Genomic DNA, 57,671 nt, shown 5'->3' with positions numbered 1-57,671 from the left:
TGGGAGATCCAGTTGAAGATCTGGATCGGCAGGACCGTGTAGCTGGCGAAGACGCCGTCCGGGTTGAAGCGGATGAAGGACACCGCGCCCAGCATCAGCAGCGGGGCCGCCTCGCCGATCGCCCGGGAGAGCGCCAGGATGGAGCCGGTGGCGATGCCGGGGATCGCCGCGGGCAGCACCTGGCGGGAGATCGTCTGCCACTGCGTCGCGCCCAGGGCGAGCGAGCCTTCACGGATGGACGGCGGGACCGCGCGGATCGCCTCGCGCGAGGCGATGATCACGACGGGGAGCACCAGCAGGCCCAGCGTGATCGACGCGGTGATGACGCTGAATCCCAGGGCCAGGGCGCGGGCGATGATGCCGAGCCCCAGGATGCCGTAGACGATCGACGGCACCGAGGCGAGGTTCTGGATGTTCAGCTCGATGACCCGGTTCCACCAGCGGGACTTGTCCGCGTACTCCTCCAGGTAGATCGCGGCCGCGATGCCCGTGGGAATGGTGAAGAGCGCGGTCAGCGAGATCACCCAGAGCGTGCCGGTGATGGCGGACTGCGCGCCGGCGATCTCGGGGTCGCGGATCGACGGCATGTTCTCCCACAGGCGGGAGTCGAGCCTCGGCCAGCCTTCGACGAGCACGTAGGTGAGCAGCGCGGCCAGGAAGATGAACGCGATCGCCAGGCTGGAGATCAGGGCGATCCTGAACAGGTGCTCCCGGACCGGCTGCCCCTTGCCCGCCAGTTGCACGGCCGAGCGCGGGGTGGAGAGGACGGCCATTATTCGTACACCTCACGGAACTTGCGCACCAGGCGGGCGCTGACGAGGTTCATCAGGAACGTCATCACGAACAGCAGCGAGCCCACCGCGAAGATCGTGTTGTAGTCGACGGTGCCGACCGGCACGTCACCCGATCCCGCCTGGGCGATGAACGCGGCCATGGTCTGCATCGCCTTGCCGATGTCGAGGGTGAAGTTCGGCTGACCGCCACCCGCCATGTAGACGATCATCGTTTCGCCGGCGCCCCGCGAGATCGCGAGGATGACGGCCGCCACGATGCCGGAGAAGGCCGCGGGCAGCACCACGCGGAGCGAGGTGACCATCTTGGAGGCGCCGAGCGCGTACGAGCCCTCGCGCAGCCCGGCCGGGACGGCGGCCATCGCGTCCTCGGAGAGCGAGGCGACGATCGGGATGATCATGAATCCGACCACGAGCCCCGCGCTCAGCGCGTTGAAGATCTCGATCTCGAACGGCAGAACGCCCCGCAGCAGCGGGGTGATGAAGCTCAGCGCGAAGAACCCGAAGACCACGGTCGGGATGCCGGCCAGCACCTCGAGCGCGGGCTTGCAGAACTTCCTGACGCGCGGCCTGGCGTACTCGGACAGGTAGATGGCGGCGGCCAGCCCCAGCGGCACGGCCACCACCACCGCGATCCCCGTCGTGATGAGCGTCGCGCTCACCAGGGGCAGCACGCCGTAGGTCGGAGGCTCGAACAGCGGCCCCCAGTTGGTGGAGGTGAAGAACTCGAGCGCGCTGACCTCGGTGAAGAACCGGAGAGTCGGCTCCAGCAGCGACACCACGATGCCGATCGTGGTCGCGATGGACACGAGGGCGGCCAGCATGAGGACCGCCTTGATGAGCGCCTCGCCGTAACGCGGGCGCGACCGCGCCAGGGACGAGGGTGCCCCTGACGCGGTCGCCGAGTGTCGCGCGGCCATCTAGCCCTGCTTCAGAGTGTCGAGGTCACTCTTGAGCTTGGCCTCCTGCTCGGAGTTGAGCGGGATGTACTTGGCGTCCGTCGCGATCTTGGCGATGTTGGCGACGTAGAAGTCGAGGAAGGCCGCGACCTCGGGGCGCTTGGCGGACTCGACCGACGGGTAGAGGAACAGCGGCCGGGCCAGCGGGGTGTAGGTGCCGTTCTGGGCGTTCTCGGAGCTCGGCGCGACGCAGCCGTTGCCGGAGTCGATCTCGACGGCCTTCAGCTTGTCGGCGTTCTCCTCGAAGTAGGTGAAGCCGAAGTAGCCCAGCCCGCCCTTGGTGCCGGTGACGCCCTGGACGATGATGTTGTCGTCCTCGCTGGGGCTGTAGTCCTTGCGGCTGGCGCCTTCCTCACCGTTGATCTCGTCGGTGAAGTAGTCGAAGGTGCCGGAGTCGGTGCCCGGGCCGAACAGCTTCAGCGGCTCGTCGGGGAACTTGGCGTCGACCTGCTTCCAGCTGGTGATCTTGCCCTCGGCGCCCGGCTCCCACATCTTCTTGAGCTGGTCGGTGGTGAGGCAGCTCGCCCAGGTGTTCTCCTTGTTCACCACGACGGTGAGGGCGTCGGTGGCGACCGTGAGCTCCGCGTACTTGACGCCCTTGGCGTCGCAGGCGGCCTTCTCCTCGTCCTTGATCGGGCGGGAGCCGTTGGAGATGTCGGTCTCGCCGTTGCAGAACTTCTCGAAGCCGCCGCCCGTGCCGGAGGTGCCGACGGTCACGTTGATCTTGGGCTGCTCCTCGGCGAAGAACTCGGCCGCCGCGCTGGTCAGCGGCGCCACCGTGCTGGAGCCGTCCGCCTTGACCTGGCCGGACAGTTCGCCGCCCGCTGCCTGGCTGGCGTTCGCGCTCGCGGTTCCTTCACCGGCGGGCGGAGTGGTGTTGGTGCCGCCACATGCGGCGGAAAGGGCCACGACGATGGCGGCCGTCGCCGCCGCGCTGAGGCGGCGCTGTCCACTGGTCACGGTGTGCGTCCTTCTCCGTATGAGATCCGTAGTCGATGCACTTCGATAGAACCGGTCCAAAGTGAACAGACGGAGAACAGGCCATGACCACAACCGGAAAGCGTGTATCGAAGCGCGTGAACCCTTGGCCAGAGATACACGCTCACCTGGGCGTCATCCCGGGTTCATTGCCCCTTCATGGCCCTGACCCGGCGTAAGCTTCATAGACGTGACGATGATCCCCCTGCGCCGTTACACCGCGCGCGCCCTGCCGATCGACGATCTGGGCCGCGTCCTGCTGCTCAACGGGTTCGACCCGGTCCGCCCCGACCAGCCGTTCTGGTTCACGATCGGCGGCGCGGTGGAGGGCGAGGAGAGCCTGCGGGAGGCCGCCGCGCGGGAGCTGTTCGAGGAGGTCGGCATCCGGGCGCCGGCCGACGCGTTCACCGGGCCCTACGGCACCGGCACCATCGAGTTCTCCTGGGCCCAGTACGCGATCGTCCAGGACCAGACGTTCTTCGCCGTGCGCGTCGGGCGGGCGGCGGTGTCGTTCGAGCACATGGAGCAGATCGAGAAGGACACCACGATCGGCCACCGCTGGTGGGGCGTCGAGGAGCTGGAGACGACCGACGAGGTGATCTTCCCGGCGGACATGGCGGCGATCCTGCGCGCGATCACGTCGGGCGCAGCACCCGCGTAGCACCCGCGATCAGCGCCGTCGCCAGGATCCACCCCGCCACGACCAGCCCGTACGCGAGCGCCTGCGTCCAGCCGGCCGGGTCGAACATGTCCCGCTGCCCGAACGCCGACCACGGCAGCAGCAGGTCGAAGGTGTAGGCGAACGGGTCGAAGCCGGGAGCCTCCTCCGGTTTGACGGCCCGCGGCGGGTTCAGCCCGAACACGACCGTGCCGATCACCAGCAGGATCCCGAACCACACCGCCGCCAGCCAGGGGCGGTAACCGTAGCCGACGGTGAAGTCGAGCAGCCGCCCCCACAGCCGGCCGCCCAGCCCTTCCGTGCGCCGCCGGTTGCGCAGCTTGGCCAGTTGGGCACGGCGGGCCAGCGCCTCGTTGCCGTCACGGCGGTACCACGCCACGAGCTGTTCGTACGGTTGCGGCCGGAATCCTTCCGGGTCGCGGCTCACCCAGTCGATCCGCCGGGCGACGCCGCTGCCGCGCAGCCGCTCGTACGTCAGGCCGTTCAGGCGCAGCCTCTCCGGCCAGGTGTCGGGCGAGTCCTGCAGCGTGCCGACGGTCGAGTGGGCCAGCGTCACCACGCCGTCGATCGGCTCGTCCGGTTTGAGGTAGAACTCGCGGACCTCCATGTGGCTCGCGTGCAGCGCGTACGGGGTGTCGGGGCTGCGGATGACGCCCCTGATCGCGAGCAGGCCGTTCACCCGTGACCCGCGCAGCCGCACGCAGCCCAGCGACAGGAAGTCGCCGGTGCACCGGAGCGCTTCCTCGACGACCATGCCGTCGGCGTCGAGCGCGAGCCTGCCCGGGTTGCGGAGCTTCGCCCCCGTCAGGGAGAGCCCGCCGTTCAGCCGGGCGCCGGCCAGCCGCGTCATGCCGGTGATGTCGGCGTTGCCGAGGTAGGCGACCGAGTCGACGATCATTGCGGTGCCCTGCAGCGCCGGCTCGGTCTCGTGAGGGTGCTCCACCTTGGTGCCGGCGAGCCACAGGCCGGTCGCGAACTGGGCGCGCATCACCTGCACCGGCCCGGTGACGTGCGAGCCCGACAGGCTCAGGTGCCCCTCGACCCGCATGCCGACGCCGCCGAACGACGACAGCCGGCAGTCGGTCAGCCGTACGGTGCGCGTCCGGCAGTCCGTGAGCCTGACCGGCCCTTCCAGGTGGCAGCCGCTGAGCACCAGCTCGTGCTCGACCGTACCGCCGAAGATCTGCAGGGCGCCGGTGATCCTGGCGCCGCTCACGCGCACCGCCGGGACCGCGCCGGCGCCCGCCTCACGGGCGCCGAGCAGCAGCTTCGCGATCACTTCCGCCCGGACGGTGCGCTCGGGCCCCCACGTGACGCCGTCCTTGGGCGCGTTCACCCCCGCGGTACGGGTCGCGCCCGGCTTGACGTCGGCGAACTCCACCATCTCCCCGGTCGGGAAGGCGTTCCACACTCTTCGCTCGGCCTTGGTCAAGCGTAAAGATCGCGCCATGCCGTCGATTCTCGCCCTTCCGTGTCCGGTCAGCGCCGGTAGCCGGCCATCCGCTCCAGCCTGGCCACGCGCTCGGAGGTGGGCGGGTGCGTGGAGAACAGGCGGCCCAGACCGGCGCCGCTGAACGGGTTGGCGATCATCATGTGGGAGGCGGAGGTGAGGCGGCTGTTCTCCGGCAGCGGCAGCCGCCGCGCGCCCATCTCGATCTTGCGCAGGGCCGAGGCGAGCGCCAGCGGATCACCGGTCAGCATGGCTCCGGACTCGTCCGCCTGGTATTCGCGGGTACGGGAGATCGCCATCTGGATCATCCCGGCGGCGACCGGGCCGAGCAGCATCATGAGCAGCGCCCCCAGGAAGCCGGGGCCCTCGTCGTCGTCGGATCCGCCGAAGAACACCGCCACGTAGCTGATCCAGGTGATCATGGTGGCGAGCGCCCCGGCCACCGAGGAGACGAGGATGTCGCGGTTGTACACGTGGGACAGCTCGTGCCCGATGACGCCGCGCAGCTCGCGCTCGTTCAGGAGCTGGGTCAGCCCGTACGTGACGCACACCGCGGCCTGGCGGGGGCTGCGACCGGTGGCGAACGCGTTCGGCTGCACCGTCGGCGAGATGTAGAGGCGAGGCATCGGCTGGCGGGCCTCGGTGGAGAGCTCGCGCACGATCCGGAAGAGCGTGGGCTGCTCGACCTCGCTGACCGGCCGCGCGCGCATCGCCGACAGCGCGATGCGATCGGAGAAGAAGTAGGCGAAGCCGTTCGTCGCGAGAGCGAGCAGGAACGCGATCTGCAGACCGGTGCCGCCACCCAACCACCAGCCCAAGGCGATGATCGACGCGGACAGGCCCCCGAGCAGGAGCGCGGTGCGCAGACCGTTGTGGTGCAAGGTTCCCCCCTTCGTGGTCCGGGTGCAACCAGTACAACGACGATCCCCTGCCCCAACGTTCCCCGCAGTGCACAAGCCTGGGCGTAGAGCGACGATTCGTACGGACTACTCCGACAGAAGGGTCAGATCGAGGACGAGCTGGGGCGCCACCGAGAACAGCACCGCCGCCGCCACCGCGAGACCCGTCGCCGCCCACACCGCCGGGAACACCCGGCGCGCGGCGGGCGCCGGGCCCGGCTCGGGGGCGAACAGCCGGGCCGCCCAGACGACGTAGTAGTAGAGCCCGATCACCGTGTTGACCGCCATGACCACGGCCAGCCAGGCGGCCCCGCCGTGGACGATCTCCCGGAACACCACCACCTTGGCGAACAGCCCCGCCAGCCCCGGCGGCAGCCCGGCCAGGCAGATCAGGCAGAACGCCAGCGCCAGCCCCGCCGCCGGCCGGCGGAACACCAGGCCCCGGTAGTCGGCCAGCTCGTTGCGGGCGGCGGTCCGCGAGACGAGCATGACCACCGCGAACGCGCCCAGGTTCATCGCCGCGTAGATGACCAGGTAGGCCACGGACGCCCCGACCGCGCTCGCCCCCCAGCTCCGGGCCCCGGAACCCTGGAACGCCACGGCCAGCGGCGCCAGGATGTAGCCCGACTGCGCCACCGACGACCAGGCCAGCAGCCGTACGGCGGAGCGCTGCCGCATCGCCAGCAGGTTGCCCGCCGTCATGGTGAGCGCCGCGACGATGGCGACGACCGGGGTCCAGGTGGCCGCCTGCCCGGGCATGGCGAGGACCAGGACGAGGATGAGCCCGGCGAACCCGGCCGCCTTGGAGATCACCGAGAGCAGCGCCGCCACCGGGATGGGCGCGCCCTGGTAGACGTCGGCGGCCCAGGCGTGGAACGGCACTGCCGCGATCTTGAAGGCGAAGCCCGCCACGACGAGCACGATCCCGACCGTCACCACCCCCGGCAGCCCGTGCTCCGCTGCCACGAGCGACGCCGAGCCCTCCGGCCAGCCGGGAGCCGGGGCCGTGCCGCTGAGCACCTCCGCCAGCCGGGACAGGAACACCGTGCCGCCGACCCCGTACAGCAGGGACACCCCGAACAGCATCACGGCCGTCGAGACCACCGACACGACGAAGAGCTTGACCGCGGCCTCGGAGGCGCGGCCGTCGTACCGCTTCAGCGCGGTCAGCGCGAAGACGGGGAGCGACACCAGCTCCAGCGCCACCACCAGCATGATCAGGTCGCGGGCGGCGGGCAGCGTCACCGCGCCGACCAGCGTGCAGAGCAGCAGGAAGTACCACTCCCCGACCGGGATGCCGCCGCCGGCCAGCTCGGTCATCGACATCAGCACGATCACCACGGCCGCCACCAGCACGAGCCCGGCGATCACCAGCGTGAACCGGTCCACCACGAACGAGCAGAGCCCCGGGTCGCCGTCACTGAGCCGCTCGGGCACGCAGAACGTCGGCAGGGTGCGGCCCGTGAACGCCTGCGCCGCCACGAAGCCCAGCGCCACCATGACGCCGCCGAGCGTGACGGCCCCGAGCCCGGCCGTGACCCTCGGCCCGGCGGGCAGGAAGGCGTCGAGCAGCAGCACCAGCCCGGCGACCAGCGCCAGGGTCAGCGGCGCGGCGATCGCGAAGTAGTCGATCTGCTGGATCATGGCAGGGCTCCCAGCAGGATCTGCACGGCCGGTGTGGTGAGGGAGAGCAGCAGGCCGGGCCAGAGCCCGAACAGCAGGATTAGCCCGATCAACGGCACCCAGGCGACGAGCTCGTGCCGCCGGATGTCGGCCATCCCCGGGGGTCCCGCGGCGGCGGGCAACGCATGAACCGGCCGCTCGTCCGGCGCTTCAGGAAGCGTCGCGCTCAGCCGCTCGTCCCGCGCTTCCGGAAGCGGATGAACCGGCCGCTCGTCCGGCGCTTCGGGAAGCGTCGCGCTCAGCCGGCCGACGACCCCTTCGCCCCCGGCGCCCGGCCCCGGCACGCCGCCCGGCGCCGCCCCGCCGGCGGCCGCGGGGGCGCCGTGGGTGACGCGGGAGAGCATGACCAGGAAGTACGCCGCCGTCAGCACCGCGCCCAGGCCGCCGATGACCATGAAGGTGAGGAACAGCCCGCGAGGCAGCGACTCGGCCGGTTGGAAGGCGCCGAACAGCGCCAGCATCTCCCCCCAGAACCCGGCCAGCCCCGGCAACCCCAGCGACGCGATGGCGGCGAACGTGAGGACCGCGCCCAGACGCGGCAGCGTGGCCAGCATGCCACCGCCCAACGAGGGGATGTCGGCCGTGTGGTAGCGGTCCTTGATCGCCCCGGCCAGGAAGAACAGCAGGCCGGTGATCAGACCGTGGGCGATGTTCGCGAACAGGGCGCCGTTGATGCCCGTGGGCGTGAGCGTGGCGAAGCCCAGCAGCACGAAACCCATGTGCCCCACCGACGAGTAGGCGATCATCCGCTTCAGGTCGCGCTGCGCCAGACAGGCCAGGGCGCCGTAGACGATGCCGACCACGGCGAGCGCCCCCAGCCACGGCGCGACGGCCGCCGCGCCCTCGGGCAGGACCGGGATCGCGATCCTGGCGAAGCCGTAGGTGCCCATCTTCAGCAGCACCCCGGCCAGCAGGACGGACCCGACCGTGGGCGCCTCGGTGTGGGCGTCGGGCAGCCAGGTGTGCAGCGGCCACATCGGCGTCTTGACCGCGAGCCCGAGCCCCACCGCCACGAACGCCACCACCTGCACCGCCCGGCTCATGCCCGCCCCGTGGCCCTGGGCCAGGGCGACGATGTCCAGCGTGCCCGCCTGCGCCCAGATGAGCAGCAGGCCGAGAAGCATCACGACGGACCCGAGCAGCGTGTAGAGGATGAACTTGATCGCCGCCGCCCTGCGCCTCTCGCCGCCCCAGATCGCGATCAGGAAGTACATCGGCACGAGCACGATCTCGAAGAACACGAAGAACAGCAGCAGGTCGAGGGCGAGGAACGTGCCGATCATGCCGACTTCGAGCACCAGCAGCGTGAACACCAGCGCCCTCGGCCGCGCACCGCCCGCCCTGGGACGCAGGAGCTGGCCCGGCCCGGCGCCACCGCCCCAGCCCAGATAGGCGAAACAGAGGAACGTCAGCAAGGCCGTCAGCGCGACCAACGGCAGCGAGATGCCGTCCACGCCGAGCTGGAAGCGGAGGTCGAGCCCGGGAATCCACGCCACGTCCACGGTGAACTGCGGCCGCGCCGCCTGCCCGTAGTCGAACATGGCGACCATCACCACGGCCAGGCCCAGCGTCACACCGGACACCGCCATGCCGTACACGCGCAGCACCGGACGCAACGCATCGGCCGCGACCAGAAGCAGCAGCGCCCCCAGCAGCGGCACCGCGACCATCGCGACGGAAAGCCAGCCGCTCATGCGAACACCACCGCCCTCACCACGCCAAGCGGCCAGCCGCTCATGCCAACACCACCGCCCCCACCGCGATCAGGAGGACCCCCGCCAGCAGGCCGCTCAGGTAGAGCTGGACGTTGCCGTTCTGGGCTAGTCGCAGCAGGCCGGAGAGCCCGCGCGCGGCACGGCCCGAGCCGCGCACCGCGCCGTCGACCACCACGTCGTCGGTCCGCAGAACCCCTCTGGCCAGGGCCAGCACCGGTCTGACCACGACCGCCGAGTAGAGGCCGTCGACGTAGAACGCCCGCTCACACGGCACCCGCAGCACCCCCAGCAGCCGGGCAGGGTCGGCCAGCGGATCGGCGCGCCAGGCGACGTACACCACGCCCGCGCCGAGCAACGCGAGGGCCACGCTGACGGCCGCGACCGGCAGGTCGAGGTGCGGCTCGGCGGCGAACCCGAGCAGCAGGGCCGGGACCGAGAGAAGCGCGACCGGCACCAGCATGGTGCGGGGACCCTCGCGGGTGTCGATGACGTGCGCGGTGCCGGGCTCGGGCTCCGGCAGCGCGACCGTCCGCGGCGGGCCGAAGAACGTGCGCAGCCAGGCTCTGGTGGCGTACGCGCCGGTGACCGCGACGGTCGCGAGCGCGCACCCGTACAGGAGGAGGGCGGCGGCGTCCGTGAGGCCGCCCGCCAGCGCGCCCTCCATGGCCACGAGCAGCGCGTCCTTGCTGAAGAAGCCGCTGGACGGGGGCAGGCCCATGAGGGCGGCGAAGCCGACCGTGGTCGCGGCGAACGTGACGGGCAGGTCGCGCCGGAGCCCGCCCATCTGGCTCATCAGGTTGGCGCCGACGTGGTGGATCACCAGGCCGGCGCAGAGGAACAGCAGCGCCTTGAACGCGCCGTGCGTGACCAGATGGAAGATCGCGGCCGTGTCGGACCCCGCGGCGAGGCCGCCAGCCATGTAGGCGAGCTGGCTGACCGTGGAGTACGCCAGGACGCGTTTCAGGTCGTCCTGGGCGAGCGCGGCCAGAGCGGCCCCGAGCATGCCGAGCGCGGCCATGACCGCGAGCACGTCCATCGTGGGCCCCGCGGCGGTGAAGGCCGGGAACAGCCGGGCGACGATGAAGATGCCGGCGGCGACCATGGTCGCGGCGTGGATCAGCGCGCTGATCGGCGTCGGGCCCGCCATCGCGTCGGGCAGCCAGGTGTGCAGCGGCACCTGCGCGCTCTTGCCCGCGACGCCGGCGAGCAGCAGCAGCGTGGCGGCCACCAGCGTGCCGGAGGACATCTGGGGCACGGCGGAGAGCACGTCGGCGATGCGGAAGCTGCCCGCGCCGATGCCCAGCACGAAGATGCCGAACAGGAAGCCGACGTCGCCCAGCCGGGTCACCAGGAACGCCTTGACGGCGGCGCGGGAGTTGCCCAGGTCTTCCCACCAGTGGCCGATGAGCAGGTAGGAGCAGAGACCCATGATCTCCCAGCCCACGTAGAGGACCAGGAGGTCGCCCGCGTACACCACGAGCAGCATGGCCGCGGTGAACAGGCTGACGAAGGCGCTGTAGGACGGGTAGCGGGGGTCGTCTCTGAGATACCCGATCGAGTAGACCTGGACGGCCAGCGCCACGAGCGTGACCAGCACGCCGAGCAGGGCGGACAGGTCGTCGGCCTGCAGGGTGAGCGAGATCGGGACGCTGCCGGTGACGACGGTGCCGTAGGTGGCGCCCACGGGCGCCGGCCGCGGCCCGCCCTCCAGGAACGCGAACCCCTGACCCCATGCCAGCCAGACGGCGAGCACGGCGGCGCCGGCTGTCGGGATCACCGCGATCCAGGCGGCCCTGGTGTTCGCGCCCTCCGCACGTCCGCGCCGGGAGAGCAGCAGACCCGCGGCGGCGGCCGCGAACGGCAGGAGCACGGTCAGCAGCGGAAAGTTCGTCACGACCCGCCCCCTCGCCTGACATGTCGCCCATCCTCAGCGGACGGCCCCTCTGAGGTGGACGGGGCGTCCTCATCGGACTGCCCTTCCGGGGTGGACGAGTCGTCCTCAGCGGGCTGCCCCTCGCCTCGGCCCACCGGCGTGCTCGCGTCGGGGGCGCTGCTGGTGCCGGCACTCCGTGATGGGCTTCGGAGCGGTGCGACGCCGGCGAGGGCGGGCACGGCGTCGGCGGGTACGTGGGCGTGCGGGTCGGTGTTTCTCGTCTCGTCTTCGGGTGTGGGGTCGTCGGCGGGCTCGGCCAGGTCGCGGAGGTGGTCGATGTCGACCGTCTTGCGGTTGCGGAACAGGGCCAGGATGATCGCCAGGCCGACCCCCACCTCGGCGGCGGCGATGACGATGACGAACAGGGTCAGGACTTGGCCGCTGTGGAGCCTGTCCCCCAGCCACACGTCGAACGCGACGAGGTTGAGGTTGACGGCGTTGAGCATCAGCTCGACCGACATCAGCACGAGGATCGTGTTGCGCCGGGCGAGCACGCCGTAGACGCCGATGGAGAACAGGAGCGCGGCGACAACCGCCGGGTAGACGATGTGCACTAATGACCCCCGGTCTGATCGGGCGGTGAACCGCCGGACGTCCCCGTACGGGATGGATCGTCCACAGGGTCGGCGACGGTCGGAGGCTCCTCGGGTGCGGACACGCTGGAAGAGGACGTGTCGGATGCGCCGCCGCGGGCGGTCGCACGACCTAGGTCATCCTGGGCAGGCCCGGGCAAGCTAGGCGCGCCTCCTCGGGCGTCTGGACGAGTCGGATCCCCTGGGTCGGTGGGTTCGGGAGTGCCGCCGCGGATGTCGGTGCGGGACAGGACGATGGCGCCGATCAGAGCGGCGAGCAGCAGGACGGACAGGGCCTCGAAAGGGAGCACCCACGTGCTGAAGATGCTCGCCCCCAGCGCACTCGCCGCGCCCGCGCCTGGGGTCAGCGGCGCGTAGGCGGTGCGGAAGCCGTCGATCACCACCGTCACCAGGACGCCTGCCGTCGCCAGCGCCACCACGGCCGCTGCAACCCGGTTGCCGCTGTCGAGATCGGTGGAGCGGCCGACCGGGGCCCGGGTCAGCATGATGCCGAACAGCAGCAGCACGATCACGGCGCCCACGTAGATGAGCACCTGCACCCACGCCACGAACTCGGCGGTGAGCACCAGGTAACAGCCCGCCAGCGCGCCGAACGCGACCACCAGCCACAGGGCCGCGTGGACGAGCTGTTTCGTCGTGACGACGAGCAGCGCCGAACCTACCGCCACTGCCCCCAGCAGCAAGAAGACGATCTCTTGTCCTGTGGGTGACAGATAGGAGGGCACCGCCTCGGTCACTATTCCTCCTCGCGCTCCTTGGGCTCTTCCGGGCCGAGCCGACCGGGCGGGCGGATGGAACGAGGATCGGCCATCCTCCGCCTTCGCGGTCTCGCGCCTGAAGTTTGCTCCCCCGAGCCAGGCTCCGGCTGCGATCGCGCCGAGCCTGTGGACAGCTTCTCCCCCGACTCCCCGCCTGTGGACAACTCCGGTCCAGGCGTCCCGTCCGTGGACGGCTCGCGTCCAGGCGTCCCCTCTGTGGACGACGCCTGGCCAGGCTCTCCGGCTGTGGACGACGCCTGGTCGGACTCTCCCGCCTGGGACGACGCTTGACCAGACTCCTCGACCGTGGACGACGGCTGCCCGGAATCTCCCGCTAGGGACGACGGCTGCCCGGACGCCTCGGCTGTGGACGACGTCTGGTCGGACTCTCCGGCTGTGGATGGCGTCGGGCCTCCACCCGCCGACGGTGTCTCGGTGGGCGCACCGGATGTGGCGGAAGGCCTGTTGCCATGGTCCGTCGTGGAAGTCGCCGGAGGCGCGGAACCTGCGCCGGGCGAGGCGTCCGCGCCTTCGGTCTGCGTCGGGCCTTCTGTTCGCGGCGCGCCTTCCGCGCGGCGCCCCTCTCCGTGGGGCCCTTCCGCGTGGGGCCCTTCCCCGTGGGACCTCCCCGTGGGCGGTGCTTCCGACGCCGGAAGGGCTTCCGTCGGTGTCGTGCGGGCCTCCGGCTTGCGCGGGGTTTCCGCCGGACCTGTGGACGTACGAGGGGGGCGGGAGGGCGTGGACGGTTCGGCGCCTCTGGCGCGGGCGGGGCGGCGGGGCGCGGCCGAGAGCTCCTTGGGCAGGTCGGCGCCGGAGTCGTGCGGCGGTGGCGGCGGGACCGTCGGAACCCAGGTGGCCAGCTTGTCCTTCTCATGGAGAAGGTTGCGGATGTCGCCCTCGGCGTACTCGAACTCCGGCGACCAGAACAACGCGTCGAACGGACACACCTCGATGCAGATGCCGCAGTACATGCAGAGGGCGAAGTCGATCGCGAACCGGTCGAGCACGTTTCGCTGGCGAGGCCGGCCGCCTTCGGGCGCGGGGATGGTCTCTTTGTGCGAATCGATGTAGATGCACCAGTCGGGGCACTCTCGGGCACACAGCATGCACGAGGTGCAGTTCTCCTCGACCAGGGCGATGACGCCGCGACTGCGGGGCGGCAGATCGGGTTTCACCTCGGGATACTGCTGGGTCACGGATCTGCGCAGCATGTGGCGGAGGGTGATGGTCAACCCTCTCGCCAGCCCTACGCCTGGTATCCGTGCCATGGCTCAACATCATGACGCAATTGGCCGCGCGCGTGAATGCGCCAGCCTGTTGTCCCCAGGTTTTCCACAGCTATCCACAGCCCCAGGGGAAGTTATCCACAAGTAAGCCTACCGTCCGATATGTGTAGGAACACAGATGTAGTCTCTCGCCATGTCGTTGCACCATCCGAGCCGCCCGAGCGGCGGGGCCTGGGCGGCCGCGGTCGTCTGGGCGGCCCTCCCGCTGTTCTCGTGCGGCTTGGCGACGCCGTTCACGATCGGGTTCGCGGCCTTCTGGCTGAGGAGCGTCGGACAGCTCGTCGCCGCCGGCCTCTACACCGTCAACGTGGGCGTCTTCATCATCGCGATCACGATGTACGACCAGGTCGACGACATTCCCGAGCCGATGAGCACGATCGTCTCCCTCATGTTCGTCGCGGGCTGGATCGGCAGCGTGATCCACTCGGGCATCCTGGTGCCCGCCATGGCCAGGGCACGTTCCGGCCGCCCCGCGATGGCCGGGGCGCCTTCCGGCCCGCCTGGCACCTACCCTCCGCCCAACGTCCACCAGCGCACCACCACGCCCACGGCCCACCGACGCCCGGGCGAGCCCGACTGGATCGGTCACTACCGGGTGCTGCAGCCGCTCGGGCGCGGCGGGCAGGGCGCGGTCTACCTGGCGATGGCGCCCAACGGCGTGCGGGTCGCGGTCAAGGTGCTGCACGATCTGGTCGACGAGACGGCGCGGGCCAGGTTCGCCAGGGAGGTCGACGCGGCCCGGCGCGTGGCGACCTTCTCCACCGCGCGGGTGCTCGACGTGAGCATCACCGGCCAGTCCGCCTACATCGTCAGCGAGTACGTGGAAGGCCCGTCCCTTGAGCAGCTCGTGCGCCGTCACGGGCCGCGCGACGAAGACGGCCTCACCCGCCTGGCGTTGTCCACGTCGGGGGCGCTGGCCGCCATCCACAAGGCGGGGGTCGTCCACCGCGACTTCAAGCCGAGCAACGTGCTGATCGGCCACGACGGGCCCCGAGTGATCGACTTCGGCATCGCGCGGGCGCTCGACCAGGTGACGGTGACCTCGGGCAAGATGGTCGGCACCCCCGCCTACATGTCGCCGGAGCAGTTATCCGGCACTCCGGTGGGCCCGCCGTCCGACGTGTTCAGCTGGGCGGTGACGATGATGTTCGCGGCCACCGGACGCCCCGCGTTCGGGGAGGACACCGTGCCCGCGATCTTCAATCGGGTGCTCACGTTCCACCCCGACCTGTCACCGCTGCCGCAGTCGCTGCGCGGCGTCGTCGGCGTCTGCCTCGCCAAACGCCCGGAAGACCGCCCGTCGGCATCGGACGTGATGCTGGCCATCGTTCACTGACCAGCGCGCACGCGCCGGAGCCCGGGTCACGTATCCGTGTCTCGGCAGGCGTCGGCGATGGCGCCGGGGTCCCAGTAGAACGGGCGGCACTCGGCCATGCGTCCGTTCTTGACGGTGATCAGTTGCATGATCGAGGTGTCGACTTCCCGGCCGGTGGCACGGGCGCGAAAGCGCACCCGGTTACGCACGACCACGGTGTTCTCGTCGCCCCAATGCTCCTGCTCCAGGAACTCCATCGATTCCCAGACCTCGCTGAAGCGGGCGAGAAACCGTTCCATGCCGTCGTGGCCGCGCCACGTTCCGGTGCCGGTGAAGGGCAGCCCGGGTGCTTGGTGCAAGACCACCTCTGGATCCAGGAGGGCGGCGACATCGTCGTAGCTCGCCTTGCCGAATCCACCTGCGGCCACGTACGCAGCCTCGGCCGCATAGAACCTTTCCATCACCGTCCAGGCGTCGACCGGCGACCGCTCTTCCGCGCTCGATCCGCCGGCCCGATCCGTTGCCAAGTCCGCTGTGCTCATGGCGCCAGCATCACCGGCTGGGGCAGGTGTCCGCTGGCGGTCATCAGACTTCCAACCAACCGGCGCGGTGCGGGTGGAGGAGGTCAGGCGGTGAAAGGGGACACCAGGTCGCGGATGGCGGCGTCGAGGCGGCGGGCCGCGGCCGGGTCGGTGGTGAGGGTGGTGGGCTTGCCTCGGACGTACGCGGAGAGCGGGGCAGCCGGGGGGTTGTCGATGAGCGCTGTCATCGGGCGGACGGCCTTCGACACCGGTTGGGCGAACAGGGCGGAGGCGAGCTTGACGAGGCCGCGTACCGGCTGGCGGAAGGGTTCGGAGAGGCCGGTCGCGACGAAGAGCGGGTTGTAGAGCACGTACCGGACGGGGTCGGCGGCGTAGGCGGTGGCGAGGAGTTCGGCCGCGCGGGCGCCCTGCATCGTGGCCTTGAACGGGCGGTAGCCGCGTTCGAGTTGCAGGTCGTCCCAGTGGATCTTGCTGGCTTTGACGCCGCCGACGCCGCACAGGTCGAGGATCATCGGAGCGGGCGCGTTCTCCAGGGCGGGGCGCAGGGCGCGGGACATCAGCCAGCGGTTGACCACGTACAGGGCGAAGGTGCGTTCGAAGCCCTCGCCGGTCTCGGTCCTGGACGGGTGATAGCGGAAGGCCGCCAGCACCAGCGCGTCGATCGCCGGGTGCGCGGAGAGGAGGTGGTCGGTCAGCTCGTTCGTCTGTTTGACGGAGCTGAGGTCGGCTTGGACGAAGCGCGCTTCCGGGGCTTCCCGGCGGAGGCGGTCGCCGCCTGACGGGCTGCTGCCGATGGCGATGACCTGGTCGCCCCGTTCGCTGTGGTGGCGGGCCAGGACGAGGCCGATGCCGTTCGTGCCGCCGGTGATGACGAGAGTGCGGGCCATAAGTTGAGGGCCTCCTCAAGTTGAGAGTGTCCTCAAGATAGCTAGGGTGGGTGGTATGCGCAAGGACGCCCTGCACAACCGCGAACGCCTGTTGGAGGCGGCCCGGCAACTGTTCGCCGACCGGGGGCTTGAGGTGCCGCTGGAGGAGATCGCCCGACGGGCCGAGGTCAGCATCGGGACGCTCTACAACCGGTTCCCCAGCCGGGATGACCTGGTGGAGGCGGTGTTCGCGGACCGGGTGGCGGCGGTGCGCGAGCTGGCGGAGCGGTCGCTGGCGGCGGACGACGCGTGGGAGGGGTTCGTCGCCTTCTTGACCGGGGTGTGCGAGTTGCAGTCGGTGGATCTCGGCTACAACGATCTCGCCGTGCGGAGCGTGGGGGCGGACACCCGCGAGGGGGACGCGTTGATGCGGCGGATCGTGGCGCGGGCCCAGGAGGCCGGGATGTTGCGGCCGGATGTGACGCTGGAGGACATGGCGTTCGTGATCTGGGGGGTGGCGGGCACGGTACGGGCGACCTTCCGGACCGCGCCCGGGGCGTGGCGCCGGCACCTGGCTCTCACCCTCGACGGCCTGCGCGCGGGCGCGGCCCATCCCCTGCCCGTCCCGCCGATGACCACGGCCCAGACCGAGAAGGCACTGGGCGGCTGCGATCAGGGCGCCTCGGCTCAAGGAACTCGGGGGCGCCAACGCGGTGGTTAGGGCGAGCGGCCTGGTGGTCAGGGCTGGTACGTGTACGGGGTCGTGGTGGTGAGGGGGTGGAAGCCGAGGCGTTCGAGGATCGGGCGGCTGTCGGCTGAGGCGTCCACTTGGAGGTAGCGGTAGCCGCGGGTGGCGGCGATGCGGGCGCGGGAGGCGACCAGGGCCCGGTAGAGGCCGCGGCCGCGCCAGCCGGGGACGGTGCCGCCGCTCCACAGGCCGGCGAACCCCGTACCCGGATAAAGCTCCATTCGTGCGGCGCTGACCGGTTCGTCCCCGGCCGTGACCACGAACGCCACCAAGGTGTCCGCGGCGAGCTGGGCCCGCAGCGCGGCGGCGAGGTCGGAAGAGGTGCCGAACACCTGGTCGTGCACCGACATCATGAGGTCCACGTCGGCATCCGTGGCGACCGGGCGAAGGCTGACACCGTCGGGAAGCGCGACCTCCGTGTCCAGGTCGGAGATCTCGGCGACCATCAGCGTTTCCTCCTCGCCGGGGACGAACCCGGCCTTCAGGAGACGGGACGGCAGGTCCGAGGGCCGGTCGTAGGCATAGAGCTTCCACTCGAACCCGCGCCCCGGCGAGGTGAAGGACGAGACCTGGGCGGCGATCTCGGCGTCGGCCGTGGCGTCGTCGAGGTCCGACCAGATGACGCAGTCCCAGCCGTCGCCGAGGTAGCGGATCACCCGGCCGACATGTTCGACACGGTCGCCGGGGGTGAGGGGCCGGGCATCGCGCCTCAACCCGCGGTCGAACGCGGCCAGCGCCTCGTCACGGTTCATGCCGCCAGCTCAGCACCGCGGCGGGGGTAGACGCAACGAGGTTTCCGCGGGCCGCCGCGCCATCCGCGGTGGAGCGCCTGACGATCGAGACGCGTCCCGACCGCCAGGGAGCACGGTCGTAGAAGCCGTAGCCGCACATCCCTCCAAGACAGGGGACGTGGTCACGGGGAGCCGTGGCCGCACATCCCGCCAACACAGGGGACGTGGTCGCGGAGAGCCGTAACCACACATCCCATGGTCACGGGGAGCCGTGGCCGCAGGTCCTGACCAGGTCGACGTACTCCTCGCGGCTGAGCCGGAGCACTGACAGGTCCAGGTCGTTGCGGGCGGCGAGGCGGCGCAGGTCCTCGGGGGACCAGGGGCCGGGGATGTGGTGCAGGGGGCGGCCGGCGTGGTTCAGGATGAACAGGCCGGACCGGTCCTCGTACTGGTAGGCGAGCAGGCCGGCCGCCCGCCCGGGCGCTCTGCCGATCTCCAGCGGGGCGAGCTGCTCCCCGATGTTGTGGATCACCAGTTCCTTCGAGGCCCCGATCACCAGGTTGGGGCCGTCCAGCGGGCCGGCGCGCATGCCCTTGCTCGCTTCGTACCGGCGCCAGCGGGCCTTGATCGGACGGAGCACCAGCAGCAGCGGGCTGAACGCGACCACCAGCCATTTCACCTCGACCAGGTCGATGAGCACCCGGCCGACCACCGACAGCCCGCGCCAGGCCGCCCAGGCGCCGACCGAGACCAAATACACCATCACCGCCAGCCCCACCGCCCCGGCCGCGTAGATCAGCGGCAGCCGCCACCGCGCCGGCTTCGGCGGGGGCACGCCGAGAACCCGCCGCCACCCGGGGGCGCGGCCGGACAGCCGGGCGCGTACCCGCTTCGACGACTCGAACCGGCAGCCGTCGACCGGCACGCCGGCCACGGTGCCGAAGCCGATCACCTGTTCCTGCGGCCAGGCGCCGGGCAGGTCCAGCAGGACCAGGCCGTCTCGGTCGAGCGCGGCCAGGCCGGTCACCCGCTGCCCGTCACTCCCGGCCTGCCGCCGGTCGTAGCGGTAGCGGTAGAGCATGGCGGGCCGCACCCGTACGGCATCGTCGCAGGCGGTGGCCACCAGCGTCGGGCCGTCCCACGTCAGGACCGTTTCCGGGACCGGGCCGCCGTCGACAGCCGGACCGATCGGAGTCAAGCGGTACGTCATCGAACCCCCTCGAAAGGGCCCCGTACGGTAAGACGAACGGAGGGCACCGGGAGTTTCAGACCAGGACCTGGACGACCCCGGTGATGGCGAGCTGGAGGAGCGCCAGCGGCACCAGGACGGCCCAGGCGAGCTTCTGCAACTGGTCCTCACGGAAGCGCGGGAAGGTCACGCGCAGCCAGATGACGACGAAGGCCAGCGCGAACACCTTGACCAGGGTCCACAGCCAGCCGGGCAGCAGCGGCCCCTGCCAGCCGCCGAGGAAGAGCACGCTGGTCAGGAGCGACAGGACGACGATGCCGGCGTACTCCGACAGCATGAACAGGGCGAAGCGCATGCCGGTGTATTCAGTCATCGGGCCCATGATGATCTCGGACTCGGCGATCGGCATGTCGAACGGCGGCCGGCGCAGCTCGGCCAGCCCGGCGACGAAGAACACCACGCCGCCGATCGCCTGCCACGGCAGCCACCACCACTGCCACGCCTCGACGATGCCGGGCAGCGACAGCGTGCCCGCCGCCATCGCGACGGAGGAGGCGGCCAGCACCAGCGGCAGTTCGTACGCGACGAGCTGGGCGGCCGCCCGCATGCCGCCGAGCATCGAGTACTTGTTGGCCGACGCCCAGCCGGCCATGATCGCGCCGAGCACGCCGACGCCCATGACCGCGAGCACGAAGAACAGCCCTAAGTCGAGGTCGACCCCGACGAACCCGTCGTCGAGGGGGATGGCGATCAGCACCACCAGGTAGGGCACCAGCGCGACACCGGGGGCGATCATGAAGACGCGTCGGTCGGCGGCGGCCGGGATCACGTCCTCCTTCTGCATGAACTTGACGCCGTCGGCGATGAGCTGCGCCCACCCGTGGAAGCCGCCGGCGTACATGGGCCCGAGGCGGGACTGCATGTGAGCCATGACCTTGTGCTCGGTCTGCCCGACGACCAGCGGCAGGGCGAGGAAGACGACCAGGATCACGGCGAAGTGCAGCACCACGTCAAGCATCGGGTGACCCCCAGTCGGCCGGCACGCCCGGCGGCAGCGTCTTGCGGCGGCTCGGCGCGCCGTGGCCGGACTCGCCGGGCTCCTTGGCCCCCGGCCACTGCTTGGCGACGCGGGCGGCCAGGATGAAGTCCTTGCGCAGCGGGTGGCCCTCGAACCCGTCGGGCAGCAGCAGCGGCACCAGGTTCGGGTGGCCTTCGAAGATCACGCCGAACATCTCGTACGTCTCGCGCTCGTGCCAGTCGGCGCCCCGGTAGACGCCGACGGCGCTGGGCAGGCGCGGGTCGTCGCGCGGCACGGCGGTGCGCAGCAGCAGGCGCTCGCGGGTGTCGGGGTTGTAGACGTGCGCGACCACCTGGAACGCGTCCGGTGGCTCGTCCACGCCGGTCAGCCAGTCGAAGAAGGCGTAACCCAGCCCGTCGCGGACGTGGGTGAGCAGCTCGATCCAGTCGCCGGGGGCGACGTCGACGACGGTGTCGCCGAAGGAGTCGGTGACCTCGGCGCGGCCGTCGAGCGGCCCGGCGGCGAAGCCGGTCACGACTCCTCCCCTTGCGAACGCGACCAGAGGTAGCGGTCGCCGAGCTTCTCTCCGGCGATCTTCTCCTGCAGCTTCGTGATGCCGTAGAGCAGCGCCTCGGGGCGGGGCGGGCAGCCGGGCACGTAGACGTCGACGGGCACGATCTGGTCGACGCCGTTGGTGACGCAGTAGGAGTCCCAGTAGGGGCCGCCGGTGTTGGAGCAGGCGCCGAACGAGATGACGTACTTCGGGTCGGGCATCTGCTCGTAGAGGCGCTTCACGGCCGGGGCCATCTTGTCGGTGACCGTACCGGAGACGATCATCAGGTCGGCCTGGCGCGGCCCGTTGGCGAACGGGATGACGCCGAACCTGATGAAGTCATGGCGGCTCATCGAGGTGGCGATGAACTCGATCGCGCAGCAGGCGAGCCCGAAGTTGAACACCCACAGGGAGTAGCGGCGGCCCCAGTTGAGCACGAACCGCATGGGCTTGGGCGCGAGCCGCGAGACCGGCCCCACCGTGGGCATCGGGAGATCCGTCGCTGCCATACAGCCATTGTTGCGCGGATCAGAGGCGAGAGCTACGTCCAGGTCAGGACGCGTTTGCGCCAGGCGTAGAGGATGCCGAGGGCGATGACGCCGAGGAAGACGAACATCTCGACCAGTGTCGTGACGCCGTAGCCGGGCGCGTCGAAGACGGTGGCCCACGGGAAGAGGAAGACGGCGTCCACGGCGAACACCACGTAGAGGTAGGTGAAGACGTAGTAGCGGACCTGCGACTGGGCCCAGCCTTCGCCCACGGGGTCGACGCCGCACTCGTAGCTGGTCAGCTTGTCGGGCGTGGGCCGGGTCGGGCGGAGCAGCCGGTTGATCATCAGCGCTCCGGCCACGATGGCGACGCCGATCGCGAGCAGGACCGCGACCAGCGCGTAGGACCCGTAGTAGCCGTCCATGAACGCGATGGTAACCCAGTCAAAGCTAACGCCCCATACCCCCAAATATGAGCAAATCACAAGATCTGCCCCATATGCTCAGATTTATGGCTAAATCTCGATCTTTGGGAGGAATCGTCCTGCTGGCCCTGGCCGCCTCCGGGTGCGGGCTGGCCTCGGCCACTCCGCAGCAGCAGGACACCCGGGTCCCCGCCGACCCCACCAGGATCGAGTTCGTCGACCCCGCCGCCGTGGCCGGGCTCGCGCCCCGCACGGTGAGCGGGGACGACCCCGTCACCAGGCGCGTGCGCATCAGCTACCCCGAGCTGGACGACGCCGCCCCGCTCAACGAGAAGCTGCGGGCGGACGCGCGGCGGCGGCTGCGCGAGTTCCGCGAGACCGCCCGCGGCCTGTCCCGCCCTGAGCTGAACGTCGACTGGCAGCTCGCCGCCGCCGGCGACGCGATCGGGGTGCGACTGCGGGCCGGCCGCTCCCACGGCACCGGCTGGGACCACGCCACCACGACGTTCTGGTACGACACGAACACCCGCCGGGCCATGGACTCCACCGGCCTGCTGAACGGGAGCCCCGCGCTGCACGAGGTGGCCCGGCTGGTCAAGGCCGGACTCGGCGACCGCGGCCCGGAGGTGGACCACGGCCAGGTGACACCCAGCCGCGACCGGTTCGACTCGATGGCCTTCAACGCCGAAGGCGACCTGGTGGTGGAGTTCGACGACTGCGAGCTCGGCCCGTGCTCGCTCGGCAGGCTGGCCGTGGCCGTCCCCGCCGACCAGGCGTGGCCGCTGCTCTCGGACACCGGACGACGCGCCCAGCGGGCCGCCCGCCTGGCCGGGCAGCAGGTGGCCGAACCACCGGCGGCGGCGCCCTCCCCCGCGCCCGCCGCCGCCAGCAACCGGGCCGGCACCGTCGACTGCACGGAGGCCAAGTGCATCGCCCTCACCTTCGAGGACGGCCCGGGGCCCGAGACCGGCAGGCTGCTCGACACGCTGCGGGAGGCCGGCGCCCGCGCCACGTTCTTCGCCGTAGGCAGCAACGCGGCCCGCGAACCCGGCCTGCTGCGCCGGATGAGCGCCGAGGGCCACCTCGTCGGGAACCACTCGTACGCGCACCGCGACCTGGCCCGGCTGCCCTCCAGCAAGATCTCCGACTCGCTGGCCCGCACCGAGGACGTGGTGACCGCGACGATCGGGCGGCGGCCGACGCTGGTGCGGGCCCCGTACGGATCGGTCAGCACCGAGCTGCGCAACGTCGCCCGCGAGCAGGGGCTGACGCTGGTGGGCGCCGACCTCGAAACCTTCGACTGGCGCGACAGGGACTCCGCCGAGATCGCCGACCGGGTGGTGGAGCGGGCGCACCGGGGCGCGATCGTGCGCCTGCACGACACTCGCGACACGACCGTCACCGCGATTCCGGACATCCTTGAACGGCTCGCCGGAAAGGGATACACCTTCGTCACCGTTCCAGAGTTGTACGGGACGGCGGGGATGCAGGCTGGGCAGCTCTACGAGTCAGGGATCTCACCCGTGCGCAAGCAGCCCCTGACTTAGGTCATGCGACAGGGGGACGTATAGTTGGCGCTCGTGACCCGAACTGTCCTCTTCGCGCGCCTGCATGTAGACCTCTGCAGGCTTGCAGCGGGGCTGTGTCGCCCTTCTGCCGCCGCATCCTGAATTTCACTGCGTTTACCCGCTTTGGGCGGTGTGCAAACGCGCGACCTCCCGAGGATCTAGCATGGAAAAAGAGAACGCGCCAGAAGCGATGCGCTCAGGCGCGTCGAGGAGGACTGAGCTGTGACCAAGCAGGTTCAGCAACTCGATCGGGTGATCATCCGGTTCGCCGGTGACTCCGGTGACGGCATGCAACTCACCGGTGACCGGTTCACCGCGGGCACCGCCGAGTTCGGCAACGACCTGTCCACGCTGCCCAACTTCCCCGCCGAGATCCGCGCCCCGGCCGGCACCCTGCCCGGCGTGTCCAGCTTCCAGCTGCACTTCGCCGACCACGACATCCTCACCCCCGGCGACGCCCCCAACGTGCTGGTGGCGATGAACCCCGCCGCGCTCAAGGCCAACCTGGCCGATCTGCCGCGCGGCGCGGACATCATCGCCAACACCGACGAGTTCACCAAACGCAACCTGGCCAAGGTCGGGTATGCCGCCAGCCCGCTGGAGGACGGGTCGCTGGCCGAGTGGCGGGTGCACGCCGTCCCGCTCACGTCGTTGACGGTCAAGGCGCTGGAAGACTTCGACATCAGCAAGAAGGACGCCGAACGCGCCAAGAACATGTTCGCGCTCGGCCTGCTGTCCTGGCTCTACCACCGCCCGACCGAGCAGACCATCAGCTTCCTGGAGACCAAGTTCGCGCGGAAGCCGGAGATCGCCAAGGCCAACATCGCCGCCTTCCAGGCCGGCTGGAACTTCGGCGAGACCACCGAGTCGTTCTCGGTCTCCTATGAGGTGAAGCCGGCCCGGCTGGCGCCGGGCGTGTACCGCAACATCTCCGGCAACCAAGCTTTGGCCTACGGCCTGATCGCCGCCGCCGTCCAAGCCCGGCTGCCCCTGTTCCTGGGGTCGTATCCGATCACCCCGGCCTCGGACATCCTGCACGAGTTGTCGAAGCACAAGCAGTTCGGCATCCGCACCTTCCAGGCCGAGGACGAGATCGCCGGTGTCGGTGCGGCGCTCGGTGCGGCGTTCGGCGGCGCGCTCGGGGTGACCACCACCAGCGGTCCCGGCGTGGCGTTGAAGGCCGAGACCGTCGGGCTGGCCGTCACCACCGAACTGCCGTTGATCGTGGTGGACGTGCAAAGGGCGGGCCCGTCGACGGGGATGCCGACCAAGACCGAGCAGACCGACCTGCTGATGGCGTTGTTCGGCCGCAACGGCGAGTCGCCGGTGCCGGTCATCGCGCCGATGTCGCCTTCGGATTGTTTCGACGCGGCGGTGGAAGCCGCCCGCATCGCGGTGGCCTATCGGACGCCGGTGATGCTGCTGTCGGACGGGTATCTGGCCAACGGGTCGGAGCCGTGGCGGCTGCCGGAGGTTGCCGCGCTGCCGGACATCAGCGTGCCGTTCACCACCGAGCCGAACGGCGAGGACGGCGCGTTCCTGCCGTTCCAGCGGGACCCGGAGACTCTGGCCCGGCCGTGGGCGATCCCCGGCACGCCCGGTCTGGAGCACCGTATCGGCGGTATCGAGAAGGCCGACGGCACGGGCAACATCTCCTACGATCCGGACAATCATGACCGGATGGTGCGGTTGCGTGCGGCCAAGGTGGCCGGCATCGACGTGCCGGACGTGGCCGTGGACGACCCCGATGGGGACGCGCGGGTACTCGTGCTCGGGTGGGGTTCCACCTACGGGGCGATCGCCGCTGGGGTGCGGCGGGTGCGGGCGGCGGGCGGGAAGGTGGCCCAGGCGCATCTGCGGCATCTGAACCCGCTGCCGGCCAACATCGGTGAGGTGCTCAAGCACTACGACAAGGTGTTGCTGCCGGAGATCAACCTGGGTCAGCTGGCGTTGCTGCTGCGGGCCCGGTTCCTGGTCGACGTCATCAGCTACAACCGGGTGCGCGGGCTTCCGTTCAAGGCCGAGGAACTGGCCGGAGTGATCCAGGACGTGATCGACAGTGACTGAACTGATCAACGGCAAGGGCCTGTCGCTGGTGCCCAAGACCGACACCAAGCAGACCCTGAAGGACTTCAAGTCCGACCAGGAAGTGCGCTGGTGCCCCGGCTGCGGCGACTACGCCATCCTGGCCGCCGTCCAGAGCTTCCTGCCCGAACTCGGACTCAAGCGCGAGAACATCGTGTTCGTCTCCGGGATCGGCTGCTCCTCCAGGTTCCCGTACTACCTCAACACCTACGGCGTGCACTCCATCCACGGCCGCGCGCCCGCGATCGCCACCGGGCTGGCCGCCTCCAGGCCGGACCTGAGCGTGTGGGTGATCACCGGTGACGGGGACGCCCTGTCGATCGGCGGCAACCACCTGATCCACGCGCTGCGCCGCAACGTCAACCTCAACATCCTGCTGTTCAACAACCGCATCTACGGGCTGACCAAGGGCCAGTACTCGCCCACCTCCGAGGTCGGCAAGGTCACCAAGTCCACCCCGATGGGATCGCTGGACAAGCCGTTCAACCCGATCTCCCTGGCCCTGGGCGCCGAGGCGTCGTTCGTGGCCCGCACCCTGGACTCGGACCGCAAGCACCTACAGGCCGTGTTGCGGGAGGCGACCGCGCACCGGGGCGCGTCCCTGGTGGAGATCTACCAGAACTGCAACATCTTCAACGACAACGCCTTCGAGCCGTTGAAGGACCCGGAGCTGCGTGACGACATCACGTTGAAGCTGGAACACGGCCAGCCGATCGCCTCAGCCTCCAAGGCCGTCATCCGGGCCGCGAACGGAAGCCTGGAGGTCGTCCCCCGCGACAGCGTCGAACAGGACCGGGTCCTGGTGCACGACGCGCACAACCCCGACCCGTCGGTGGCGTTCGCGCTGTCCCGGCTGGACGAACCCGCGTTCGACCACGTACCGATCGGGATCTTCCGCAGCGTGGACCGCCCGGCCTACGACACGCTGATGACCAGCCAGCTGGAAGAGGCCGTGGCGCAGAAGGGCCAGGGCGATCTGGCCGATCTGCTGATGGGCGGCGACACCTGGCGCATCGGCTGACCATGCCGTTCCTGAGGCGCCGCCGGATCCCCGGCGGCGCCTCAGATGCGTGAGAGCACCCGGTCGCTGACGAAGCAGAGCATGCCGAACTCCCTGGCCCGGCGGCAGGCGAAGTCGGTCAGCTCGTCGCTGTCGGCGTAGTCCAGCGCGTACAGGTCGAGCCCGAGGCCGAGCAGGCGTTCGGCGACGGTAGCGTGCGCCTCCAGCACGTCGTCAGGCCAGGGCGCGTAGCTCTCGGTGTCCACCCAGCGGGCCGAGAAGGACTCGAAGAGCACGCCGTCCACCAGGTCGGCGAGCTCGGGCAGCAGCCCGAACCCCCGGTTGGCCAGCAGGTAGCCGGGCCTGGCCTCCTCCTGGACGGCGGCGATCAGCAGCAGCAGGTGGGGCAGGTCGTCCGGGTAGTTGTGCTCGATGTTGAGCGTGTCCAGGAACAGTCCGTGGAAGCCCTTGTCCATGGCCTGGACCGCCTGGTCGACCACGTGCGCCACCCAGCGCGGGTCGCCCACGTGCACGAACGCGCCGCCCCAGTCGGGGTTGCGCTCCTCCCGGTGCCACGGCGCGGGCGGACCGACGTCCTCGGTCAGCGACAGGTAGCCGAGCGTCCGCACGCCGCGCTCGCGCAACAGGTCCAGCTCGGTCCGCGAGTAGAAGTCGGCCTGCAGGACGACCATGTCGAAGCCGGAGAGCCGGTCCACCTCCCCCGCCCCGTAGTAGAACGCGATCGGCCTGGTCATGTCGTCCACGACTCCCGGTACCAGGCGTACGTCCTGCGCACGCCTTCCTCCAGCCGGACGCGCGGCTCGTACCCGGTGAGCCGGCGCAGCAGCGTGAGGTCGGGGCAGCGGCGCGCGACCGATCCCGCCGGGGCGGGCAGCTCGCGGACGGCGGGGCTGATCCCGGCGATCCGCAGCACGAGCTTGGCCAGGTCGCCGATGTTGGTCTCCTCCGTGTCGTCGCCGATGTGCACGATCCGGCCGGCCGCCTCGGGGGTGTCCATGAGCGTGATCACGGCGTCGGTGGCGTCGTCGACGTGGCAGAAGGCCCGGCTCTGGTCCGCGCCGTAGAGGTCGAACGGGTCCTCGCCGCGCATGGCGCGCAGCGACAGCTCGGGGATGACGTGGTCGGCGCCCATCCGCGGGCCGTAGACGTTGTGGAAGCGGCCGACGACGGCGGCGAACCCCCTGGCCCGGGCGGTGTGCAGGACCGCCGCCTCGCCGAGCATCTTGGAGATGGCGTAGGTGTGGCGCGGCGAGCCGACGTCCTCGATCATCAGCGGCACGCTCTCCGGCGTGGGCACGGGCACCACGCCGGCGCTGACGCCGCCCGCGTACGCCTCGCTGGTGGAGGCGAAGAACAGCCGCGTGCCGGGGGCGATCCAGTCGAGCAGGTGCATCAGGGCCAGCGTGTTGACCCTGATCACCCGGGCCGGGTCGGACTCGACGTTCCGCACGCCGACCACGGCGGCGAGCATGTAGACGTGGTCCCAGCGATGCTCCAGGGCCGCGTACGAGGCCGGGTCCGTGAGGTCGGCCGACCTGATCTCGACCTGGCCGGCGAGCCGGGTCAGCGTGGGGTCGCGGCGGCCACGGGAGAAGTCGTCGACCACGGTGACCTCGTGCCCGGCTTCGAGCAGCCGCGCGGCCAGGTGGAGTCCGATGAACCCGGCGCCGCCGAGCAGCAGTGCCCTCATGACACGCGCCCCTTCGTGCGGTAGCCGATGCCGGCGTAGCGGACGCCGCGCGCCGTGACGGCGGCCTCGTCGAGGATGCGCCACGAGTCGAACAGCACCCGCACGCCCGAGCCGGCCAGCTTGTCGTCGACCTCGATCTCCCGGTAGTCCGGATGGTCGTTGATCACGATCACGGCGTCGGCGTCGGCGAACGCCTTGTCCAGGCTGACCGGCTCGCCGCCGTAACGGCGGATGACCTCGTCGGCGACCAGCGGGTCGTGCCCCCGTACGGTCAGCCCGGCGGCGGTGAAGACGGGCATCATGTCCGCGATCGGGGTGCCGCGCATGTCGTCGGTGGCGGGCCAGCCCTTGTACGCCCAGCCGAGCACGGACAGCCGGACCCCCTCGGTGCGGCCGAACTCCTCGCGGACCAGGCCGACGACCCGCTCGGCGACGTGGCCGGGCAGGCTCTCGTTGAGCGCCCGCGCCCGGCTCACCAGGTACGGTCTGCGCGACATGCTCGCGAGCATCAGGTACGGGTCCTTCGTCAGGCAGCCGCCGCCCACGTAGCCGGGCTTGGCCAGGTCGGGCCGGGGATAGTCGAGGTTGGTGGCCCTGATGACCTCCAGCGGGTCGAGCCCGTGCTGCTCGGCGATGAGGGCCAGCTCGTTGCCGAAGGCGTAGATGACGTCGGTGTGGCAGTTGTTCGACAGCTTGACCATCTCGGCGGTCTCCAGGCTGGAGACGGGGACGATCTGGTCGGCCAGCCCGGCGAACAGCTCGACGCCGGCGCGCAGGCTCTCCTCGTCCAGGCCGCCGATCACCTGGGGCAGCTCGACCAGCTCGCGCAGCGCCTGGCCCTGGATGGTGCGCTCGGGCGCCATGACGAGCCGGGGGCGGGCCCAGCGGGCGGCCAGGGCGGGCAGCACGACGTCGCGGCTGGTGCCGATCGGGACGGTGCTGCGGACCACGACCAGCGTGTCCGGGTCGCACCGGCGAGCGACCTCCTCGGCGGCGGCGGCCAGGTTCTCCAGCCGTGGGGTGCCCGTGGGGAAGTCCACCGGCGTGGACACGGACAGGATGATCGCGTCGAGCGGCTCTGCGGGCAGGTGGTCGCCGACGAAGATGCGCTCGCCGAGGAGCTCGGCGAAGGTCTCCGCCACCCCCGGCTCGTAGACGTGGACGCGGCCGCTGGACAGCGCCTCGACCACGGGGGCGCTGGTGTCGACCCCGACCACGGTGTAGCCGTTGCGTGCCATGGCCGCGGTCAGCGTCAGCCCCACGTAGCCCATGCCTACCACGCCGACTGTCTTCGGCATCGGACGCTCCTTTCCTCTCACTTGGATGCACAAGGCGGGCTGACGCGGTCGAGGTCGACCACGGTGACGTTTCCCGCGATTGCGTGCCTGCGGTAATGGGCGCAGGCGGCCTCGACGTTCGCCGGGTCCACGGCGTAGTCGGTGGCGAGCACGGCCTTGCCCAGGGCTTTCAGCGCGAGGGTGTCGGCCAGGTTCTGGTCGCACCACTCCTCGCGGCAGGGGTCGTCGGTGGCGCGGAAGAACAGCTCCTCCATGCCGATGCCGTCGATCGCGTCCGCGTACCCGGGGAAGTGCCGCAGCTCCGGGGAGTTCTGCGGGACGATCGCGAATCCGGGGCGGCGTTCCTTGGCGTGGCGGCTGATGCGGATGACCAGGTCGGCCATCTTCCGGCCGAGGGTGGCGCGGGTCTCGCCGGGCACCCTCGCCAGGTCGATCTCCTCGTACGCGAGCGGGGTGTCGAGGTAGACGCCGTCGAAGCCGGTCTCCAGCGCCCGGTCGAGCCGAGGGCGGACGACCTGCTCCCACCAGCGCTCCTCCCAGTAGCGGGCGAAGTGCTCGTCCGGCCAGTCGGGCCAGGTGTGCAGGAGCAGGTCCTGGTCGACCTCGGCGAAGTCCGTCCTGAACTCCTCGATGGAGCCGATCTCGAAGTACGCCAGCACCAGCTTCCCGGTGGCGCGTACGCGGGCGATCTCGTCGCGGGTGAAGTACCCCGCGACGGTGCCGTCACGGGACAGATCGACGACGGCGAGCCGCTGCGGCGCCCGCGCCACCCCGTCCAGCAGCCCTTTCGGATACCCCTGCAGCACATACGTGAACGACGCCACATCCCCCAACTCCGGCGCCCCCCGCCCTTCAGCGGGCGCGGGCGCAGCCCGGACACACCCCCCCAACACCACCAACGCCGCCCCGACCACCAACACCGGCGCCACCGACACACGCGGCCGCGCAGGACGGCCCGACGCGCGCCCCCGGACCTCAGGACCCGGCCGCGGGAACCCACCCGACGCGAGAGATCGCGGAGATCGCAGAAGCGAACGCGCGAACCCCTTCGACCTGCGTCCCCACACCACACCCGCCGACGGGCGCGGTCGTGTGGAACCGCCTGGCTCGCGTTCCCCCTTCGCCCTTACCGGCAGGCTCGGGCGGGAGGAAGCCGGTGTGAGGCTTGGGGCGCTCATAGCATGGCCTTGATCGAGTCGGGCAGGGGGAACTCGGGTTGCCAGCCGAGGACGTTCCCGATGCGGGTGAGGTCGGCGCGGCTCCAGGTGACGGTGGCCGAGCGGCCGGCGGGGGGTGCGCTCTCGCGGATCTCGCCGGTGAAGCCCGCCTCGCCCGCGAGCAGGGCGATCGCCTCGCGGACGGGGACGGCCCGGCCGCCGCCCACGTTGAAGACCCGTTCGGGCAGGTCGGGCGCGAAGGCGGCGCTCACGACGGCGCGGCCCACGTCGCGCACGTCCACGAAGTCGCGGTACGCGCCGAGCGGGCCCAGGTCGAGGTCGCGCACCCCGCTCGCGAGCAGGTCGCGGGCCCGGCCGAGCACGCTCTCGCCGGTGAGGCCCGGCCCGACCGGGTTGAAGACCCGCAGCGACGCCCCGTCGACCCGGCCGTCGGCGGCGGCCTGCTCGACCAGCTGGGTCCCGGCCAGGTGGCTGATGCCGTAGCCGCTGACCGGCCGGGCCGGGTCCTGCTCGTGGACCGCGTGGCCGGGCGGAGTCGGCCCGTACTCGGCGGCCGAGCCCAGGCGGACGAACCGGGCGCCGGGCGCGGCCTGGGCCATCGCCTCGATGATGACGGCGGTGGCCAGCGCGTTGCCCCGCATCAGCTCGTCGTACCCGCCGGACATCCGCCCGGCGCAGTTGAGCACGACGGACGGGCGGACGGCGCGCAGCAGGCCGGCCACGTCGGCGGGCCGGGCGGCGAGCAGGTCCAGGTCCGCCCGGCCGGGGCAGTGCAGGCCGGACACCCGGCCGTCCCGTGTCAGCAGGTCCCTGACCTGCCGCCCCAGGAAGCCGGACGCGCCGAAGAGCAGGACGTCCGTCATCGCACCGGATCCCTGGACGGCAGCAGCTGCGGCCTGATCTCGTCGAAGCGCGCGTTGGCCTCGTCGTAGTCGTCGGGCCGCCCGATGTCGAGCCAGTAGCCGTCGAACTCGTAGATGCCGGGCGGCCTGTTCCGCGCGAGCAGGTCGAGGACGAGGTCGTCGAAGCCGAACGGCATCCCCTCGGGGTAGTGGGCGATGGTGTCCCTGGACAGCGCGTACACGCCCATGCTGACCAGGTAGCTGAGCAGCGGCTTCTCCCGGAAGCCGACGATCCGGCCGCCGCTGGCCTCCAGCACGCCGAAGTCGATCTTGACGACGCGCGGCGAGGTGGCCACGGTCAGCGGCGCCGCGGAGGCGACGTGCCGGGCCAGCAGGTCGGCGTAGTTCAGGGTGGTGAGCACGTCGCCGTTCATCACCAGGAAGTGCTCCGGCAGCCGGTCCCTGATCGGGAACAGCGGCCCGATCGTCGACAGCGGAGCGAGCTCCTCGGTGAAGTCGACCGACAGCCCCCAGCGCGAGCCGTCGCCGACGAACGCGCGGATGAGCGGGCTGAGGTGGCCGACCGCCAGCGTGGCGTGCGTGAACCCCTGATGGGTGAGCTGCTGGAGGATGATGTCGAGGATCGCGTACTCCTCACCGATCGGCACCAGCGGCTTGGGCAGGGCGGAGGTGTACGGGCGCAGGCGGACCCCCTTGCCGCCCGCGAGTATGACGACGTGCATGCTGGTTCCCTCCTGTGGATCAGCGATACCGCTGCACGTCCCGCAGGCTCACGGCCATCGGGACGAGCAGGATGAGGAAGAAGACGAGGCCGGCGACGAGGAAGAGCAGCACGTCGGCCAGGACCGGCGGCGCGCCGGCTAACAACGGGCGCGCCCCCGGATGGACGGCCAGGGCGAGCGCCTGCGCCGCGCACAGGTGCCTGACCTTGCCCTGGTTGGCCAGCAGGAAGGCCACGAAGTAGGCGGTCCCGACGACCACGTGCGCGGCAGCCATGACGACACTGGCGTCCGACAGCCGGCCGGTGGCGTGCAGGAACGCCAGCGGCAGCGCCGACAGCACGGACAGCGTGACCAGGCAGGCGAGCACGCCCTTGGCGAGCAGCCACCGGCCGTGCGAGGTGAACTCGGCCGGGTAGCTCACCCGCCGGATCGCCGCCCTGGCGTCGTCGTCGAAGACGTGCGCCCGGTACTCCAGCACGCCCATGCCGAGCACCAGCCCGGCGCCGGCGATGGCGATGTCGCTCCTGTCGAGCACGTACCTGGCCTCGGCCTGGAGCAGGAAGAGCGCGGTGAGCAGGCTGTAGAGGAAGGCGGGCGGCAGACCGCGCAGGTTGGCGCGCAGCAGCGTGCGCAGCGGCGGCTCGGCGGCGGGCTGTTCCCCCTTGTCCGGGGTGGCGAGGGTGAGCAGCATCGCGGCGCCGACGACGGCGGCGACGCAGATCACGCCGAGGCAGACGGTCAGCAGGCCGACGAAGCGGTCGGCGACGCCGATGTAGCCGATCCCGGCCAGCACGGCGGGCATCATCATCGCGGCGAGCCAGGCCTCGCGCCGGTAGAAGAGCAGGATCCCGGACGAGATCTGGAACGCGATCTGTGTGACGCAGAGCGCGACGAGCGCCACGGGCGCGCCCATGCCCAGGGCCAGCCCGGTGGCCGTCAGCGCCGCGCAGCCCACGCCGATCACCAGCCCGGTGCGGAGCACGCGCCCGGCCGAGCGCGGGCAGCCGCGTCCCATGAGGGTGTAGGCGATCTGGGCGGCGGAGCTGCCGAGCACCCAGCCGATCCCGGTGGTGAACACCAGCCCCGGCATCAGCCACTGGGTCCCGACCAGGCCGGAGGCGGCGGGCAGCAGCGCCGCGGGCAGCCCGTACAGCAGGCCGTGCAGGATCTGCGCGGTCGGCCTGGCCCGGCGCAGCGGCGCGTCGGGCACCGGCGGCACGGCTTTGGCCGCCACCCGCGAGAACGCGGTCTCGGCCAGCGAGAACACGTCGGTGTGCCCGTACCGCTCGCGGGCGATCTTGTCGTTGAGGCCCTCGCTCTCCAGGATGGCGGCCACCTGGAGCGGTTCCACGGCGCGGGCCAGGCTCGCGTCCATGGGCTCGATGAGGGCGTCGATCGGGTGCGCCTGTCCGTCGTCCCTGGCCGCCGTCACGGCCACAGCTCCGTGTAGACGGCGCGGTAGTCGTCCAGCGACTGCCGGAGCGTGAAACGTTCCAGGACGCGGTCACGGGCGATCGCGCCGAGGCGGCGGCGCAGCGGCGCGTCCTGGAGCAGCCGCACGGCGGCGTCGGCGGCGGCCACGTGGTCGCGCGGCGGCACGATCAGCCCGGCGTCGGCGACCGCCTCCGCGACGCCGCCGACGTTCGTGCACACCACGGTCCTGCCGCAGGCCATGGCCTCCACGACGGTGTAGGGGAAGCCCTCGGAGATGCTGGTCAGCGCGACGACGCTGCCCGCGTGGTAGGCGTCGACCGGGGTGGACACCCGGCCCTCGAACACCGCCGCGCCCTCCAGGTCCAGCTCGTCGATGAGCTCCAGGCAGCTCTGGTGGTAGCTCTCGTTGCCCGCGGGCACGCCGCCGAAGATGCGCAGCTTCGCCTTCGGGATCTTGTCGTGCACGATGGCGAACGCCCTGATCAGCGTGTGCAGGTCCTTCAGCGGGTCCACCCGGCCCATGAAGACCAGCGTCGGCTCGTCGGGCTCGGTCTCGGCGAGCGGGAAGTCGTCAGGGTCGACGCCGTTGTACATGACCCGGATCCGGTCAGGGTCGGCGCCGTTGTGGAGCTGCCAGCGCCGGTTGTACGAGGAGTGCGGCGCGATCCGGTCGGCCGCCACGTAGGCGGCGCCGGCCAGCCTGCGGAAGAAGCTCAGCAGCAGCACCCTGACCGCGTGCGAGACGGGCTCGTGGACGTACTGCAGGTAGCGTTCGCGCAGGTAGACGCCGTGTTCCGAGAGGACGACCGGGGTGCCGTGCTGCCACTTGGCGGTCATCGCGACGAGCATGCTGAGACCGTTCATGGCCACGTGGGTCAGGTCGGTGCGCAGCGGCGGCTCGGCCAGCGGGCGCAGCATGTGGCCCATCAGGTCGGCGGCCACGATCGCGTCGGCCAGGTTGATGCCGTCGGTCCTGTTCCAGTACCACGCGTCCATGAGCTGGCTGAGCGAGTCGTTGGCGACGAGCGCGCCGACCAGGTCGCCGCCGTCGTGCGCGTACCGGTAGAGCGACTCCAGCACGGACAGGAACTCCGCGCTGCCCGCGCCCATGACGGCGGGGGTGAGGACGATCTGCAGGAAACGCTCGTACGCCTCGGCGAACTCCCGCCCGGGCGGGCGGCCGGACCGCCGGTGGCCGCCCTTCCACAGCGGGAGGTTGATCACCTGCTCCAGGTTGGGCGGGAGATCCCACACCGGCCGCTCGGCGCCGTCCACGGTCATCGTGACGACGTCCCACCGGTAGTCCGGCATGCCCTTGATGAGCTGGTCCATCCACACGCTGACGCCGCCCATCGCGAACGGGTACGTGCCCTCGGACACGAGCGTCACTTTCACGGGCGCACGCTCGCGTTGACGGTGAGCGGGACGCCCGCGGCCAGGTCGAGGTGGGCGATCTTGTCGGTGCCGTACGTGGCCGCGCCGGCCGCGGCGGCGTTGGTGGCGAACACCTCGGCGTCGGCCGAGGCGGTGAACGTGATCGTCCCGGCTGTCCTGTCGTACACGGCGCGCACGTCCGCCAGGTCGTCGAAGTGGACGGTCCGGTCCTCGACGTAGCCGGCCAGCCCGCCCCAGTCGGGGGTGAGCAGCGGGACGCCGTAGTAGCTCTCGTACTTGGCCATCACGGCGTTCAGCCAGTCGAAGACCAGGTTCTTGTTGCCGCCGTAGTTGCGCAGGTTGCCCTGGTGGAACGTGTGCGTGTACACCGATCCCGACATGACGTGCTGCATGGCCACGTCGCTCTCGTGGTCGAGGACCTGGCTGTAGGTCTGGTCGACGGGCCAGTACGGGAACCTGCCGTTCGGGCCGTAGTAGGAGTTGTAGAACAGCGTCTGCTCGGCCGGCGTGGTCGTGTGGTACGCGATGTTCGTCGGCCAGTCGGGCACCACCATGACCGACGGCTTCAGCGGGTGGCGGATGCCGCAGTTGAAGCACGCGGGCCGGTGGCTGGCGAACGACATGTTGCCGTGGAGATACTTCACGCCCAGGTCGGCCGCGGCCTGCAGCAGGTTGGCGTTGGACGCGGCCAGGCCGTGGTCGGTGGGCGGGTCGATGTCGTTGTCCGGGTCCGGGTGGTAGACGCCCAGGCCCGAGTACTCGCCGGTCTTGAGCACGGTCGGGTCGACGGTGAAGCCGAGCGCGGAGCCGATGGTCAGGTTGTCCTCGATCTCGGCGTAGCTGGTCGCGTAGTCGGTGTCGTTCATCTTCGGGTGGCTGAACGTGTGGTTGATCCAGGTGAACGACGACGCGCGGCAGCGCGAGTACGCGGTCAGCCCGTCGGTGAGCAGCGGGGGCAGCAGGCACAGGGTGGGCACGTTCAGGCCGGCTCCGTCGCCGTTGTAGGCGATGTTGAGCTTGAAGCCGCCGGCCAGCGGGTGCGCGGTGCGGAAGGAGTTCTGCTGCTGGTACGTGCTGACGGCGTCGTTCCTGCTCATCCGGAAGCCGGGATCGGAGTCGACGGTGCCGTTGGCGAGCAGGTGGTCGGTGTAGCTGAACCAGTCGTCCACGTCGGCGTTCAGGTAGTGGCGCTGCTCGCCCAGGTACAGCCCTCTGGTCGCCCACCGGAACAGCCCGAAGGTGAGCAGGTCGGCCTGCGGCAGGTACTGGTTGGAGGTGAAGGTCAGCGCGGCCCGCTCGCGGCCGTCGGTCGAGGTGCTGCGCACGCCCAGCACGTCGGTTCCGCTGGTGATGAGCGGGTCGGCGGCGCAGCCGGCGGCGATCGTGCTGCGATAGAGGTACGACAGCGAGATCGGCACGTTCACGCCGCCGCGCAGGTAGTCGAACACGCCCGCGCCGGCCGGGGTCAGCGCGGTGCTGATCGGCGTGTCGCCGACGCCGCCCTCGCTGCCGGCCCGCAGGCAGTAGTCCTCAGGCCAGGTCCCGTACGCGGTGTAGAGCGACACCTGGCGGACGCCGTAGTCGCGCTCGTACGCCCATAGAGCGTTCCATTCGTCGGCGTCGAGACCGCTGAGATAGGAGCCGCCGTCCTCGTAGAGCAGGCTGTTGCTGGTGAGCAGGATCGCGTTGTAGCGGCCGGTGCCGTCGGCGGCGATCAGGTCGGCGAGCGGCTCGGTCCTGCTGTGGAGGACGTCGTAGGCGGCGCCCACCCGGTCCAGGGTGGCCTTCCAGGTGTCCTCGCCCCAGTCGTCGCCGTCCACGGCGATGACGAGGGCGCGCAACTCGACCTTGTCGGTGGCCGCGGCGGCGAGGGCCTCGGCCGTGGTGGCGGCGCGGGCGGACCGGTCGAGCTTCACTTTGCCCTGCTTTTTCGGCAAAGGGTCCGGTATTTCCACTTTGGGACGTTCCACTTCGCCGCGCAGCGGGGCGTGGCTGTGGGACCGGTCTTTGGGCGCGGATTCGGCCGGCTCTGAATGGGCTACGAATAGCCCCGAAACGAGCGTGACTACGCCGGCCAGCGCGAGCATTCTGCTGGAACGTACCAGATTTTTGTTCTTGGACAGCCGAAAAGAACCCACTCGTATCACCCGTCTAAGCCCTGGCCCCCGATAAGCCGTAGAAATGCCGAGCAATCCGTCGTCGGCAAGCCCCGAGTGTGCGGACGGCGGGTTTCACTCGGGTTTCAAGGAGGTTTCCCGCAAAACAGGCAAGGTGACGGCAAGTGTTGGCTCTATAACTGAGGGATCGGGAACGGCACGGGAAGGGGAGCCCATGCAGTTCGGAATTCTGGGTGCGCTGGAGGTGGTCTCGCAAGGCCAGCGCTTACCCGTGCGCTCCGCCAAGCAGCGCACGCTCCTGGCCCTGCTGCTCTGCCATCGGGGCCGGGTGGTGCGCAGCGACGCGCTGATCGACGCGCTCTGGGGCGGGGAGGCCGCGGACGCCGGGCATCGGCGGCTGCGCCTGCAGCTCTTCCGGCTCAGGCGGACTCTCGGGCCGGAGGCGGAGATCGTCCACGACTCGGCCGGTTACCTGCTGCGGGTGCCACCGGGCGCGGTGGACGCGTGGCGCTTCGAGGAGCTGGTCAAGGAGGGGCGGCAGGCGTTCAAGAGCGGCGACGTGGGCAAGGGCGGCGAGCTGCTGCGGGCGGCGCTGGGGCTGTGGCGCGGGCAGGCGCTGTCGGGGCTGGACGACCTGCCGCTCCTGCACGCCCAGGCCACCCGGCTGGAGGAGGAGCGGCTGGCCGCGCTCGCCGACCGCGTGGACGCCGACCTGCGGCTGCACCGGCACGCCGACCTCGTCGGGGAGCTCACCGGGCTGGTCCGTGAACATCCGCTGCGCGAACGGTTCCGCGGTCAGCTGATGCTCGCCCTGTACCGGGCTGGGCGGCAGGCGGAGGCGCTGGAGGTCTACCGCGACGGGTGGCACATCCTCACCAACGACCTCGGCCTGGAACCGTCGCCCGAACTGCGCCGGCTGGAGGCGGCGATCCTCACCAGCGACGCCTCCCTGACCCTCACCCGCGCCGACCACCACCACCGGCCCACCCGCCGCCCCACCTCAGGCTGCCCCCACTGCGCCCGCCGCCCCCGCTGACCTACCACAAGGGGGAAACCCCCGGTACGGCGCTTCCCCCACAGCCACCTCCTCTGGATCCGGCACGGTACGGCGCTTCCACCACAGCCGCCTCCTCCGGATCCAGCGAGGCGTGACGTGAGCGGGATACCGGTGCAACGCCCCACAACCGCCCCCGCTCGCGCTCCCCTCACCGAGCGTGGGCTTCCGCCGTACCCCTCAGTCGCTCACACCGCAACAGCGAGCCCCGCCGTGTCCACGCGAGCTCCACACAGTGACCCCCACCGGAGCGGTCCAGGGGGATCTGGCGCGAGCCCTCCGCAATCGCATCCTCCGGGGTCGGGTGGGATCTTGCGCGAACCGCCGCAACCGCCTCCGCCGGAGCGGTGAGGCGAGGTGGGGCGGGGCGGGGCACGAAATGGTGCCACCCGCGCGAACTCCCCCACGGTAACCCGCCGGAGCTGTCCGGGGGATGGGATCTGGCGCGAGCCGCCGCAACCACCTCAGCCAGAGCAGCGGGACGCGCGCGGGATCCAACGCGAGCAGCCTCAACCGCCTCCGCCGGAGCGGTGAGGCGAGGTGGGGCGGGGCGGGGGCGCGAAATGGGTGCCATCCGGCGCGAACTCCCCCATGGTCACCCGCCAGGGCGGTGCGGTGGAGCGTGGGTGAGATCGCGTGGGCTTCACCACAACCGCCTCCGCTGGAGCGGTGGGAGGCGGGAGGTGCGCGGGGTCCAAGGCGAGCCCTCAACCACCTCCAACGGAACGGCGTGGGGGAGATTTCGCGCGAGCTCCCCACGGACGCCTCAGCCGGAGCAGCGGGGCGAGGAGTCCGGCGCGAGCCGCCGCAACCACCTCCACCGGAGCAGCGGGGTGGGATGGAAATGGGCGCCATCCGGCGCGAACTCCCGCACGGCGAGCCGCTGGTGAGGTGCGGTGGGGCCTGGGTGCCATCCGGCGCGAACTCCCGCATGGCGAGCCGCTGGTGAGGTGCGGTGGGGCCTTGGTGCAATCTGGCGCGAGCCCTCCGCAATCGCATCCTCCGGGGTGGGGTGGGATCTGGTGTGGGGGGTGGGTCTCGGGTGAGGATGCCGGGGTGAAGGTGTGGTGGGGGGTTGGCGCGGTGGGGGTTGTCGCGCTGGTGGTGATCGTCGTGGTGCTGGCGGGTGGGCAGGGGCGGGAGAAGCCGCTGGAGGGGGCGGGGGTGAGCGACGGAGCGGTGGTGACGGAGGGGGAGACCGGGGCTGGGCGGTGGGTGCCGGAAGGATTTCCGGATGCGGGTAGTACCGGGGTGCCGGTGGGGACGGAGCTTGTGGTGGTGGCTGGGGATCGGACGTTTGCTGTCGATGGGGAGGTGGTGGAGGGCAGGGAGTTCCATGGGTTCGTGACGGTGACCGGGCGGGGTGTCACGTTCAGGAAGTGCCGGTTTCTCGGGGGGAAGGCCGACAGGGTGCGGCCGCTGCTCGACACCGAGCATGCTCGGGACACGGTGATCGAGGACTCGGAGTTCCGGGCGGCCTACCCGTCGCCGTCGGTCGACGGCATCTGGGCCGCGCACACCAGCATCCTCAGGTCGGAGTTCACCGGCACCGTGGACGGGATCAAGGCGCACACGGGCACCCTCGTCCGCGACTCCTACATCCACGACCTGAGCTGGTTCCCCGAGGACCCAGACCAGGGCGGCGGCCCGACCCACAACGACGGCGTCCAGGCGTTCGCCGACCAGACCGGCGTCACGCTGGAGCACAACACGATCGACCTGTCCACCACCCGCGACCCCAACGCCGCCGTCCAGTCCTCGGCCGACGACCTGCGCGTGGAGGACAACTACCTGGACGGCGGCGCGTGCGTGGTGAACATCGACCACACGCCGCTCGGCCGCCCGCTGCGCGGCCAGCACGTCACCGGCAACCGGTTCGGCCGGGCGTCCGCGTACGACTGCCCGATCCTGCTCAGCACCAAGTCAGAGCTGGCGGACGGCGGCGGCAACGTGTGGCACGACACCGGCGGGCCGATCCCCGAACCCGAACGGCACGACTAGGAGGCGCACATGTGGGAAGGCACGCCGGCGCTGGTGACGGGCGCGACGGGGTTCATCGGCGCGCACCTGGTCAGGCGGCTGGCGGGGCTGGGGGCGCGGGTGCACGCGGTCAGCCGCCGCCCGCCGGACGTCTCCGGGCACGGCGAGCGCTGGCACGCCGCCGACCTGGGCGACCCGGCCGCCACCGCGAAGCTGGTCGCGGAGACCGCCCCCGAGGTGGTCTTCCACCTGGCCAGCGAGGTGACCGGGGTGCGGGAGCCGGGCGTCGTGGCGCCCACGCTCGCGGCCAACCTCACCGCCGCGGTCAACCTGCTCACCGCCGTCACCGGCTCCCCCGTACGCAGCGTGGTGCTCGCCGGGTCGGTGGAGGAGCCGCGCGACGGCCTCGCGCCCGGCTCGCCGTACGCCGCCGCCAAGGCGGCGGCCACCGGCTACGCCCGCATGTTCCACGCGCTCTGGCAGGTGCCGGTGTCGGTGCTGCGGGTGGCGATGGTGTACGGGCCGGGCCAGCGGGAGACGTCCAGGCTGATCCCGTACGCGACGCTGGAGCTGCTGCGTGGCCGCGACCCGGAGCTGACCTCGGGCACCAGGATGGTGACCTGGGTGTACGTGGAGGACGTGGTGGACGCGTTCGTGCTGGCCGGGGCGGGCGGGGCGGCCGGCGAGGTGCTCGACGTCGGCACGGCCGAGCCGGTCTCCATCCGCGACACCGTGGAGCTGCTCGCCCGGGTGGTGGGCGGCGCGGCGCGGCCCCGGTTCGGCGCGGTCGCGGCCCGGCCGCTGGACCGGACGCAGCGCTCCGACCCGGGCCCGGCGGAGCGGGTGCTGGGCTGGCGACCGGCCACGGAGCTGGAGGAAGGACTGCGCCGTACCGTCGCTTGGTACGCAGAAAGTCTGTAACGTCGCATCTCGGACGCCGATATCCCTCCTGGCGACTACTGACGCAGGGGGCGGGATGCGTGCGGTGACCAACCTGACCGTGCACGGCATCGGCCGCACCACCCGCGAGCTGGACCCGGGCGAGGGAGACACCTGGGTGAGCGTGGCCCAGTTCGAGCAGGTGGTGGACGCCGTGGCGGGCCGGCCCGACGTGCGGCTCACGTTCGACGACGGGAACCTGTCGGACGTGGAGATCGCGTTACCCAGGCTGGTCGAGCGGGGGTTGAAGGCCGAGTTCTTCGTGCTGGCCGGGCTGCTCGGCGAGCCGGGCCGGATCGACTCCGACGGGGTGCGCGAGCTGCTCGGCGCGGGCATGCGCATCGGCTCGCACGGCTGGGCGCACCGCGACTGGCGCACCCTGGGCACGCGGGAGGCGGCCGAGGAGCTGTCGGCCGCGCACCACCTGCTCGGGCAGCTCGTCGGCGAGCCGGTGTCGCGGGTGGCGATCCCGTTCGGCTCCTACGACCGGCTGGTGCTGAACCGGCTCAGGCGCATGGGCGTGACCCGCGCGTACACCAGTGACGGCGGACGCGCCCGGCCGGGATCCTGGCTGCAGCCGCGCACCAGCCTCCGCCACGACCTGGACCGCGGCTGGATCGCGCGGGTGCTGGGCGGCCCGTCGCTCCCCCGCCGGGCGGCCAAGCTCGCCACGCGGCTCTACAAGCGGATGCGCTGATGGGCCGGGTCGCCGTGGTGATCGTCACCTACAACAGCGAAGGCGTGCTCGGCGGCTGCCTGGACTCGCTCGCCGCCGGGGCCGAGGGCGTGGAGCTCGTGGACGTGGTGGTGGCGGACAACGCCTCGAAGGACGGCTCCGTCGCGGTCGCCGAGCGGGCCGGGCCGCCGGTCAGGGTGGTGCGGACCGGCAGGAACGCGGGCTACGCGGCGGCGGTCAACGCCGGGATCGCGGCGCTCGACCTGGACGCGGTCGACGGCGTGTACGTGCTCAACCCCGACTGCCGGCTGCGGCCCGGGGCCGTCGCGCCGCTGCTGGCGTGCCTGCGCGAGCCGGGCCGGGGCATCGCGGTGCCGTACATGGTCAATCCGGACGGCTCGCTCCAGCCGTCGCTGCGCAGGCGGCCGACCGTGGGGCGGGCGCTGGTGGAGGCGGTGATCGGCGGCAGCCTGGCGGGCCGCGTCGGGCGGCTGGGCGAGCTGGTGACGGACCCACGCGACTACGCGCGGCCGGGGGCGTACGCCTGGGCGACGGGGGCGGCCATGCTGATCTCGCCCCGGGTGATCCGCGAGGCGGGGCCCTGGGACGAGTCGTTCCTGCTCTACAGCGAGGAGACGGACTTCTGCCTGCGCGCCGCCGACCTGGGCTGGACCACCTGGTACGAGCCCGCGTCGGTGATCGAGCACATCGGCGGCGACTCGGGGATCGACCCCACGCTGGCCGCCCTGCTGGTGGTCAACAAGGTGCGCCTGTACCGGCGACGGCACGGGCCGCTGGCCGGGCTGGCCTACTACCTGGCGGTGCTGGGCGGCGAGTCCGTGCGCGCGCTCGCGGGCCGGCGCACCTCGCGCGCCTCCGTCGCGGCCCTGGTGCGGCCGTCGCGCCGGATGACGGCGCTGCCGCAATGAGCCGCGCTCCGGCCATGCGGACCGTGCCGTTCGACGGGCTCTCCGCCGCCGAGCTCGACGCCTGGCACACGCTGCGGGCCGCCAACCCCGCGCTGGACAGCCCGTACTTCCATCCCGGCTTCGCCGCCGCCGTGCACGCGAGCGGGCGGCCCGTGCACGTGGCCGTGAGCACGGGCGACGGCGGGATCGACGCGCTGGTGCCGCACCACCGCGACGGGCGGGTGCTGCGGCCGGCCGGCTGGCCGGGCGCGGACTTCCAGGGGCCGGTGCTCGCCGCCGGGACGCCGTTCCGGCCGCTCGGGCTGCTCTCCAGGGGGACCGGCGCGTACGTGTTCGACCACCTGGTGGAGGCGGCTCCCGGGTTCGGGCCGTGGGTGCTGGGGCGCAGGCCGTCGCCGTACCTGGACGTCACCGGCGGGCTGCCCGGCTACCTGGGGCGGGCCTCGCGCAGCGGCAGGGACAACATGAACCAGGCGCGTCGCCGGGCCGCGAAGGCCGAGCGCGAGCACGGCACCGTGAAGTTCGAGGCCGACTCGCGGGACCGGGACGCGCTCGCGCTGGTGATCGCGCTCAAGCGGGCGCAGTACGCGGCCACCGGCGCGGCCGACTACTTCGCCGAGCCGGACCGGGTGCGGCTGCTGGAGAGCCTGCTGGGCGCCCGCGACGGGTCGTTCGGCGGGGTGCTGTCGACGCTGCACGCCGGGCCCCGGCTGGTGGCCGCGCACTTCGGGCTGCGCGCGGGCGGGGTGCTGCACTGGTGGTTCCCGGTGTACGACCCGGAGTTCGCCCGGCTGTCACCCGGCTGGATGCTGCTGCGCGAGCTGGTCGCCGCCGCGCCCACGCTCGGCGTGGACCGGATCGACCTCGGCCGGGGTGAGGACGAGTACAAGCGCCGGGCCAAGACCGGCGAGACCTGGGTGTGCCAGGGGTTGGTGACGCGGAATCCGGCGCGGCGGGCCGCGGCGGTGGCGATGACCCGGGCACGGGCGATGGTGAGATCTGTCCGAACTCGGACACATCCGTAACGTTCCAACGGACATCCCCGACATATCCGGTGGAGGCGGGGAAGATCGCGAACGTCCTCTGCACGGTCCAGCACGCTCTTCAGGCGGGGGAAGCCATGCGGATCAGCGTCTTCGGGCTCGGCTACGTGGGGTGCGTGTCGGCGGCGTGCCTGGCCTCGATGGGCCACGAGGTCGTGGGCGTGGACGTCAACCCCGCCAAGATCGAGCTGGTCAACGGCGGCCGGGCGCCGATCGTCGAGGAACGCATCGGCGAGCTGGTCGAGCGGGCGGTTCGGGAGGGCAGGCTGCGCGCCACCTCGGACGCCGCCGCGGCGGTCGCGTCCAGCGACCTCTCCCTCGTCTGCGTCGGCACCCCGTCCGCGCCGAACGGCAGCCTGTCGACCGCCTACCTGGAGCGGGTCGCCGAGCAGATCGGCCGGGCGCTGCGACCCGGGCACGTCGTGGTCTTCCGCAGCACCATGCTGCCGGGAACCTGCGCCGAGCTGCTGATCCCGATCCTGGAGCTGTCCTCCGGGCTACGGGCGGGCGCGGACTTCGGGGTGGCGGTCAACCCGGAGTTCCTGCGCGAGGGGACGAGCGTGCGCGACTTCTTCGCGCCGCCGAAGACGGTGATCGGGGAGTCGGATCCGGCCAGCGGGGACGTGGTGGCCGGGCTGTACGAGGGGCTGCCGGGCGAGGTGTTCAGGGTGCCGATCCCGGTGGCCGAGATGACGAAATATGCGGACAACGCCTTTCATGCCGTCAAGATCGGCTTCGCCAACGAGCTGGGCGCGGTCTGCCAGGCCCTCGGCGTGGACTCGTACCAGGTCATGGACGTGTTCCTGGCCGACAGGAAGCTCAACATCAGCCCGGCCTACCTGCGGCCCGGGTTCGCGTTCGGCGGCTCCTGCCTGCCCAAGGACCTGCGCGGCCTGGTGTACGCGGCGCGCAAGGCGGACGTGTCGGTGCCGCTGCTGTCGCACGTGCTGCCCGCCAACGAGGCGCACCTGCGGCGGGCCTTCGACCTGGTCACCGCGCCGGGGCTGCGCAAGGTCGGGCTGTTCGGGCTGTCGTTCAAGCCGGGCACCGACGACCTGCGCGAGAGCCCGCTGGTGGAGCTGGCGGAACGGCTCCTCGGCAAGGGCTACGACCTGCGCATCTACGACGCCAACGTGTCGATGTCGCGGCTGATGGGGGCCAACCGCGAGTACATCGCCGAACGGCTGCCGCACCTGGGCGACCTGCTCGCCGACTCGGTGGCCGAGGTGCTGGACCACGCGGAGGTGTGCGTGATCGGCAGCACGGATCCGGCCGTGCTGGACGGGCTCGACGGCTTCCGCGGCAAGGTGATCGACCTCGTGCGCGTGCCGGGAGCCGCGACACATCGGGACAGAAGGGATTACGTGGGCATTGGCTGGTAGAGCGCTCATCCTCGTCGAGAACCTCTCCGTCCCGCTCGACCGCCGCGTCTGGCAGGAGAGCGTCGCGCTGCGCGAGGCGGGCTGGGAGGTGCACGTCATCTGCCCGATGGGCGCCAAGCAGGACCGCGAGGCCGAGGCGATGATCGACGGCGTGCGCATCCACCGCTACCCGCTGCGCGCCGCCACCGGCGGACCCGTCGGCTACCTGCGCGAGTACGGGTCGGCGCTGTGGCACACCTTCCGCATCGCCCGCCGGCTCGGGCGCTTCGACGTGGTGCACGGGTGCAACCCGCCCGACCTGTTCTTCCTGGTGGCGCTGGCCATGCGGGGCAAGGGCACCCGGTTCATCTTCGACCAGCACGACCTGGTGCCCGAGCTGTACCTGTCGCGCTTCGGCCGGGGGCGCGACCTGCTGTACCGGGCCGTGTGCCTGCTGGAGCGGCGCACGTACCGGGCCGCGCACGTGGTGATCGCCACCAACGAGAGCTACCGGCAGGTGGCGCTGTCGCGTGGCGGCAAGCTGCCCGGCGAGGTGTTCGTGGTGCGCAGCGCGCCCGTCGTGGAGCGGTTCCACCAGGTGCCTGCCGAGCCCGGGCTGCGGCGCGGCAAGCCGCACCTGCTGTGCTACCTCGGCGTGATGGGGCCGCAGGACGGGGTCGACTACGCGCTGCGCAGTCTGGCGCGGCTGCGTGACGAGCACGGGCGGACCGACTGGCACGCGGTGTTCGTCGGCGGCGGCGACACCTTCGACGCGATGGTGGCGCTCTCCCGCGAGCTGGGGCTGGGCGAGACCGTCGAGTTCACCGGGCGGATCCCGGACCCGGACCTGATGCGTTACCTGTCGACGGCCGACGTGTGCCTGTCGCCTGACCCGTTGAATCCGCTCAACGACGTCTCCACCATGAACAAGGTCATGGAGTACATGGCGATGGCCCGGCCGATCGTCTCCTTCGAGCTGCGGGAGGCGCGGGTGTCGGCGGGCGAGGCGGCCCTGTACGCGCCGGCCAACGACGAGTCGGAGTTCGCCAAGCTCATCGCACGGCTGCTGGACGACCCTTCCGAACGACGCCGCATGGGCGAGATCGGCAGGGAGCGCGTGGCGGGGCCGCTGTCGTGGACCCACTCCAAGAAGGCCCTCCTCGCGGCCTACGAAGCCGCCACGGACTCCCGGTGACCCCTGCCGTGCTACGCGGGTTGTCCGCTTCGGGTGCCGGTGTCCGTACCCCAGGTCGTCTTCCCGCCTCTCAGGAGGGTGAGGGCGCGGTCGGCGGCGAGGACCGCCAGGTAGCAGGCGGCGTCGAGGACGCTCACCTCGCGGGCGGCGAGGAGGTCGCGCAGGGCTCCGGCGCGCAGCGAGCGGCCCGGCAGGCCGAGGCCGGCGAGCTGCCGGTTGCCCTGCCTGACCCGCACCCGGCGGGCCAGGTGGGCGCGGACCGTGCGGGCGGGCCGGACGACCGACCTGGCCTCGGTCACCACGACGCGCTCGTCGCCGGTGAAGGAGCCGTCCACGTAGCCGTCGTCGGAGATCACGTCGGGCAGCGGGAACACCCGCCGGTGTCCCTCCTCGGTCAGCACGTAGACCCCCACCCCGGCCAGCGCCCGGGACGGCGCGATCAGCCGGTCGTGCACCCGGTGCACCCGCCGGACGACCCGCCCCGTCCCCGCCAGGTCCCACTCGGGCACCGGCGCGCAGGCCAGCACCCCCCGCCGGGACGCCGCCTCGGCCAGCGCGCGCACCGACTTCGCGTCCAGCCGCACGTCCGCGTCCAGGTAGACGCGCGGGAAGGCGCGGCAGGCGGCGTCACCCAGGCGCAGCGCCTCCACCTTGCCCGGTCGCGAGGTCTCCAGCACCCGCACGCCCGGCCGGGCGGCGGCCCGCGCGGTGCCGTCCGTGCAGGCGTTGGCCACCACGATCACGTCGAACTCGCCGGGCCCGGTCCCCGTCAGCAACGTGTCCAGGTTCGCCGCGATCACGCCTGCCTCGTCGTGGGCCGGGATCACCACGCTGACCGTCGGCTTCATCACACCGCCTTTCGGAAGGAGACAGCTTGAGAGTGGAATCGGGCGAGATCGACGGGGTTCTGCTGTTCAGGCCGGTGCCGCACCGGGACCGGCGCGGCCTGTTCACCCGGACGTTCGACGCCGCCGTGGCCGCCGAGGCGGGGCTGAAGCCGGAGACGTTCATCCAGGACAGCCAGTCGAGGTCGGTCCGCGGCACCGTCAGAGGGCTGCACGGGCGCGGTGGGCAGGGTGAGGCCAAGCTGGTGCGCTGCGCCCGGGGCGCGATCCACGACGTGCTGGTGGACGCCCGGCCCGGCTCGCCGACCTTCGGCAGGCGGATGGCGGTGCGGCTGGACGACGAGGACTTCACCGTCCTGTACGTGCCGCCCGGGCTGCTGCACGGCTTCCAGGCGCTGACGGAACCCGCCGACACCTGCTACCGCATCGACCGCGAGCACGACCCCGCGGAGGATCTCGCGGTCCGGTACGACGATCCGGATCTCAAGATAGCGTGGCCCCTGCCGGTGACCGAAGTGAGCGACCGCGACCTGCGCGCGGGCTCCTGGGCCGACCTGTCGCGCCGGCTCGGCGGCTGAGAGGTGATGCCCGTGAGCGCCCACCCCACCACACCGGTTCCGGGCCGTGCGGCCGTCGTGGTCATCTCGATGGTGGTGCTGCTGACGGCATGTCAGGCGGAGCCGCGGCCGACGGTCGCGCCGCCGGCGCCCAGTCCGTCGGCGTCGATCGTCAGGCCCGACGGCAGTTCCTGCCCCGACCATCCCACTCCGGCCTGTACGGGGGCGCCGAAGGGTGTCCGGCTGACCGAGGTCCCGCTCAACACCGAGGACGTCGCGTACAAGGTCCAGACACCGGGGGCCGTGCTCGACGGCGTGCACATCCGCGGCCCCCTGCTCGTCCACGCCGACGACGTCACCATCAAGAACAGCGTCATCGACGGGCACGTCACCAACGCCGACGGCGACCGTTCGTTCCGGTTCACGATCACGGACACCACCGTCGGCACCACGAGGACCTGCGGCCCGCTGCCCGCGATCGGCCACGACAAGTACACCGCCACCCGCGTGCTCGTCCAGGGCCACAGCGACGGCTTCCGCGTCTCCGGTGACGCCGTGGACATCCGCGACTCGTACGTGAAACTCTGCTCGAACCCCGGCGACCACTCCGACGGCATCCAGGCCTACAACGGCGGCAAGGGCCTGACCTTCCACCACAACACCGTCGACCAGCGCGAGGCCGAGCACATCACCGCGCCGATCTTCCTGGTGGACGAGAAGTCCGAGGACGTCGTGGTCACCGGCAACCTGGTGATGGGCGGCACGTTCAGCATCCAGGTGCGCAACGCGCGCGGCAAGCAGGTCGTGCGCGGCAACAAGCTCGTCGACAAGTCGTGGGTGTACGGCCCGGTCGACTCCGAGTGCGGCCGTGCCGACTGGGCCGGGAACGAACTGGTGACCATCGACGCGAACTATCGGGTCACCTCGATCGTCGGCCCGCTGGCCTGCGAGGGCGCGAGCTGATCGGCGCGTACCGCGCGCAGCAGCGCGCCCGCCGCGCCGACCAGGAGGAACGAGATCCCCGTCACGGTGTGGAACGACAGCAGGTCGAACGTGAACGACCCGGCCAGCGGCACCACCAGGCAGGCGGCGACCGTGAGCCCGAGGTCGCGGGTGACGGGGTCGGCGCTGAGGAAACGCGACCGCAGCGCCGCGTAGCACGCGACCAGGAACAGCCCGGCGAACGCCGCCGTGCCGATCAGCCCGGTCTCCACCATGGACAGGATGTACTGGTTGTCGAAGATCTGGTGCTTGGGCGCATACCAGGTGCCCAGCCCGCGGCCGAGCCAGAAGTGGCGGCTGATCTGCTGCGCGGCGACCGCGTAGTCGTGCGTGCGGTACTGGATGCTCTCGTCGTTGCCGAGGTCGGTGAACAGGCCGACGAACGTGCCCAGCAGCCCCGGCACGGCTATGCGGACCGCCACCAGGAACCCGGCCGCAGCCACCAGCGCCTGGAGCCGCCGCCTGACCGGCCAGCCCGCGAACAGCACCGCGCCCACCACGGCCAGGCTGAGCATCGCCGAGCGGGACACCGAGAACATCAGTCCGCACCCGATCAGCAGCGCGCACACCCACCAGCGCAGCGACGGCTCCCGGAGCGCCCGCGCCCGCACGCCGTAGTGCACGGCCAGCGGCAGCAGCATCGCGCAGGTGACGCCGAACTCGATCGGATGCCCGGTGGTGGCGGCCACCCGCCGCAGGTCGGCCCGCTCCAGCACGAACGCGTCGCCCTCGGTCGTGTAGCGCAGGATCGGCAGCTCCATGAACCGGGTCAGGTCGACCGAGAACAGGAACTGGAGCGCGCCGATCACCGCGATCACCGCGCCGGCCACGACGAGCGTCTTCAGCACGAAGTCCAGCCGCCGCAGCCCGCGCACCCCGTCACAGACGGTCAACGCCAGCCCGACGATCGCCACCACGAGCACGAACGAGTGGTCGGCCAGGTTGAGCTCGTCCGACTCCATCGGGCCGGCCGTGGCGAAGCCGTACGTGGCGAGCATGGCGGTGAAGTAGGCGAACAGCGCGGTACGTACCGGATTACGCCCCTTGGCCGCCCCTAACGCGAGCGTGAGCTGCGCGCACAGCCACAGCAGCGCGGCGACCAGGCTGACCACGTTCGCGGGCGTGAGCGACAACGGCAGGTACTTCAGCACCAGCCGCGCGGGCACCACGAGCAGCACGAAGGCGAACACCGCCGCCACCGTCGCCCCATCCGCCCGGGGCGGTGGCTCCGTCACGGTCCTGCCTTCTCGGCGCCGACCAGTTCCCTCTCCTCGGGCTGCGGACCGGGGCGGCGGCGGCGGAGCGGGGCCGCCAGGCTCTCCGCCGCGAAGGCCGCCGTCAGGGCGGCGATCACGCCGAGGCCGAGGGCCGCCGCCGCCGAGCGGAGCTTCCTGCCCTGCTGGGGCGCGGGCGTGGTCGGCGGCACCGCCTCGCTGATCGTGATGTACGTCTCCGGCGGCGCGTGCACCTGCCGCTGCCGCACGTCGAGCTCCTGCCTGACCCGCTCGATCACCTGCCGGACGATGGCCGCGGACGCCTCCGGCGTGCGACTCTCCCCCTCGACGAACACCAGCGGCCCGGTCGCCAGCGACTCCAGGTTGTTGGTGCCGTTGGTGACCGCGTACTCGGTGTCGCCCTCGGCCGTGCCCATGTCGGCCACCATGTCCGGCGTGCTCATGACACTGATCAGCATCGAGGCGGCCACGTCCAGCCCGTGGTCGAAGTTGAGCAGCGGGTTGACCTGGGGCACGGGCTGGCCGGGGTCGGGTGGCAGGATCCCGCCGGTGGTCGGCGCGGTCAGCACCAGCACGGCGGTGGTGGTGTAGGTGACCGGGATCGTGCTGTAGGCATAGAAGGCGCCGCCGAGGGCCAGCAGAAAGGCCGGCAGGGCCACGTACCAGCGTCTGATCAGGACGAGGATGGTCCCCCAGAAGTCCACACGCCCTCCCGTACGAGTGCCGCCCCATGGATGTCGGGCGCACAGGGGTGGAGCGTTACACCAGCATCTGTCCTGTTACTGGGTGTTATGTGCCAACCCTGGACACCGGTTCACCGCCCACCCTGTGGGTCTTGCTTGACGAGATGGCGCTTCGACGACCAATAGGGACGCCCAGGTCATGTCCGTACAGCTTGACCATCTTGTTGCCGCCGCCAACCGCCCGTACGTGACCGTGCAAGTCGTACCGTGAGAAACTCCAAGGCACCCGGGTTGCCTTTGGCCGAACGCCTCACCCAGCTCACCGAGTTGCCGGCGAGAGCCACCGCGATCTGGTGGCTCTGACCCGTCACCCGTCGAGCATGTTAGGGCTTACCGGGGCGAGTCTTTTGGATGGCGTACTGGGCTCGAGCCGCGCGCAAGAGCAGAAGGAACCTCGTTGGCGCGAGGACGTAACTGTGCTTGTTCAAAGAGCCGTTGGAGTGGGCCGCGATGAAGCCCTTGTCTCGCGTCACGCAGTAGACCGCGCAGAGCGGGTCATCGCCGGCGAGCCACTTGCATGCGCCGTAGACTAGCCTCGGGCTTTCACGAGGAATTTGAGCCGGGCTGATCGTTTACATAAGAAAAGTGCCTTTGAGCTGGGAGGATGGGGCTTGTCTAGAGTCCTGTCCACGCCAGATCAGAAGGCACTTTCCACGTGAAGACTATCGCGTCCCAGCGCAAGATCGAGGCGTCCGCGGACGGTTCGGGGCTCGTCTCCCACACAGGCGCCCTGCTACTGCTCCACACCCTGCGCGTCACCGGCCTGGACCGGGCGTTATCCACCCAACTGCAGCGCTGGCGGCCGGCCCGGGCCGTGCACGACCCCGGCAAGGTCATCGCCGACCTGGCCCTCGCCCTGGCTCTCGGCGGTGACTGCCTGGCCGACATCGCGCTGCTGCGCTCCCAGCCCGACCTGTTCGGCCCCGTCGCCTCCGACCCGACCGTCTCCCGGCTGATCGACCGGCTGGCCGCCGAACCGGCGCGAGCATTAAAAGCCATCCGAACCGCCCGCGCCCAAGCACGCCAGCGAGCCTGGCATCTGACCGGCCAGCACGCACCCGGAGCCGACGGCGAGCTGATCCCTCTCGACATCGACGCCACCATCGTCATCGCCCACTCCGACAAACAGCAGGCAGCCCCGACCTGGAAGAAGACCTTCGGCTTCCACCCGATGACGGTCTTCGCCGACCACGGCCAAGACGGCTCCGGCGAGCCACTGGCCCTGCTCCTGCGACCTGGAAACGCCGGGTCCAACACCGCCGCCGACCACATCGACGCCACCCGGCTCGCCCTGGCCCAGCTACCCCGCCAGCGCCGCCGCCAGGTACTGATCCGCACCGACTCCGGCGGCGGCACCCATGAGTTCCTGGCCTGGCTGACCCGGCCCGGACGGTGGCTGTCGTACTCGATCGGGTTCACCCTCACCGACGACATCCAGGCCGCGATCCTGCGCCTGCCCAGCAGCGGATGGACGCCTGCCTACGACGCCGACGGCCAGATCCGGCCCGGCGCCTGGGTGGCCGAGCTGACCGGCCTGCTGGACCTGACCGGCTGGCCCAAAGGCATGCGCGTCATCGCCCGCAAAGAACGGCCCCATCCCGGCGCGCAGCTGCGCTTCACCGACCTCGACGGGCACCGCTTCACCTGTTTCGTCACCAACACCCGCCGCGGCCAGCTCGCCGACCTTGAACTCCGCCACCGCCGCAGGGCCCGCTGCGAGGACCGCATCCGAACCGCCAAGGACACCGGCCTGGCCAACCTGCCCCTGCACGACTTCACCCAGAACCAGATCTGGTGCGAACTCGTCGCCCTGGCCTGCGAACTCCTCGCATGGATGCAGATGCTCGCCCTGCACGACACCGAAGCCCGCCGCTACGAACCCAAACGTCTGCGGCTCCGCCTGTTCGCCGTCGCCGGACGGCTGGTGCGCGGAAGCCGACGCCTGCGCCTACGCCTGGCCGCGCGATGGCCCTGGGCCTGCACGCTCCTGACCGCTCTGGCCCGGCTCCAAGCACTGCCGGCACCGACCTGACCAGCGCCGGAACCACCCTAACGAACCAGGAAGGACACCCATCGGGCACGTGGAACCCCGCCCACCCGGCGCGTCAACCGGGCTCCTCACGCTGACCTCAGCGTGAAATCAACCCTCAGCCGAACCGCTTACCCGACCATACGAAGATCGTGAAAGATCGAGGCTAATACTGACGCGTGCGCCCTCGGGCGATCCAATTGTCCGGCGGATGACGACCAGGCCAGCCGCCGAGCACAGTTCGTACAGCGTGGACATGCAGTCGCACGTGTAGTCCCGGACTCTGAGGGATTCGCACCGAGGCGCCGTCTCGACATCTCCGAAGTGCAGCTCGAACGCGAAATCGAGGTCTCACGCCCGACGATCCGTCAGGCTATTGCCCACCTGAGAGACGACCTCAAGCTGATCGAAACCATCCCGGGCCGAGGCTCCTTCGTACGAGAAGACGAGCCGAAGGCGCCAGAGCCACGAGGCGGCTGACCGCTGGAGCTACCTCCAGCCGAATATCACTCGGAACGCGCCTTAATTACCGGCCAGGGGCGTCCGATATCGCTTTGTGATCCATCTCACAGCGCGCGTATACCGTATCCATGACATCTCGCTTGACCAGCGAGTGTCGCCATCGTTGACGTCAGGACCTGACTGAGGGTGTCGGGTAAGCGACGCTCCCGTCGTTGACCGATCTTCGCTGGACGATCACATTCCTAGTGATCGTCTTACTCCTGCTTTATGGCGCATGAAAGGCCCCTTCGTCGGGGTCTGCGTCAGCGTGCCCTTCGAAGGGATCCGACATGCGCGGACGGTTCGTAGCGCTGCTCATTGGTCTGGCCTGCTTGATGCTGATCTCCAGCATCGGCGTGCCGGACGTGCTGATCCCGCAGGCAGCCGCAGCCGAACCTGACCCCGAACAGTCGGTCCGGGGACGTGACGTACCCGGCAAGAAGGTGGCCCAGGGCGCTGAGGAGTCCGTGCCCGAGGTGAGGCGTGAAAAGCCGGTCTGGCCGCAGGCGGGCACGGCCGAGGTGGACCTAGCCGAAGCCGGGGAGGTGGCGGCGGCCGAGAAGCTGCCGGTGCGGCTCGGCCAGGTCAAGGGAGCCGGGCCGGACCGGGTCAAGGTTGAGACGCTGGCACCGGAAACGGTCCGCGAATTGGGCGGCGTCGGCGTGGCCGCCCGGATCGTCCGCGCTGACGGGGAGAAGGCGGCGGGCAAGGTTCGTGCGGAGTTCTCCTACGCCGCCTTCCGTGACGCCTTCGGCGGCAACTTCGCCAGCCGCCTCCAGCTGGTCCGGCTGCCGGTGTGCGTGCTGCAGGAGCCGCGGCCGCGCTCGTGCGTGACCCGGCCGCAGGTAGTGCATGCGGTCAACGACGTCCAGACCGGCACTCTCACCGCCGAAATCGACGTCACATCCGCAGACGCGGCCCCCGCTGCCGCCGAACCTGTGACGGGCAAGGATAAGCAGGCGCTTGCCAAGGCCAGGACCGCGGCGTTGGAGGCGCAGTTGGCCGCCGGGTCGGTGTATCTGCTGGCGGCCGGGCTGACCGGCCCGGACGGCAACTGGGGCGCCACCGATCTGAAGCCGGCGGGCACCTGGCAGGCCGGCACCTCCGGCGGCGGGTTCGACTACGACGTGCCGCTCCCCGAGGCGCCCTCCCCGGCCGGGAACGGGCCGGATCTGTCGCTGCAGTACGACGCCTCGTCGGTGGACGGGCAGGGCCGCTGGACCAACAACCAGTCCGGCGTCGTCGGCGTCGGCTGGGACCTGAACGCCGGATTCATCGAGCGCCGCTACCGCCGCTGTTATGTGGACAACTGGTTCGACGACAACTCCGGCGAGCTGATCTGGTGGGCCGAGGAGCTCGGGATCGGCGGCGGGGCGCTGTGCTGGGAGTCACCCGACCAGAATGACGGGGACCCGGCCACCAACGACCAGACCCAGTCAGAGCTGGTGCTCTCGGCCGGAGGCCGCTCGGCCTCGATCGTGCAGGACCGCGACACCGGCGCGTGGAAGACGGTGCCGGACTTCGGCTGGAAGGTCGAGCAGGTCGCCGGCGGCGCGGACGGGCAGCCGTACTGGAAGATCATCGACCAGGACGGGCAGGTGTGGCGGTTCGGCCACAACCGCGACGCCCAGTGGCAGACCCCGTACATCGGCAACGAGCACGACCCGTACGTGGTGGCGGACGAGCCGTGCTACGAGCGCTACTACTACGACGAGATCCCGCCCACCTGCACCGGCGTGTGGCGGTGGAACCTGGACCAGGAGATCGACCGCAACGAGAACGTCATCGACTACTCCTACACCCGCGAGACCAACTACTTCTGCCTGCCCTCCTGCGGGCACGAGACCTACCGGGTGCTGCCGTATGACCGGGGCGGGTTCCTGTCGCAGGTGGTGTGGGGGCACAACACGCAGGTGGCCGGCAGCCAGCCGACCGCCCGCACGGTGTTCACCACGGCGGCGCGCGACGGTGAGGACGTGCCCACCGACCTGCACTGCGACAACCCCGCCACCTGTACCAACGACGCGATCGCGTTCTACTCCACCCGCAAGCTCACCACGGTGCAGACCGAGTCGCGCAACCCGAGCACCGGCGAGTGGGACCCGGTGGACCGGCTCGACCTCACCCACGAGTGGATCTACCAGCGCACCGACTTCGCCTGGGCTTATGACCAGGTGATGTGGCTGGACACCGTGCAGCAGACCGGCATGGCCACCGAGCCCGAGGTGATGCTGCCGCCGCTGGACTTCGACGCGGTGATGCTGGCCGGGAAGATGGACTACGACAACTGGTCGGACTGGACCGACTTCCTGTCCTGGCGGATGGTGCCGCGCATCGCCGCCATCGGCAACGGCATGGGCGGCCGCATTGAGGTCACCTACGGCCAGGCCGACCCGTGCGGAGGCGGCAAGGGCCGCGTCGGCGGCAACTACCTGACCGACAAGGTCGGCGACTGCTACCAGGTCGACATGGGCAGCGACCCCGACCAGGGCTACGAGACGTGGAGCCGGTTCTTCAAACAGCTGGCCACCAAGGTGGTCGAGCGCGACATGGTGGCCGGCTCGCCGGACGTGGTCCACCAGTACGAGTTCCTCGGCGGGCCCCGCTGGATCGACCCGGACCAGTTCGCCGAGCCCGGCCAGGCGCCGGACAAGTCCGAATGGCGCGGCTACGGCCAGGTGCGCACCATCACCGGCTCGGGCAGCGACCCGGCCGGCTACACGGTCGACACCCGTACCTTCCTGGGCGGCACCGGGCAGAGCGTCACCGACTTCGACGGCAACACCATCACCGACGCCCCGCTGCTGCAGGGCCAGGTGCTGCAGGAGCAGTCGTGGACGATGACCGCGCTCAGCCCGCGCGCCTACACCGAGGTCGACTCCACCCGCTACGAGTACACGATCACCTCCACCGGCACGGGCACCGGGGAGCGGCAGATCGCGCTGGTGCTGGCGACCCGCGAACGCTCCCGGGAGAAGCTGAGCAACGGCAATTGGCGCTACACCGACGAGCGCACCGCCTACAACAATGACGGCCTGCCGATCCGGGTCAACGACTACGGCCAGGAAGGCGTGGCCGCCGACAACACCTGCACCTCCACCACCTACGCCCGCAACACCGACGCCGGGCAGTGGATGACCGCCTTCCCCTCCGTGGTGGAGGAACGCGCCGGAGACAGCTGCACCAGCGGCACACTGATCGGCAAGAACATCACCCTGTACGACGCGGGCACCAACCCGGCCACCAACAAGCCCAGCGACGGCAACCCGACCGAGGTCCGCGCCTACGCCGACGCCACCACCATCTCCACCGGCAAGGCGACCTTCGACGACTACGGCCGGCCGCTGACCGCCACCGACCCGCTCAACAAGACCACCACGACCACCTACAGCCCGGCCGTCGGCTGGCCCGCCACCGGCGTCACCACCACCAACCCGCTCGGCCATACGGTGACCGCGCGCCTGTCGCACACGCTGGGCGAGCCGGTACGGGTGACCGACGCCAACGGCAAGATCACCGAGATCGACTACGACGGGCTCGGCCGTACCACCGCGCTGTGGAAGCCGGGCCAGCCACGCAGCGGCGGCACACCGTCGGCGACCGTCGCCTACGACATCCCGTTCGACGGCTGGCTCGGCCAACCGGACGAGCCGATCAAGACCACCGTCCGGGAGCTGCTGACCGGCACCACCTACACCACCACCCACAGCTACGACGACGGGCTCGGCCGCAACCGCGAAGCCCAGACCGCCTCCCCTGCCGGCGGCCGGATCGTCACCGCCACCACCTATGACGCCCGCGGCCTGACCGCGGCGGTTTCCGAGCCCGTGCACAACGCCGACGACGCGGGCAGTGGATTACTCAATGCGGCGCTGACCGACCTGCCGCAGTGGACCAAGACCGTCTACGACGGCCAGGAACGCCCCACCGCATCGATCGCCTACCACCTGGGCACTGAACTGCGCCGCACCACCACCGCCTACCCGGGCAGCGAACGAACCGAGGTCACCCCGCCGTTCGGCGGCAAGACCGCCACCGTCACCGACGTGTTCGGCCGCGCCGTCAAGGTCGAGGAATGGCCGAACGCCAGCCAGCATGCCGACACCGGCTACGGCTACGACCTGCGCGGCAACCTGACCACGATGACGGACGCCAATGGCAACGTCCGCACCTACACCTATGACTGGCTGGACCGCCGCACTGCCGCCGACGACCCCGACGCCGGCACCTCCAGCTACGGCTTCGACCTGGCCGGCCGGCAGATCTGGAGCGTCGACGGCAACGGCCAGAAGATCTCCAACAGTTACGACGACCTGGGCCGGCGCACCAGCCAGTGGGCCGGCGAGACGGGCACCGGCACCAAGCTTGCCGAATGGAGCTACGACACCGTCGCCAAGGGCCAGCCCACCGCCGCCACCCGCATAACGGCAGGCCATGCCTACACCCAGGCGGTCACCGGCTACGACAGCGACTACCGGCCCACCGCCAGCACCGTCACCGTCCCGGCCGTCGAGGGCGCGCTGGCCGGCACGTACAGCTTCACCAGCAGCTACGACGCGGCCGGGAACCTGCGCACTCAGGGCTTACCCGCCGCCGGAGGGCTGGCCGCCGA

The 57,671-nt window shown here is 70.9% G+C and carries 49 protein-coding genes and 1 pseudogene (1 of these 50 running past the window's edge); 19 read left to right on the top strand and 31 right to left on the bottom strand.

Annotation, left to right across the window (positions count from 1 at the left end; genetic code table 11):
* The 3 genes in view from pstA to ACIBF7_RS40785 are tightly spaced (each overlapping or abutting the next) and all read right to left on the bottom strand, a layout consistent with a single transcriptional unit that may run on beyond the window.
* On the bottom strand, positions 1-773 hold the 5' portion of the coding sequence (gene pstA / locus ACIBF7_RS40795) for a phosphate ABC transporter permease PstA (protein ID WP_148036493.1). It extends 118 nt beyond the left edge of the window; 773 of the gene's 891 nt are visible here — the first part of the coding sequence; its start codon is at positions 771-773; its stop codon lies off the left edge, out of view.
* Positions 773-1,711 carry a phosphate ABC transporter permease subunit PstC gene (gene pstC, locus ACIBF7_RS40790; RefSeq protein ID WP_219546869.1) on the bottom strand — a complete coding sequence of 313 codons (939 nt, stop codon included), beginning with the start codon at positions 1,709-1,711 and terminating at the stop codon, positions 773-775. Before pstC ends, pstA begins: the two co-directional genes overlap by 1 nt.
* Entirely contained in the window at positions 1,712-2,710 is a 999-nt protein-coding gene (locus tag ACIBF7_RS40785; RefSeq protein ID WP_271278330.1) for a PstS family phosphate ABC transporter substrate-binding protein, read from the bottom strand. It lies immediately after the preceding gene.
* Between the two features lie 214 nt (positions 2,711-2,924).
* Here ACIBF7_RS40785 and ACIBF7_RS40780 point away from each other — a divergent pair, with 214 nt between their 5' ends.
* Positions 2,925-3,389, top strand: a complete 465-nt coding sequence (locus ACIBF7_RS40780; protein ID WP_246640505.1) for an NUDIX hydrolase — start codon at positions 2,925-2,927, stop codon at positions 3,387-3,389.
* On the opposite strand, the gene ACIBF7_RS40775 is transcribed toward ACIBF7_RS40780, so the two are convergent.
* From ACIBF7_RS40775 to ACIBF7_RS40740, 8 genes and pseudogenes are all read right to left on the bottom strand, one after another.
* Positions 3,364-4,857, bottom strand: coding sequence for a hypothetical protein (locus ACIBF7_RS40775; protein ID WP_397199515.1), 1,494 nt, complete (start codon positions 4,855-4,857; stop codon positions 3,364-3,366). The two genes, ACIBF7_RS40780 and ACIBF7_RS40775, sit on opposite strands and share 26 nt — an antisense overlap.
* A gap of 29 nt (positions 4,858-4,886) precedes the next feature.
* Positions 4,887-5,738: a zinc metalloprotease HtpX gene (gene htpX / locus ACIBF7_RS40770; RefSeq protein WP_148036488.1), complete on the bottom strand. Its 852-nt coding sequence runs from the start codon at positions 5,736-5,738 to the stop codon at positions 4,887-4,889.
* A gap of 105 nt (positions 5,739-5,843) precedes the next feature.
* A complete protein-coding gene (locus ACIBF7_RS40765) occupies positions 5,844-7,400 on the bottom strand; it encodes an NADH-quinone oxidoreductase subunit N (RefSeq protein ID WP_364232733.1) in 1,557 nt (518 codons plus the stop codon).
* A complete protein-coding gene (locus ACIBF7_RS40760; RefSeq protein WP_397199514.1) occupies positions 7,397-9,133 on the bottom strand; it encodes a NuoM family protein in 1,737 nt (578 codons plus the stop codon). Before ACIBF7_RS40760 ends, ACIBF7_RS40765 begins: the two co-directional genes overlap by 4 nt.
* A 40-nt stretch (positions 9,134-9,173) precedes the next feature.
* Complete coding sequence (locus ACIBF7_RS40755; RefSeq protein WP_397199513.1) at positions 9,174-11,048, bottom strand: NADH-quinone oxidoreductase subunit L; 1,875 nt, start codon at positions 11,046-11,048, stop codon at positions 9,174-9,176.
* Between the two features lie 311 nt (positions 11,049-11,359).
* Positions 11,360-11,641: pseudogene (nuoK, locus tag ACIBF7_RS40750) on the bottom strand (NADH-quinone oxidoreductase subunit NuoK); the annotation flags it as partial.
* The gene (locus ACIBF7_RS40745) at positions 11,641-12,417 is read right to left on the bottom strand and encodes an NADH-quinone oxidoreductase subunit J (protein ID WP_271278324.1); all 777 of its coding nucleotides are present in this window, start codon (positions 12,415-12,417) and stop codon (positions 11,641-11,643) included. The gene ACIBF7_RS40745 and the pseudogene nuoK, both read right to left, overlap by 1 nt.
* The gene (locus tag ACIBF7_RS40740) at positions 12,417-13,544 is read right to left on the bottom strand and encodes a 4Fe-4S binding protein (RefSeq protein ID WP_271278333.1); all 1,128 of its coding nucleotides are present in this window, start codon (positions 13,542-13,544) and stop codon (positions 12,417-12,419) included. The genes ACIBF7_RS40745 and ACIBF7_RS40740 overlap by 1 nt, the downstream gene beginning before the upstream one ends.
* A gap of 313 nt (positions 13,545-13,857) precedes the next feature.
* On the opposite strand from ACIBF7_RS40740, the gene ACIBF7_RS40735 reads away from it, so the two are divergent.
* Positions 13,858-15,060 carry a serine/threonine-protein kinase gene (locus tag ACIBF7_RS40735; protein WP_148036484.1) on the top strand — a complete coding sequence of 401 codons (1,203 nt, stop codon included), beginning with the start codon at positions 13,858-13,860 and terminating at the stop codon, positions 15,058-15,060.
* A gap of 26 nt (positions 15,061-15,086) precedes the next feature.
* Here ACIBF7_RS40735 and ACIBF7_RS40730 read toward each other — a convergent pair whose 3' ends face one another.
* Together ACIBF7_RS40730 and ACIBF7_RS40725 are read right to left on the bottom strand one after the other, a co-directional pair.
* Positions 15,087-15,581 carry a nuclear transport factor 2 family protein gene (locus tag ACIBF7_RS40730; RefSeq protein WP_271278323.1) on the bottom strand — a complete coding sequence of 165 codons (495 nt, stop codon included), beginning with the start codon at positions 15,579-15,581 and terminating at the stop codon, positions 15,087-15,089.
* Positions 15,582-15,664: 83 nt separating this feature from the next.
* The gene (locus ACIBF7_RS40725) at positions 15,665-16,468 is read right to left on the bottom strand and encodes an SDR family NAD(P)-dependent oxidoreductase (protein WP_271278322.1); all 804 of its coding nucleotides are present in this window, start codon (positions 16,466-16,468) and stop codon (positions 15,665-15,667) included.
* Positions 16,469-16,523: 55 nt separating this feature from the next.
* Between ACIBF7_RS40725 and ACIBF7_RS40720 the strand changes: the two genes are divergently transcribed.
* Complete coding sequence (locus ACIBF7_RS40720; protein WP_271278321.1) at positions 16,524-17,168, top strand: TetR/AcrR family transcriptional regulator; 645 nt, start codon at positions 16,524-16,526, stop codon at positions 17,166-17,168.
* Between the two features lie 17 nt (positions 17,169-17,185).
* Here the strand turns inward: ACIBF7_RS40720 and ACIBF7_RS40715 are convergent, their stop codons facing one another.
* The 6 genes from ACIBF7_RS40715 to ACIBF7_RS40690 form a co-directional block, all read right to left on the bottom strand.
* Positions 17,186-17,947, bottom strand: a complete 762-nt coding sequence (locus tag ACIBF7_RS40715) for a GNAT family N-acetyltransferase (RefSeq protein ID WP_271278320.1) — start codon at positions 17,945-17,947, stop codon at positions 17,186-17,188.
* A 238-nt stretch (positions 17,948-18,185) separates the two neighbouring features.
* Positions 18,186-19,136, bottom strand: coding sequence for a hypothetical protein (locus ACIBF7_RS40710; RefSeq protein WP_397199512.1), 951 nt, complete (start codon positions 19,134-19,136; stop codon positions 18,186-18,188).
* A gap of 55 nt (positions 19,137-19,191) precedes the next feature.
* Complete coding sequence (gene nuoH, locus ACIBF7_RS40705) at positions 19,192-20,133, bottom strand: NADH-quinone oxidoreductase subunit NuoH (protein WP_219546857.1); 942 nt, start codon at positions 20,131-20,133, stop codon at positions 19,192-19,194.
* Positions 20,126-20,668: an NADH-quinone oxidoreductase subunit C gene (locus tag ACIBF7_RS40700; protein WP_148036477.1), complete on the bottom strand. Its 543-nt coding sequence runs from the start codon at positions 20,666-20,668 to the stop codon at positions 20,126-20,128. The genes nuoH and ACIBF7_RS40700 overlap by 8 nt, the downstream gene beginning before the upstream one ends.
* Positions 20,665-21,174 carry an NADH-quinone oxidoreductase subunit B gene (locus ACIBF7_RS40695; protein WP_219546954.1) on the bottom strand — a complete coding sequence of 170 codons (510 nt, stop codon included), beginning with the start codon at positions 21,172-21,174 and terminating at the stop codon, positions 20,665-20,667. Before ACIBF7_RS40695 ends, ACIBF7_RS40700 begins: the two co-directional genes overlap by 4 nt.
* A 53-nt stretch (positions 21,175-21,227) precedes the next feature.
* The gene (locus ACIBF7_RS40690; protein WP_148036475.1) at positions 21,228-21,599 is read right to left on the bottom strand and encodes an NADH-quinone oxidoreductase subunit A; all 372 of its coding nucleotides are present in this window, start codon (positions 21,597-21,599) and stop codon (positions 21,228-21,230) included.
* A gap of 104 nt (positions 21,600-21,703) precedes the next feature.
* On the opposite strand from ACIBF7_RS40690, the gene ACIBF7_RS40685 reads away from it, so the two are divergent.
* The 3 genes from ACIBF7_RS40685 (at position 21,704) to ACIBF7_RS40675 (ending at position 26,273) form a co-directional block, all read left to right on the top strand.
* Positions 21,704-23,146, top strand: coding sequence for a polysaccharide deacetylase family protein (locus ACIBF7_RS40685; protein WP_345483242.1), 1,443 nt, complete (start codon positions 21,704-21,706; stop codon positions 23,144-23,146).
* Between the two features lie 243 nt (positions 23,147-23,389).
* Positions 23,390-25,234, top strand: coding sequence for a 2-oxoacid:acceptor oxidoreductase subunit alpha (locus tag ACIBF7_RS40680; protein WP_364232706.1), 1,845 nt, complete (start codon positions 23,390-23,392; stop codon positions 25,232-25,234).
* Positions 25,227-26,273, top strand: coding sequence for a 2-oxoacid:ferredoxin oxidoreductase subunit beta (locus ACIBF7_RS40675; RefSeq protein ID WP_364232703.1), 1,047 nt, complete (start codon positions 25,227-25,229; stop codon positions 26,271-26,273). The genes ACIBF7_RS40680 and ACIBF7_RS40675 overlap by 8 nt, the downstream gene beginning before the upstream one ends.
* Before the next feature lie 41 nt (positions 26,274-26,314).
* Here the strand turns inward: ACIBF7_RS40675 and ACIBF7_RS40670 are convergent, their stop codons facing one another.
* From ACIBF7_RS40670 to ACIBF7_RS40630, 9 genes are all read right to left on the bottom strand, one after another.
* Positions 26,315-27,007, bottom strand: coding sequence for an endo alpha-1,4 polygalactosaminidase (locus ACIBF7_RS40670; RefSeq protein ID WP_271279883.1), 693 nt, complete (start codon positions 27,005-27,007; stop codon positions 26,315-26,317).
* The gene (locus ACIBF7_RS40665) at positions 27,004-27,963 is read right to left on the bottom strand and encodes an NAD(P)-dependent oxidoreductase (RefSeq protein WP_148036470.1); all 960 of its coding nucleotides are present in this window, start codon (positions 27,961-27,963) and stop codon (positions 27,004-27,006) included. Before ACIBF7_RS40665 ends, ACIBF7_RS40670 begins: the two co-directional genes overlap by 4 nt.
* Positions 27,960-29,261, bottom strand: coding sequence for a nucleotide sugar dehydrogenase (locus tag ACIBF7_RS40660; RefSeq protein WP_271279885.1), 1,302 nt, complete (start codon positions 29,259-29,261; stop codon positions 27,960-27,962). The genes ACIBF7_RS40665 and ACIBF7_RS40660 overlap by 4 nt, the downstream gene beginning before the upstream one ends.
* Before the next feature lie 17 nt (positions 29,262-29,278).
* Complete coding sequence (locus ACIBF7_RS40655) at positions 29,279-30,085, bottom strand: endo alpha-1,4 polygalactosaminidase (RefSeq protein WP_271279886.1); 807 nt, start codon at positions 30,083-30,085, stop codon at positions 29,279-29,281.
* A 350-nt stretch (positions 30,086-30,435) separates the two neighbouring features.
* Complete coding sequence (locus ACIBF7_RS40650; protein WP_219544923.1) at positions 30,436-31,302, bottom strand: NAD(P)-dependent oxidoreductase; 867 nt, start codon at positions 31,300-31,302, stop codon at positions 30,436-30,438.
* Positions 31,299-32,024, bottom strand: coding sequence for a sugar phosphate nucleotidyltransferase (locus tag ACIBF7_RS40645; protein WP_148036466.1), 726 nt, complete (start codon positions 32,022-32,024; stop codon positions 31,299-31,301). Before ACIBF7_RS40645 ends, ACIBF7_RS40650 begins: the two co-directional genes overlap by 4 nt.
* A 19-nt stretch (positions 32,025-32,043) precedes the next feature.
* Complete coding sequence (locus ACIBF7_RS40640; protein WP_364232697.1) at positions 32,044-33,456, bottom strand: hypothetical protein; 1,413 nt, start codon at positions 33,454-33,456, stop codon at positions 32,044-32,046.
* Positions 33,453-34,853, bottom strand: coding sequence for a GT4 family glycosyltransferase PelF (pelF, locus tag ACIBF7_RS40635; RefSeq protein WP_271279888.1), 1,401 nt, complete (start codon positions 34,851-34,853; stop codon positions 33,453-33,455). Before pelF ends, ACIBF7_RS40640 begins: the two co-directional genes overlap by 4 nt.
* Positions 34,850-36,769 carry a hypothetical protein gene (locus tag ACIBF7_RS40630; RefSeq protein WP_271279889.1) on the bottom strand — a complete coding sequence of 640 codons (1,920 nt, stop codon included), beginning with the start codon at positions 36,767-36,769 and terminating at the stop codon, positions 34,850-34,852. The genes pelF and ACIBF7_RS40630 overlap by 4 nt, the downstream gene beginning before the upstream one ends.
* A gap of 415 nt (positions 36,770-37,184) precedes the next feature.
* Here ACIBF7_RS40630 and ACIBF7_RS40625 point away from each other — a divergent pair, with 415 nt between their 5' ends.
* From ACIBF7_RS40625 to ACIBF7_RS40590, 8 genes are all read left to right on the top strand, one after another.
* Positions 37,185-38,006: an AfsR/SARP family transcriptional regulator gene (locus tag ACIBF7_RS40625; protein ID WP_187281598.1), complete on the top strand. Its 822-nt coding sequence runs from the start codon at positions 37,185-37,187 to the stop codon at positions 38,004-38,006.
* A gap of 1,101 nt (positions 38,007-39,107) precedes the next feature.
* Positions 39,108-40,025, top strand: a complete 918-nt coding sequence (locus ACIBF7_RS40620; RefSeq protein WP_397199511.1) for a hypothetical protein — start codon at positions 39,108-39,110, stop codon at positions 40,023-40,025.
* A gap of 9 nt (positions 40,026-40,034) precedes the next feature.
* A complete protein-coding gene (locus ACIBF7_RS40615; protein ID WP_364232691.1) occupies positions 40,035-40,925 on the top strand; it encodes an NAD-dependent epimerase/dehydratase family protein in 891 nt (296 codons plus the stop codon).
* Positions 40,926-40,980: 55 nt separating this feature from the next.
* Entirely contained in the window at positions 40,981-41,640 is a 660-nt protein-coding gene (locus ACIBF7_RS40610) for a polysaccharide deacetylase family protein (protein WP_364232688.1), read from the top strand.
* Positions 41,640-42,548, top strand: a complete 909-nt coding sequence (locus ACIBF7_RS40605) for a glycosyltransferase family 2 protein (RefSeq protein WP_397199510.1) — start codon at positions 41,640-41,642, stop codon at positions 42,546-42,548. The genes ACIBF7_RS40610 and ACIBF7_RS40605 overlap by 1 nt, the downstream gene beginning before the upstream one ends.
* Positions 42,545-43,573, top strand: a complete 1,029-nt coding sequence (locus ACIBF7_RS40600) for a GNAT family N-acetyltransferase (RefSeq protein WP_397199509.1) — start codon at positions 42,545-42,547, stop codon at positions 43,571-43,573. The genes ACIBF7_RS40605 and ACIBF7_RS40600 overlap by 4 nt, the downstream gene beginning before the upstream one ends.
* A 95-nt stretch (positions 43,574-43,668) precedes the next feature.
* Positions 43,669-44,973: a nucleotide sugar dehydrogenase gene (locus ACIBF7_RS40595; protein WP_397199508.1), complete on the top strand. Its 1,305-nt coding sequence runs from the start codon at positions 43,669-43,671 to the stop codon at positions 44,971-44,973.
* Entirely contained in the window at positions 44,963-46,147 is a 1,185-nt protein-coding gene (locus tag ACIBF7_RS40590; RefSeq protein ID WP_364232681.1) for a glycosyltransferase family 4 protein, read from the top strand. The genes ACIBF7_RS40595 and ACIBF7_RS40590 overlap by 11 nt, the downstream gene beginning before the upstream one ends.
* Positions 46,148-46,158: 11 nt before the next feature.
* On the opposite strand, the gene ACIBF7_RS40585 is transcribed toward ACIBF7_RS40590, so the two are convergent.
* On the bottom strand, positions 46,159-46,995 hold the full coding sequence (locus tag ACIBF7_RS40585; protein ID WP_364232679.1) for a glycosyltransferase: 837 nt from the start codon (positions 46,993-46,995) through the stop codon (positions 46,159-46,161).
* 32 nt (positions 46,996-47,027) lie between these two features.
* Here ACIBF7_RS40585 and ACIBF7_RS40580 point away from each other — a divergent pair, with 32 nt between their 5' ends.
* Positions 47,028-47,570 carry a dTDP-4-dehydrorhamnose 3,5-epimerase family protein gene (locus tag ACIBF7_RS40580; protein ID WP_261809117.1) on the top strand — a complete coding sequence of 181 codons (543 nt, stop codon included), beginning with the start codon at positions 47,028-47,030 and terminating at the stop codon, positions 47,568-47,570.
* 12 nt (positions 47,571-47,582) lie between these two features.
* A complete protein-coding gene (locus ACIBF7_RS40575) occupies positions 47,583-48,512 on the top strand; it encodes a hypothetical protein (RefSeq protein ID WP_364232677.1) in 930 nt (309 codons plus the stop codon).
* On the opposite strand, the gene ACIBF7_RS40570 is transcribed toward ACIBF7_RS40575, so the two are convergent.
* Both ACIBF7_RS40570 and ACIBF7_RS40565 read right to left on the bottom strand, forming a co-directional pair.
* Positions 48,461-49,786, bottom strand: coding sequence for an O-antigen ligase family protein (locus tag ACIBF7_RS40570; RefSeq protein ID WP_364232676.1), 1,326 nt, complete (start codon positions 49,784-49,786; stop codon positions 48,461-48,463). The genes ACIBF7_RS40575 and ACIBF7_RS40570 overlap by 52 nt on opposite strands.
* The gene (locus ACIBF7_RS40565; protein ID WP_364232674.1) at positions 49,783-50,490 is read right to left on the bottom strand and encodes a hypothetical protein; all 708 of its coding nucleotides are present in this window, start codon (positions 50,488-50,490) and stop codon (positions 49,783-49,785) included. Before ACIBF7_RS40565 ends, ACIBF7_RS40570 begins: the two co-directional genes overlap by 4 nt.
* Before the next feature lie 178 nt (positions 50,491-50,668).
* On the opposite strand from ACIBF7_RS40565, the gene ACIBF7_RS40560 reads away from it, so the two are divergent.
* The 3 genes from ACIBF7_RS40560 to ACIBF7_RS40550 form a co-directional block, all read left to right on the top strand.
* Positions 50,669-50,740, top strand: a complete 72-nt coding sequence (locus ACIBF7_RS40560) for a hypothetical protein (RefSeq protein WP_397199586.1) — start codon at positions 50,669-50,671, stop codon at positions 50,738-50,740.
* Positions 50,741-51,184: 444 nt separating this feature from the next.
* Positions 51,185-52,561 (top strand): IS1380 family transposase, encoded by a 1,377-nt coding sequence (locus ACIBF7_RS40555; protein ID WP_271280554.1) that lies wholly within the window; start codon positions 51,185-51,187, stop codon positions 52,559-52,561.
* 788 nt (positions 52,562-53,349) lie between these two features.
* On the top strand, positions 53,350-57,671 hold a 4,322-nt coding region (locus ACIBF7_RS40550; RefSeq protein ID WP_397199507.1), incomplete at its 3' end, for a hypothetical protein.

The organism is Nonomuraea sp. NPDC050478 (assembly GCF_044458265.1).
Lineage (GTDB): Bacteria > Actinomycetota > Actinomycetes > Streptosporangiales > Streptosporangiaceae > Nonomuraea > Nonomuraea ferruginea.
This window is presented reverse-complemented; position numbering and strand designations above follow the sequence as displayed.

What these genes read in the sequence shown, in the direction of transcription:
- ACIBF7_RS40720 (WP_271278321.1), top strand. Translation starts at nt 16,524, where the DNA reads ATGCGCAAGGACGCCCTGCACAACCGCGAACGCCTGTTGGAGGCGGCC.
- ACIBF7_RS40610 (WP_364232688.1), top strand. Translation starts at nt 40,981, where the DNA reads ATGCGTGCGGTGACCAACCTGACCGTGCACGGCATCGGCCGCACCACC.
- ACIBF7_RS40725 (WP_271278322.1), bottom strand. Translation starts at nt 16,468, where the DNA reads ATGGCCCGCACTCTCGTCATCACCGGCGGCACGAACGGCATCGGCCTC.
- ACIBF7_RS40760 (WP_397199514.1), bottom strand. Translation starts at nt 9,133, where the DNA reads ATGAGCGGCTGGCTTTCCGTCGCGATGGTCGCGGTGCCGCTGCTGGGG.
- ACIBF7_RS40585 (WP_364232679.1), bottom strand. Translation starts at nt 46,995, where the DNA reads ATGAAGCCGACGGTCAGCGTGGTGATCCCGGCCCACGACGAGGCAGGC.
- ACIBF7_RS40765 (WP_364232733.1), bottom strand. Translation starts at nt 7,400, where the DNA reads ATGATCCAGCAGATCGACTACTTCGCGATCGCCGCGCCGCTGACCCTG.
- ACIBF7_RS40730 (WP_271278323.1), bottom strand. Translation starts at nt 15,581, where the DNA reads ATGAGCACAGCGGACTTGGCAACGGATCGGGCCGGCGGATCGAGCGCG.
- ACIBF7_RS40595 (WP_397199508.1), top strand. Translation starts at nt 43,669, where the DNA reads ATGCGGATCAGCGTCTTCGGGCTCGGCTACGTGGGGTGCGTGTCGGCG.
- ACIBF7_RS40615 (WP_364232691.1), top strand. Translation starts at nt 40,035, where the DNA reads ATGTGGGAAGGCACGCCGGCGCTGGTGACGGGCGCGACGGGGTTCATC.
- ACIBF7_RS40775 (WP_397199515.1), bottom strand. Translation starts at nt 4,857, where the DNA reads ATGGCGCGATCTTTACGCTTGACCAAGGCCGAGCGAAGAGTGTGGAAC.
- ACIBF7_RS40660 (WP_271279885.1), bottom strand. Translation starts at nt 29,261, where the DNA reads ATGCCGAAGACAGTCGGCGTGGTAGGCATGGGCTACGTGGGGCTGACG.
- nuoH (WP_219546857.1), bottom strand. Translation starts at nt 20,133, where the DNA reads ATGCTTGACGTGGTGCTGCACTTCGCCGTGATCCTGGTCGTCTTCCTC.
- ACIBF7_RS40645 (WP_148036466.1), bottom strand. Translation starts at nt 32,024, where the DNA reads ATGCACGTCGTCATACTCGCGGGCGGCAAGGGGGTCCGCCTGCGCCCG.
- pstC (WP_219546869.1), bottom strand. Translation starts at nt 1,711, where the DNA reads ATGGCCGCGCGACACTCGGCGACCGCGTCAGGGGCACCCTCGTCCCTG.
- ACIBF7_RS40600 (WP_397199509.1), top strand. Translation starts at nt 42,545, where the DNA reads ATGAGCCGCGCTCCGGCCATGCGGACCGTGCCGTTCGACGGGCTCTCC.
- ACIBF7_RS40665 (WP_148036470.1), bottom strand. Translation starts at nt 27,963, where the DNA reads ATGAGGGCACTGCTGCTCGGCGGCGCCGGGTTCATCGGACTCCACCTG.
- ACIBF7_RS40695 (WP_219546954.1), bottom strand. Translation starts at nt 21,174, where the DNA reads ATGCCCACGGTGGGGCCGGTCTCGCGGCTCGCGCCCAAGCCCATGCGG.
- ACIBF7_RS40650 (WP_219544923.1), bottom strand. Translation starts at nt 31,302, where the DNA reads ATGACGGACGTCCTGCTCTTCGGCGCGTCCGGCTTCCTGGGGCGGCAG.
- ACIBF7_RS40625 (WP_187281598.1), top strand. Translation starts at nt 37,185, where the DNA reads ATGCAGTTCGGAATTCTGGGTGCGCTGGAGGTGGTCTCGCAAGGCCAG.
- ACIBF7_RS40735 (WP_148036484.1), top strand. Translation starts at nt 13,858, where the DNA reads ATGTCGTTGCACCATCCGAGCCGCCCGAGCGGCGGGGCCTGGGCGGCC.
- ACIBF7_RS40690 (WP_148036475.1), bottom strand. Translation starts at nt 21,599, where the DNA reads ATGGACGGCTACTACGGGTCCTACGCGCTGGTCGCGGTCCTGCTCGCG.
- ACIBF7_RS40780 (WP_246640505.1), top strand. Translation starts at nt 2,925, where the DNA reads ATGATCCCCCTGCGCCGTTACACCGCGCGCGCCCTGCCGATCGACGAT.
- ACIBF7_RS40710 (WP_397199512.1), bottom strand. Translation starts at nt 19,136, where the DNA reads ATGACGTACCGCTTGACTCCGATCGGTCCGGCTGTCGACGGCGGCCCG.
- ACIBF7_RS40670 (WP_271279883.1), bottom strand. Translation starts at nt 27,007, where the DNA reads ATGACCAGGCCGATCGCGTTCTACTACGGGGCGGGGGAGGTGGACCGG.
- ACIBF7_RS40605 (WP_397199510.1), top strand. Translation starts at nt 41,640, where the DNA reads ATGGGCCGGGTCGCCGTGGTGATCGTCACCTACAACAGCGAAGGCGTG.
- ACIBF7_RS40740 (WP_271278333.1), bottom strand. Translation starts at nt 13,544, where the DNA reads ATGCTGTGTGCCCGAGAGTGCCCCGACTGGTGCATCTACATCGATTCG.
- ACIBF7_RS40715 (WP_271278320.1), bottom strand. Translation starts at nt 17,947, where the DNA reads ATGAACCGTGACGAGGCGCTGGCCGCGTTCGACCGCGGGTTGAGGCGC.